Here is a 56,657-nt window from a genome sequence, read left to right as displayed (position 1 = left end):
GGGATGTATTGCAAGCGGCTTTCTGCGGTCAGATAGCGGTCTGATAACTCTGCTTCGCAAGTTCTTCCAAAGCTTGCAACCAATCGCTAACGTCCGGGAAACATAAGCCACATCAAGGTCAAGATCATTTAAACGTGACGCGAAGCGTGAAAGTGGTCATAAAAGATCTTTATGTTGAAAACCTCACAGACCACGAGGAGATCCCATGCGCGTCCGTGTTGCGGGTGCCGCCACCACGGTGGCGGCCTTGGCTCTTGCCGTCACGGCCTGTGGCGGCGGCGGGACGCCTGGCGAGGCGGCCCCCAGCGCGACGGCCGACACTTCGGCCGCCACCTCGGCCCCCGCGAAGGACAAGGGCAACGGCAAGCTCGTCATCTGGGTCGACCCGAACCGGACCAAGGCCCTGAAGCCCTTCGCCGACGAGTTCGGCACCGAGAACGGTGTCACCGTCGAGGTGAAGGAGATCAGCGACAACAACCAGCAGGCCTTCGTCGCCGCCTCGCAGCAGGGCAGCGGTCCCGACGTGATGGTCGGCGCGCACGACTGGATCGGCAACCTGGTCCAGAACGGTGCCATCGACCCGGTGAACCTGACCGCCGAGCAGCAGGCGTCGTTCCCCGAGATCGCGTTGAAGGCGGTCACCTTCAACGGCCAGGTATACGGCGCGCCGTACGCCGTGGAGAACATTGCGCTGATCCGCAACACCAAACTGGTCCCCGACGCCCCGGCCTCCATCGAGGAACTGGTCAAGACCGGCACGAAGCTGAAGAAGGACGGCAAGGTCAAGGAGATCCTCTGCCTGCCGGTCACCCAGCGCGGCGACGCCTTCCACATCTACCCGATCTTCGCCTCGGGCGGCGGCGCCCTGTTCGGAGCCACCGACTCCGGCGACCCCGACCCCAAGAAGGTCCTGATCGGCTCCGAGGGCTCGGTCGCGGCGTTCGGCAAGCTGAAGGACCTCGGGGAGAAGGGTGACGGCGCGCTGAAGACCTCGCTCACCAACGAGAACTCCATCCCGAACTTCGCCGCGGGCAAGTGCGCCTTCCTGATCTCCGGCCCGTGGGCGATGGCCGACGTGAAGAAGAGCGGCCTGAGCTACGACATCACCGCGGTCCCGGGCTTCGAGGGGGGCAAGCCCGCGACCCCGTTCGTCGGCGTGCAGTCCTTCTTCGTCGCCTCCAAGGGCAGCAGCAAGGCCCTGGCCCAGGAGTTCGTGAGCAACTACGTCACCAACCCGGATGTCGCCAAGGCCCTCTACGAGGCCGACCCGCGCCCGCCGGCGCTGACCGCCGCGCTGGAGGCGGTCAAGGCCACCGACCCCGACGCCGGCAAGTTCATGGACGCGGGCAAGAGCGGCTTCCCGATGCCGGCCATCCCCGAGATGGCCGCCATCTGGGAGCCCTTCGGCATCGCCGAGACCGCCGTGGTCAAGGGCGGCGACCCGGCCAAGGCCGCGGCCGCCGCGCAGAAGGCCATCGACGACTCGCTGAAGAACTGACCCGGGACGACCGATGTCCACTCCGGAGCTGAAGACGGCCAGGGAGGGCGGGAGCCCTCCCCGGCCGGGGCCGCGAGGCGAGACCGGAAAGCACGGCCCGGCTCCCAGACGACGCGAGATCACCACGGCCTTCGTGGTGAGCCGGATCGCCGTGCTCGGCGTCGTGGCGGCGGTCCTGCTCTACGCGGTGCCCCCGCTGATCGCCACCGAGGCCTGGGTCGCGCTCGCGCTCCTGGGCCTCGTCACCGCGGTCGTCGGCTACCTCTACCTGAGCCGCCGACACGTCCCGGCCAAGTATCTGGTGCCGGGCACGATCTTCCTGATCGCCTTCCAGGTCCTCCCGGTCGTCTACACGATGACCACGGCCTTCACCAACTTCGGTGACGGCCACCGCGGAGACAAGCAGGCGGCGATCGCGGCGATCGAGTCCGGCTCGGTGAAGCAGACGCCCGGCTCGCCCGAGTACGGCCTCACCACCGCGCTCAAGGGTGACGAACTGGTCTTCCTGCTGGTCGACACCAAGACCAAGCAGGTTCAGGTCGGGGCCGCGGACGGGCTCACCCCGCTGCCCGGCGCGAAGGTCAGCCTCAGCGGCAAGGTCACGCAGGCCCCCGGCTACACCGTTCTGACCACCCCGCAGGCGGCCGAACGCGGGCCGGAGATCTCCGCCTTCTCCGTCCCCACCCCGAATGGTGCCATCAAGGCCAACGGCCTGAGCCGGGCCGTCGAGGGCAGGGCGCAGAAGACCTACAACACCTTGTGCGACTGCATCGTCGACGCCGAGACCGGCGAGCGCTGGACGGCCGACGAGTCCAAGGGCTTCTTCACCGACCCCTCGGGCCAGAACCTCGCGCAGGGCTGGCAGGTCAACATCGGTTTCGCCAACTTCGCGCGGGCCCTCACCGACCCGGCCATCTCCGGCCACTTCTTCGGCGTCTTCGTGTGGAACACGTTCTTCGCGGTGGCGTCCGTGGCAGCCACGTTCGGGCTGGGCATGGGAGTGGCACTCGTGCTGCACCACCCGCGGATGCGGGGCACGAAGATCTACCGGATCGCCCTGATCCTGCCGTACGCGATGCCGTCCTTCGCGATGCTGATGGTCTGGCGGGACATGTTCAACCGGGACTTCGGTCTGATCAACCAGATGTTCGGGCTGAGCCTGGACTGGCTGGGCGAGCCGACCACGGCCAGGTTCGCGGTCATCCTGGTCAACCTCTGGCTCGGCTTCCCCTACATGTTCCTGGTGACCACCGGCGCGCTGCAGGCGATCCCCAGGGAGTTGACGGAGGCGGCCGGCATCGACGGTGCCTCACCGGCGTACGCCTTCCGCAAGGTGACGCTGCCGCTGCTCCTGGTGGCACTCACCCCGCTGCTGATCTCCTCCTTCGCGTTCAACTTCAACAACTTCAACGCGATCCAGCTCACCACCCAGGGCGGCCCGTTCTCGGCGGACAGCCCCCAGGTCGGAGCCACCGACCTGCTCATCACCTACACGTTCCGGCTGGCGTTCGGCACCGGCTCGGCACAGTTCGGCTTCGCCGCGGCGATCTCGGTCTTCATCTTCACGATCGTGGCCGTCGTCTCGGCGATCACGTTCCGGCAGACCCGCCGCCAGGAGGAGGTGTACTCATGACGCGCTGGTTCAAGCAGGTCGGCTGGCGCCATCTGGTGGTGCTCGCGGTGGTGGCGTTCGCGCTCTTCCCGATCCTGTTCGTGGTCTCCGCGGCGATCAACCCGCTGGGCACGCTCGCCTCCTCGGAACTCCTGCCGACCGGGGCGAGCCTGGACAACTTCGTCAACCTGTTCAGCTCCGACGTCTATCCGTTCGGGCGGTGGTTCATCAACTCGATCGTCATCGCGTTGTCCGCCTCGTTCGCGAGTCTGCTGCTGAGCATGTTCGCGGCCTACGCCTTCAGCCGCATGCGCTTCCAGGGCCGCCGGACGGGCCTGCTGGCGCTGTTGCTGATCCAGATGTTCCCGCAGTTCCTGGCGATCGTGACGATCTTCATGATCTTCACGAAGGTTACCGAGCTCTACCCGGCCTTCGGCTTCGACACGGCTTGGGGCCTGATACTGCTCTACCTCGGCGGCGCGCTCGGTGTGAACACCTGGCTGATGAAGGGCTTCCTGGACACGATCCCCAAGGAGCTCGACGAGTCGGCGACGGTCGACGGCGCCACGCACGCGCAGATCTTCTGGCGGATCATCCTGCCGCTGGTGACGCCGATCATCGCGGTCACCGCGATGCTCGCGTTCATCGGCACGATGAGCGAGTTCATCATCGCCAACATCTTCCTGCGCGACCCGGAGAGCAAGACCCTCGCGGTCGGTATGTTCGGCATGATCGCCGGTGACGGCCGCAACGCCAACTTCGGCATGTTCGCCGTGGCCACGCTGATCACCGCGGTCCCCACGGTCGGGGTTTTCCTCTGGCTGCAGAAGTACATCGTCTCCGGCCTCACCGCCGGAGCGGTCAAGGGCTAGGGGGTGCCCTACCCCCTTGGAAACGAAGGACAAGTCGCGACCCCGGGCGCGTCCACGGGCTGAAACGTCGACTCCTCATCACGAAAGGATAGGAATGCGTCTCATCGACGAGCCACACCACGACGGTTCAGCCCTCTACGTCTCCACCCTGACGCCCGCGCTCGGCGAGCGGGTCACGGTCTGGGCGCGGATCCCGCGCGCCATGGAGGTCACCGCGGTGCACGTCCGCACCACGTACGACGGCGAGCCGCACTTCACCGCCGCCCAGATCGACCCGGACCGCACCGGTCGGGCGATCGGCGGGTACGGCCCCGCCGACGTGTGGTGGAAGGCGGAGGTGACCGCGCATAACCCGGTCACGCCGTACCGCTTCTACCTGCGCCGCGACACCGGGAAGCCGGTCTGGCTGACCGCTGCGGGCGTGGTCGGGCACGACCTGCCCGACGCCACCGACTTCCGCCTGGTGACGCACGCCGCGCCGCCGGACTGGACCGGCGAGTCGATCATCTACCAGATCTTCCCCGACCGCTTCGCCCGCTCCGCGCAGGCGGGCCCGCTGGACCCGGCGGGCCTGCCGGAGTGGGCGCTGCCTCGGGAGTGGGACCGGGACGAGGTGATCGGACGCGGCCCCGGCACCGCGGAGCAGTTCTTCGGCGGCGACCTGGACGGCATCACCGAGCACTTGGACCACATCCAGTCGCTCGGGGCCGACACCGTCTACCTGACCCCGGTCTTCCCCGCGCGCTCCAACCACCGTTACGACGCCTCCACCTTCGACGCCGTGGATCCGCTGCTCGGGGGGGACGAGGCGCTGCGGCGGCTGTCGGACGCGCTGCATGCCCGGGGCATGCGGCTCGTCGGCGACATCACCACCAACCACTGCGGTGACGCGCACGAGTGGTTCGCCGCCGCGAGCTCCGACGTGGCCGCGCCGGAACGGGAGATGTTCTACTTCGATCCCGAGACCGGCGACTACGAGTCGTGGTGCGGGGTCAAGAGCCTGCCCAAGCTCAACTGGGGCAGCCCGCTGGTGCACGAGCGCATGATCGCCACGCTCCGCCACTGGCTGGGCACTCTGGATGGCTGGCGGGTCGACGTGGCCAACATGACCGGCCGTCGCGGCGCCGACGAGTACACCCACGAGGTGGCGGCGCTGCTGCGGCGTGAGGTCGCCGCCGCGCTGCCCGAGGCGACCCTCGTCGCCGAGCACGCTCACGACGCCGCGGGCGACCTGGACCGCGACGGCTGGCACGGCACCATGAACTACCTGGGATTCACCCGTCCGGTCTGGCGCTGGCTGCGCGGCGCCGAGCTCGACCTGCCCGACTTCCTCGGCGTGCCGGGCGGCGTCCCGGAGCAGGACGGCCCTGGCACGCTGGACACCGTCCGCGTGTGCGGCGCTCGCATGTCGTGGCGCTCGCTCACCCACTCCTGGCAGCTGCTCGACTCCCACGACACGGCCCGCATCCGCACCGTCACCGGCTCCCGCGAGGGACATCTGGTCGCAGCCGGACTGCAGGCCACGCTGCCGGGCGTTCCCATGATCTACGCCGGGAGCGAGTACGGCCTCACCGGCTGGAACGGCGAGAACGCGCGCACTCCGATGCCGTGGAACCGGCCGGACGACCGGGACGAGACGACGCTGGAGGCCTACCAGGCCCTGTTCGGGCTCCGGCGTAGCGAGCCCGCGCTGCGCCACGGCGGCCTGCGCTGGCTGCACGCCGACGCCGACAGCCTGGTGTTCCTGCGTGAGACCGCGTCGGAGTCGTTGCTGGTGTCGGCGCGGCGGGCGGCCGGAGACCCGGTCACGCTACCGCTGGGCGCGTCCGTGACCGGCGTCCACGGCGCGGACGACCTCGCGGCGGATGCGGCGGGCGAGGTGACGCTGCCCGGCGACGGCCCGAGCCTGCGGATCTGGAGGCTGGGACGCGCCCCGCACATGTAAGGCGGGACCCTGTCCGGGATGGCCTCAGAGTTATCCGTCGGGCCGCGCCCCGCGCGACCCAGCGGACCTCCCAAGCACCATCGAATGTCGAGAATCGGGGGATATTTCATGACCGATCTGATCCGCGATCGACACAGCGGGACCGCCACCACCTGGTGGCGGGACGCGGTGATCTACCAGGTCTACGTCCGCAGCTTCGCCGACGGCAACGGCGACGGGATCGGCGACCTGGTGGGAATCCGCGGCAAACTTGACTACCTGGCGGAGCTGGGGGTGGACGCCCTGTGGCTGACGCCGTTCTACACCTCTCCCATGGCGGATTTCGGCTACGACGTGGCCGACTACCGGGACGTCGATCCGATCTTCGGGACGCTGGCGGACGCCAGGGCGCTGCTGGACGACGCGCACGCCCGGGGACTGCGGATGATCGTGGACGTGGTGCCCAACCACACCTCCGACCGGCACGTCTGGTTCCAGCAGGCCCTGGCCGCCGGGCCCGGCAGCCCCGAGCGTGAGCGCTACGTCTTCCGCGAGGGCAAGGGCCCGGACGGCGAGCTGCCGCCCAACGACTGGGAGTCGGTCTTCGGCGGCCCGGCGTGGAGTCGGATTCCCGACGGGCAGTGGTACCTGCGCCTGTTCGCGCCTGAGCAGCCCGACCTGAACTGGGAGAACCCGGAGGTCCACGCCGAGTTCGCGTCGGTCCTGAAGTTCTGGCTCGACCTGGGCGTGGACGGCTTCCGGATCGACGTGGCGCACGGCATGGTCAAGGCCGCGGGGCTGCCCGACGTCGGCCACCCCGACCAGGTCAAGATGATCGGCTCCGAGGTCGTCCCGTTCTTCGACCAGGACGGCGTACACGAGATCCACCGCGCCTGGCGCAGGCTCCTCGACTCCTACCCGGGCGAGCGCATCGGGGTGGCGGAGGCCTGGGCGCCCACGCCCGAGCGTCTGGCCAACTACGTCCGCCCCGACGAACTCCACCAGGCGTTCAACTTCCACTTCCTGACCACCCCCTGGGACGCGGAGCGGTTCCGTGCGGTGATCGAGGAGTCGGTGCTGACCGCCGGCCTGGTGGGCGCGCCGACGACGTGGGTGCTGTCCAACCACGACGTCAGGCGGCACGTCACCCGCTACGGCGGAGGCGAGCTCGGCCTGCGCCGGGCCAGGGCGGCCGCGCTGCTGATGCTGGCCCTGCCCGGCTCCGTCTACGTCTACCAGGGAGAGGAACTCGGCCTTCCCGAGGTGCTCGACCTGCCGGAGGAGTTCCTGCGGGACCCGCAGCGGCTGCGCAACCCCGAGGACGGCCGCGACGGCTGCCGGGTGCCGCTCCCGTGGGCCGCCTCCGGGCCCGACTTCGGATTCGGCCTCCCCGGCAGCGAGGACAGCTGGCTGCCCATTCCCGCCTCGTGGAGCGGGCTCAGCGTCGAGACCCAGCTCGGCGACCCGGACTCCACACTCCGGCTCTACCGGGAGGCTTTGGCCCTCAGACGGGAGCGCGAGGAGCTCGGCGACGGTTCGCTGATCTGGCTCGAGTCGCCCGAGGGTACGCTGTCGTTCGGCCGCGACAGGTTCGTGTGCACGGTCAACCTGACCGGCGAGCCGGTGGACCTGCCGGCCCCGGGCAGGGTGCTGCTGGCCAGCGACCAGCCCGCACTCGTGGGAGACACGGCACGGCTGGCGCCCGACTCCGCAGTGTGGTGGGAGCGCGATGACGATTAGCGGCAGCCTCGCCGGTGGCACCTCACCACGGCTGGTGGACATCGCCGCGCAGGCGGGGGTGAGTGAGGCCACGGTCAGCCGGGTGCTCAACGGCAAGCCGGGGGTGTCGCAGGGGACCAGGCAGGCGGTGCTGACGGCGCTGGACCTGATGGGCTACGAGCGTCCGCAGCGGCTGCGCCAGCGCAGTAACGGGCTGATCGGCCTGGTCACCCCTGAGCTGGACAACCCGATCTTCCCGGCGTTCGCCCAGGCGATCGAGAAGGCGCTGACCCAGCACGGCTACACCCCGCTGCTGTGCACCCAGATCCCCGGCGGGGCGGTGGAGGACGAGTTCACCGAGCTGCTCGTGGAACGCGGGGTCAGCGGCATCGTCTTCGTCTCCGGGCTGCACGCCGACACCACCGCCCGTTCCGACCGCTACATCCAGCTCATCGGGCAGGGCGTGCCCATCGTCCTGCTCAACGGGCACGCCGGTGACGTCCCGGCGCCGTTCATCTCCCCCGACGACCGGGCCGCGGCGCGGCTGGCCGTACAGCATCTGGTGGATCTGGGACACGAGCGGATCGGCCTGGCCGTCGGGCCGGGCCGGTTCGTGCCGGTGATCCGCAAGATCGAGGGCTACCGGCAGGCGATGGCGCAGCTGCTGGGCATGACCGAGGTGGACGGGCTGATCTCGCATTCGCTGTTCTCGGTGGAGGGCGGGCAGGCGGCGGCGGCGCAGCTGCTGGCGCGTGGCTGTACGGGGATCGTGTGCGCGTCGGACCTGATGGCGCTGGGGGCGATCCGGGCCTGCCGGGATCGGGGGCTCTCGGTGCCGGGGGAGGTGTCGGTGGTGGGGTTCGACGACTCGCCGCTGATCGCGTTCACCGACCCACCGCTGACCACCGTGCGCCAGCCGGTCCAGTCGATGGTGACCGCCGCCGTCCACACTTTGCTGGAGGCCATCGCCGGCACACCGGGACAGCACTCCGAACTGATCTTCCAGCCTGAGTTCATCGTCAGGGGATCGACGGGATCCGGCCCCAAGGTGCTCCGGTGACGGCTTTCCTCCCCTGACCCCTCTCCCGTCGCCCGAACCCATCCCTTCCCTTCTCCTCAAAGGGACCGGCATCACCACCGGTCCCTCTTCCCAGCATGTGCACCATCCGGACCGCCCACGGTCCGGGCTCTCACTCTCGTTCGATCGCGAACAGGAGGGGCTCGACTGGGCGGCGAACCCGGGCGAACTCGACCTCAGCGCTCCCGAGCTGATCGTCGAGGAGCAGCGGGACGGTTCCATGCTCGCCGCCGTGGTCTACAACCACTACGGGTACGCCCCCGAGACGGCCGCCGAGCTCGCCGGGGCCTTCCAGCGCTACGCCCGCATCGCGGTCGAGCACCCGGACAGGCCCCTTCCCGGGCCGGACGCGGGCTAGGGGTGTCGCCCCGGCGGGTCGGTGACGCGCCGGGGCGCTGCCCGATCACCGGAAGGCCTCCGGGGGGCGGCGGCAGCCGTCCTCGTCGTCCGCCCGGCCGCGCACGGTGGCGGCTCCCGTCGGCGGCTGGAGCCGCCACGGGGCCCGCGGGTGAAGCGGAGGTAACGGCTGGCTGTGGGTCCGTCCTTGCGGATCGCTGACCAAACCCCGGGTGTGCGAAGATCTGCGCCTGACACACCTGTGGTGACGGCGATGGAGCGTACCAGAATGAAATCGACGAGACGGTGGGCCACTCCGGTGGCAGGGGCTTTCCTGGCGGGAGGCATGCTCGTCGCACTACCCGAGGCCACCGTGGCGGCGGCGGGCACCGTGTACTACGTCGATTCCAAGGCGGGGGACGACGCCGCGGCGGGCACCTCGGCCGCGGCGCCCTGGCGCAGCCTGGACAACGTCAACGCCGCCACCCTGCGTCCCGGCGACATCGTGCGTCTCAAGCGCGGCAGCGGCTGGCCGGGGGCACTGAGGTTGTCCGGCCGGGGCACCGCCGCCGCCCCCATCCTGGTCGAGCCGTACGGCAAGGGTGCGGCCCCGAAGATCAGCGGCAGGGGTGAGGACTGCGTGGTGATCTCGGGCTCCTACGTGCGGGTGGTGGGGGTGCGGGCCAGCAACTGCCGGTGGGCCGGCTTCGAGGTCGGCGGCAGCCGCAACGAGCTCGACCGGATCATCGCCGACCGTAACGTCACCGGGGTTCAGTTCTTCGGTGCGTACAACGTGGTCAGGAACAGCGTCCTGAGTGACAACAACCGCATGAGCGTCAACGACGAGGGCGGTGACAACGACTCCGGAGCCTTCGGCGTGCTGCTCAACGGTGACGACAACCTCGTCACCGGGAACCTGATCACCGGCAGCTACGCGAGCAGCAAGGACTACGGCACCGACGGTGCCGCGGTCGAGGTGTTCAACGGCGACCGCAACCGGATCACCCACAACGTGGCCAGGGAGAACAAGACCTTCGTCGAGCTGGGCGCGCAGAAGGGCAAGACCGCCGAGGGCAACATCTTCGCCCACAACGTGGTGACCGCCTCGCGCAAGAGCACCTCCTTCCTCATCACGCGCGGCGCCCGCCACGCGGTCGGGCCGGTGAAGGGCACCATCGCGGTGCACAACTCGGTCTACCTGCCCGCCCGCAGCACCCTCGGCTGGGCCTGCCACGACGGTTGCTCGCCGAACATCCTGAAGCTGCGCAACAACATCATCGTGGTCGGCGGGCAGGTGGGCTTCGAGGACGGTAAGGGAGCCGATGAGGACGCCGGTGTCTACAAGGGCCGTTCCCTCAAGTTCAAGCTCGGCCCCAGGTCGATCGTGGCCGATCCCCGTTTCAGAAGCCGGAAGGACCTGCGCCTGAGCCCCGGCTCCCCGGCACTCGGCCGTGGTGTCAAGCTCGACCCCGCCTGGTACGGGGGCGCGAGCCTGGCCCGGGACCTTTCCGGCGCCGCACTGCCCGTAGCCCCCGCCGCCGGAGCATATCAATCCTGATTTTTACCTGTTTTAGGTCTTAGTCTGGACATCTCTCCGGAACCTTCGTGAAACCTGGCTAGGACAGTCTGGTGCGCAGAGCGAGGTGATCGGTGATGATGTTGCGGCTCCGTGTTTCCTTCCCCGACAGGCCGGGTGCTCTGGGCCAGGCGGCCCGGGTGCTCGGCACGCTGGGCGCGGACATCCTCCAGGTGACGGTCCTGGAACGTGAGGTCGGCCGGGCGGTGGACGACTTCACGGTCTCCTGGCCCGGCAGCGTGGACGCCGAGACGGTCAGGGACCGCCTCTCCGGCGTCCCCGGGATGAGAGTGGAGGGCGTCTGGCCCACCCGTGAGATCCCCGGCGCGGCACCGGACTACGACCTGCTCAAGTACGTCGCCGCCGATCCGGGCAGGGCGCTGGCCACCCTCGTGGACGCCATGCCGGACCTGGTGAGCGCCGAGTGGGCGGTGACCATGTCCTCGGAGAGCGGAGAGTTCGTCCACCGCAGCTGGCAGGCGCCGGCCGGCCTCGACGGGACGGGCGGTCTGGCCGGTGTCAAGAGGACGGACCTCGCCCCGCTGCGGCCGGCCGTCCTCGGTGCGGGCGATCACCAGCTGATGAGCATTCCGGTGCCGGAGATGAGCCTGCACCTGGTCCTCGCCCGCACCGACGGCCCGCCCTTCCACCGTGTCGAGCTGGACCGTGCCATCCGCGTCCTGGAGATCGTCTCCATCATGGGGCGTGCCTCCCGGGCCTGAGTGTTTCCGATATGTCGGCTATTGGGTAGAAAGCGAGAAGTGGTGTGCTGCCACTTCCCGCGACCGTGCCTTGCCGCCCGTCGCGACCGGCTCCGTCGGGGCCGTCCGGCCACGGCCTGGCAGGCGGGTAACCACCGCGCACGTCCGCGTCAGCTCTCCCCCCGATAGACAGCGCAGGTCATATCGGTACCGGGCCCTCGCGGGTCCGCGAGGGGGGCAGCCTGATGCCTAACCGCCACCACACCGTGGCCATGAGCCTGCTGGGGCTCTGCCTGGGAACGAGCACGGCCTGCGGGAGCGGGGACTGGACCGCCGGGGTAGGGGTTCCCGCCGACCTCATGCGAAACTCCAGCACCGGACCCGCCACGAGCCCCGGCTCTGCGAGCCCCACTCCCGGACGGAGCACCGGTGCGGCACCCGTCCCCAACGGTTTCAAACCGATCGGCGGTCCCGCCAACGGCGTCAGCGCCGCGGTCCCGAAGGAGTGGGTCGCGATCGACCTGACCAAGGATGATCTCAACAAGGGGCTGAAGAGCAGCGGGCTGTCCGGCCCCACTCTGGAGCAGGCCAAGAAGAGCCTGCAGACCCTGGTCGACAACAAGGGAATCTGGGCGGCGGACCCCGAGTCGGCCAAGACCTCCCCGAACGGGTTCCCGACCAACCTCAACGGCTTCTGCCAGGCCGGGCGGCAGATCTCGACGGAACAGCTGATCAAGGAGACCAGATCCCAGTTGGAGCAGCTCAAGGCCAAGGTCGTCGCGGCGGGGAAGGTGACGATCGGCTCCAGGGAGGCGGCACGGATCGTCTACACCTTCCCGACCAACGGTGTCGACGTCAAGGGCGCCCAGTACTACGTGCCGACCGAGAACAAGACCTGCATCGTCACGCTCAGCACCGACGCCGACGGCAAACAGGAGCTGTTCGACCGGATCGCTCAGACGATCCGGCCGGTCTGACGGCCGCTGAGGATCCTCAGCGGCCGCCACAGCGTTGCCGGGCCCACGATCGCCCTTCCGGCGGCGCTCCGGATCAGCGCTGCGGAGGGTCGATGCGGGCGCCGTCCATGGTGAAGAGCATCAGGCGGGTGACGTCGACCCCCACCCTGGCGGACTCGCCGGCCCGCCAGACCGGGCGGGAGCCGAGGCGGACGATGAGGTCGGCGCGGCGGTGGTGGCCGCTGACCTGCTCCTGCTCCTGCTGCGGCTCGGCGTCCCCGTCGAAGAGGTTGCCGGGGATCAGGCGGCGCAGGACCGACCGGACACGGCTGCCGGCGAGGGGGGAGGCGCCCAGGCCGTTCGTCCCGCGGCGGGGGTCCGGCGGCTCGGGCACGGCCACGGAGGTCAGGCCACTCTCGACGTAGGCGAGCCATTCGTGGCCGTGGTACTCCAGGGCGCGGACGCGGCCGAGGAAGGTCGGACCCTCGAAGGTGTCGGGAACCGGGGCCAGGCAGTCAGGGCGCAGGCCGACGATGATCTGGTGGCCGACGTGCTGGGAGATGACGTACGCCCTGGGGTCGGTCCAGGGGATCATGATCTGGTGCGGGCCGAAGTCCAGCAGGATGAACTGGTTCTGCGGGGTGCGGACGGTGGCCGCGAGCAGGTTGAGCTGCTGGGAACTGAGGAAGGCCGCGGTGAAGGCGGTCGCGGGGTCGTTGTACACCTGGCCGGGGGTGCCGACGTCCTGCAGGACGCCGCGGTTCATGATGGCGATCCGGTCGGCCAGGGTCAGCGCCTCGACCTGGTCGTGCGTCACGTAGATGGTGGTCACCCCGAGGGAACGGACCAGCGACGAGATCTCCATCCGGAGCTCGGTGCGCATGCCCGCGTCCAGGTTGGAGAGCGGCTCGTCCATCAGGAAGAGCGAGGGCTGGCGGACGATCGCGCGGCCCATCGCGACGCGCTGGCGCTGGCCGCCGGAGAGCGTTCCAGGGCGCCGCTCCAGGGTCTCGTCGATGTGCAGCGCCTTGGACAACTCCGTCACGCGTTCCCTGACCATCACGGGGTCGGCCTTGGCGATCTCCAGCGGGAAGGCGATGTTGCCGCGCACGGTCCGGTGCGGGTAGAGCGCGCCGTTCTGGAAGACCATCGCCACGTCACGGTCGCGGGGGGCGAGGTCGTTGGCGAGCGTACCGCCCAGCCACAGGTCCCCTTCGGTGACCTCCTCCAAGCCCGCGATCATCCGCAGCAACGTGGACTTGCCGCAACCGGAGGGGCCTAGCAGAACGAGCAGCTCCCCGTTTTCCGCGCGCAGGCTCATGCGGTCGACCGCAAGGTATCCGCCCGGGTATACCTTGCTCACATTGTCGAGGACGACGGTACTCATGCTCGCTCGTTCCTCCCGGGCGCCCCCGCCCGGATCCAGCCGTGTGATTGATGAGGTAGTACATCGCGACACTTGCCCGTGTGTCCATAGATGTCGTTAGAAATTGCTCATCTGATGGTTACTTCTACGTTCCCTGATGTGACGGTCAGTCGTGACCGGAGAGCTTTACCGAAATGCCACTGCGGGGGTTGGGATGTTACAGTTTGCGAAAAGTTGCAGAAACGAATTTCACAGCGGGTGTCGGATGCCGATCGGCTTGCGCCTGATTCGGCCGCATGGTGGGGTGGCTCATTGATGGACGGTGAACTCGCGCAGACCTCACGCTCCCGCTCCGACGGGACGGCGATTCGGCTGGCCGACATCGCCGCGCAGGCCGGGGTCAGCGAGGCCACGGTCAGCCGGGTGCTCAACGGCAAGCCCAGCGTGTCACAGGCGACCAGGCAGGCGGTGCTGACCGCGCTCGACCTGATGGGGTACGAGCGCCCGCAGCGGTTGCGCCAGCGCAGCAACGGGCTGATCGGCCTGGTCACCCCGGAACTGGACAACCCGATCTTCCCGGCGTTCGCCCAGGCGATCGAGAAGGCGCTGACCCAGCACGGCTACACCCCGGTGCTCTGCACCCAGCTGCCCGGCGGCGCTCCCGAGGACGAGTTCACCGAGCTGCTGATGGACCGCGGGGTCAGCGGCATCGTCTTCGTCTCCGGGCTGCACGCCGACACCACGGCCAAAATGGATCGTTATACCCGGTTGACCGAGCGTGGACTGCCGATCGTCCTGCTGGACGGCTACAGCGAGCGGATCGATGCCCCCTTCATCTCCCCCGACGACCGGGCCGCGGCGCGGCTGGCCGTTCAGCACCTGGTCGACCTGGGACACGAGCGGATCGGCCTGGCCGTGGGGCCACGCCGGTTCGTGCCGGTGATCAGGAAGATCGAGGGGTACCGGCGGGCGATGGCGCAGTTGCTGGGGGCGACGGAGGTCGATGAGCTGATCTCGCATTCGCTGTTCTCGGTGGAGGGCGGGCAGGCGGCGGCGGCGCAGCTGCTGGCGCGCGGCTGTACGGGGATCGTGTGCGCGTCGGACCTGATGGCGCTGGGGGCGATCCGGGCCTGCCGTGACCGGGGGCTCTCGGTGCCGGGGGAGGTGTCGGTGGTGGGGTTCGACGACTCGCCGCTGATCGCGTTCACCGACCCGCCGCTGACCACCGTGCGCAAGCCCATCGGCGCCATGGCCTCGGCGGCGGTGGCCACCCTCCTGGAGGAGATCAACGGGGTCCGCGCCAAGCACGTCGAGCTGATGTTCCAGCCCGAGCTCGTCGTGCGCCGCTCGACCGGTTCAGGCCCGCTGGTCAACCGCTAGGCACGCTCGCCGTGAAAGGTCCGAGATGAACAGCGGTCACGACGTCGTCGTCATCGGCGGCACCGGGGTCGACACCACCGCCTACGTGCCCTCGCTGCCCCTGCCGTACGCCGACACCTACGCGGTCCCTCCGGTGGTGGACCGGATCGGCAACACCGGCAGCGGGGTCGCCCTCGGCTGCCACGCGCTCGGGTTGAGGGTCAGGCTGGTCGACCTGATCGGCGACGATCCGCAGGGCCGCTTCATCCGGGCCCATTTCGAGGCCAGGGGTGTGGAGGCCGGCTGGGCGCTCGCCCCGCAGGGGACCCGGCGCAGCATCCTGCTCGTCGGCCCCGACGGGCGGCGCACCTCGCTGTTCGACCCGCGCGCCGCGGCGGGCGAGCGGCTGCCCAGGGAGCTCTACCTGGACGCGGTCCGCGCGGCCCGGCACGTCCACGTGTCGATCACCGACTTCTCCCGGCACGTCTACCCCGACCTGGGCTCCGGGTCCGTCTCCACCGACCTGCACGACTGGGACGGCGAGAACGACCACCACAGAGACTTCGCCTACTCCTCCGACCTGGTCTTCCTGTCGGCCACCGCCCTCGGCCCGCGCCGCGACGAGGTCATGCGCGACATCCTGGCGCGCGGCCGGGCCAGGGCCGTGGTCTGCACCGAGGGCGCGGAGGGCTGCCACGTCCTCGACGAGAACGGCCTGCGAGGCTTCCCCGCGGCACCGCTGCCGGGGCCGGTGGCCGACAGCAACGGCGCCGGGGACGCGTTCGTCTCCGGCGTACTGTACGGCCTGCTCTCCGGGCGCTCCCTCGACGACTCCATCCCCCTCGGGGCCATCGCCGGGGCCCACGCCTGCACGTCGGAGGGCACCCACGAGAACCCCATCGGAGAGCCGGACCTGCTCGATCGTGCCGGGTGACCCTTCTCCAATCGAAAGCTCCACGCGGGCCTGGTCGCCGCGCGGATCCCGGCGGCCGGCCTCCCCGTCGCGGCAGACGTCCGGCTCGCCGGCACACCGCTCCGCGGACAGGGAAGGCTCTACGATCGACCCATGACGCTGACGGTGCTGACGGGCGCGGGGATCTCCACCGAGTCCGGGATTCCCGACTACCGAGGGCCGAACGGCGTGTGGCGTAAGGATCCCGATCACGAGAAGCTCGTCACCTACGGCCACTACATGGCCGATCCGGAGATCCGGCGGCGCTCGTGGCTGATGCGCCGCGACAACCCCGCCTGGCGGGCCGAGCCGAACGCGGCACACCGCGCCCTGGCCGGCCTGCCCGACACGTGGATCATCACCCAGAACGTCGACGGCCTGCACCAGCGGGCCGGGTCGCCGCCCGAGCGGGTGCTGGAGCTGCACGGCAACATGTTCGGCGCCCTGTGCACCGCCTGCGGCGCCACCTCCACCACGCGGGAGGCGGTCGACCGGATCCTCGCGGGCGAGAGCGACCCCGCCTGCCGCGACTGCGGTGGCATCCTCAAGACGGCCACCGTGATGTTCGGCCAGGCCCTCGACACGGCCACCCTCACCCGGGCGATCGAGGCGGCCGAGAAGTGCGAGGTGTTCGTCGCCGTCGGCACCTCGCTGCAGGTGCAGCCCGCCGCCTCCCTGGTGGGCATCGCCGTCGGAGCGGGCGCCCGGCTGGTCATCGTCAACGCCGAGCCGACCCCCTACGACCACCTGGCCGACGAGGTGATCAGCGACCCCATCGGCGTCGCGGTCCCCCGCCTCTGCTCGTCTCTCGCCTGACGGAGGGGGCCGGCGGACGACCCCGGGCGGGGTGCCGTGTCCGGTGAACGGGAGCCGTCCGGGTCGAACGGACGAGGACGACGGCCATCCGCCGGGTGTGCCAGGGCAGGCCTCACACGGAGATGTTGACGACGCTGGTGAGGATGACCGCCGAATCCTCGGCGGCCTCAAGTGAGTGACGTCGCTGCGGGATCGGGGTGGCCTGGCCCGTGCTGACTTCGACGCTCTGCCCCTCCTCGACGATCCGTACCCGCCCGGACAGGACGTGCAGGCTCGCGGCCGGCGGGGCGTCGTGGTCACCGAGGACGGTTCCGGCGATCAGCGCGATGACCGCCTGGCGTAGCGTGCCCTCGTTGAGGTAGGTGTGGGCGCTACGGCCGTGCGCGCTCTCCCTGGCGAGGGCGAGATGTTCCTCGGCGAGAGCCAGTACGTCGATCATTGAGGTTTCCTCCCGGTCGTTCTGAGCCTGCCCTGGGTGAGGAATGCGCAGCGCCAGGCGGAGGTAAAGTCATCCGTCCCGGGTGGGGGGCCGTTCGTCGAAGCGGATGGCCCGGAGCAGGTCCGCGGCGGGACGGTCGAGGATCGTGACGCCCGTGGCCGGGGGGAGCACGCCGCCGCGGGCGCGCTCGATGAGCACCCGCCAGCGGCGGCAGTGCCGGGCGAAGGTGGTGCCCGTGACGACCCGGCCGCGCGAGAGTTGTCCCTCGCGGGCCGCGCTCGGCTCCACGTCGAGCAGGATCAGATGGATCTCGCTGCCGACCCCGCGCGCCAGCCAGGCGAAGCCGTACAGGATGTGCGGCCAGGTGCCGCGGGTGTGCGCGACGACGCCGTGTCCCCGCAGCAGGGCGCGGGCGATCCGCGCCACATGGGTGGTGTGCACGATCGGGGTGCGGGCTCGCGGGGGGATCGGGCCGAGATAGCGGGCCCACCAGTTGCGGGACTGACGGGAGTCGATGACGCGGACCTCACCGGCGCGGACCGGTTCCCTCTCGTCGCCGCGCAGCCCGTACAGCCGGTCGAGCAGGGTGCTCTTGCCCGCACCGGGGAGCCCCGCGAGGAGCACCAGCGTCCCGGCCGGATAGTGCAGCTCCTCGACGGAGGACTGGCCGGCCGATGTGGTGGCCATCGGGTGCACCTCGCAGGAAAGGGGATTCCCCCCATCATGTGTCCCGGGGCATCGCCGCGGTGGAATCCGGTTCGCCGCCGATTCGGCGGGCATCGGAGGGGACTGCGCCCGAGCGGAGGAACACCGGGAAGGCGGTACCTGCGGGAGACCGTCGGTGGGCATGCTCGCTCCTCGAATGCGCTCGGTCATTCGAGGTCTCCTTCACCCGCACCTCGCGGGCAACCGTCCGGGGACGCCACAGGGCGTCCGTACTGACCGGGGCGGCTCTTGGGAAGTACTCCCCTCGTTCGTTCAAGGGTAGGGGAATCCGGGCGGTGGCGCGGTCACCGGAAGGAGACTCTCCGGTAAACGCGCGGCGCCGCACCTTTGGCGGTGGGGTGCCGGCGCCGCCTGCGAGGCCCGGGGGCCTCGTGCCCGTCGGCCGTCCGTCAGTAGCCGTAGCCGTAGCCGGGGTCGCCGGAACCGGAGCCGTGGGAGCTTGAATGTGAGGGCGAGGGCGCGGGGGAGGCGCCGCTGGAGGGGGAGGCCGTCGGGGTGGCGGCGCCCGCGGGCCGGATCAGGCCGAGCAGGCCGTGGGTGCCACCGTCGCTGCCGGCGCTGAACCACAGGGAGCCGGTGCCGCCGACGGCGTCCGTGCCGGGTTCCAGGTCCCACAGGCCGCCCAGGGTGATGGGCCTGCCGTCGGCGGAGCGCAGCGGGCCGAGCGGGCGGCCGTTGCGCGGGTTGTAGGCGTTGATCCGGCCGTCGCCGAAGTTGCCGACGAGCAGGGCTCCGGAGTGGGCGCCGAACCCCTTCGGGGCCGGTGTCATCGCCCAGGGCGCGTTGAGCGCCCCCCGCGCGGCGAAGCGGCCGACGAACCGGCCGGAGCCGTTGAACCGGCTGATGAACCCCTTGCCCTGCCCGGCCACCGACTTGCCGGTCTCGGGGTCGCGCTTGGCGTACGCGACGAGGATGGAGCGGCCCACGACCTCCACGTTGAACGGCGCGTAGTCGTCAGGCAGGCCCGGGTCGCGGAACGCGCGACGGCTGGTCATGATCCGTTCGAAGTCGCCGTCGAAGACGTGGATCCGGTCGCCCGCGAAGTCGGCGGCCAGCAGCAGCGGCCCCCGGTTGGTCTGGGCCAGGGCCAGGCCCTTGAAGTCGGCGCCCTTCACGAACGCGCTGATGATCGCGTCATCCGGGTCGGCCTCGGCGTTCCAGCCGGTGATCGCCCCGCTGGGGCTGGCGAAGATGAACGTCGCGGGTCCCGAACCACCGGGTCCTTTGACGACGAACTCCTCGCCCATGTTGACGACCTGCCCGGTGGGCCTGCCGCCGGGGACGCGGACCTGGGTCCTCTCCTGCTTCACGGTGCCCGCGCCGCCGGAGTAGACCGTGGCCAGGCCGCTGCCCGCGGCCGAGACCCAGAGGGTCTTGCCCATGGCCAGTCCCCACGGGTTGATCAGTGCGGGGTCGGTGACCGCCGCCCGTCCGCTGACGTCCGAGACCAGGTTGGTGACCGAGAAACGGCTCTGCGTGCGTTGCGTTCCGGCCTGCGCGTGGCCGGTCCAGGATTTCGCCGGACCGGTTCCGGCTCGGGCCTGTTCCGCTCCGTTCTGCGCCTGCCGGGTTCCGGCGGACGCCGTACCGGCGACGCCCACGACCAGAACCGTGGCGCAGATCGTGACGATGCGTACTCGCATTCATGGCTCCTCTGTGCGGGAGTGCCTTTCGCCGCGAGATACGCGCGGGGTTCGTACCCGGTTCAGCCCGTTTCCCGGTGGCCGGGACCGGCCAGGAGCCGGCCGAGCGGAAAAGGGATGGCCCATGGCCGCCGGGTAGGGCGGCCATGGGCCTGATCTCACGAGCGTCACACCGGGTCACGGCCGGCTCATGACCGCGGGCGAGCCCAGGGAGGACAGGCACGCCCGCGGAGTCCTGCGGCGAGCTAGCGGCGGAGGGCGGCCGCCTCGGTGGCCAGCTTCTCGATCCGTGCGTAGTCACCGGTGGCGAGCGCGTCGGCGGGGGTGAGCCAGGTACCGCCCACGCAGCCCACGTTCGGCAGTGCCAGGTAGTCGGGGGCGGTCGCGAGCCTGATGCCGCCCGTCGGGCAGAACCTGATCTGCGGCAGCGGGCCGCCGAGCGCCTTCAGGTACGGCAGGCCGCCGGCGGCCTCGGCCGGGAAGAACTTCATCTCGGTCACCCCGCGCTCGGCCAGCGCCATGACCTCGGACGCGGTCGCCGCGCCGGGCAGGAACGGCACCCCGCCGGCCGCGAGGGCGTCGAGAAGTTTCGGGGTGGTTCCCGGGCTGACCAGGAAGGCGGAACCGGCCGCCACCGAGGCGGCCACGTCGGCCGGGGTGCGGACGGTGCCCGCGCCGACCACCGCCTCGGGGACCTCGGCGGCGATGCGCGCGATGGCGTCCAGGGCGGCGGCGGTGCGGAGGGTGACCTCGATGGCCGGCAGGCCGCCCGCTACCAGGGCGCGGGCCAGGGGGACCGCGGTCTCCGGGTCGTCGATCACGACCACCGGGATGACGGGGGCGATGTCGAGCAGGCTACTCACACGTACTCCAGGTTGGACAGGTGCTGGTTCAGCCACGCCGCCGCGCCGACCAGGGCGGGCTGTGGGGCCACGATCAGCGTGGTGGCGATGCCGGAAAGGTAGTCGTTCAGGGTGGGGTTGGCTTCGAAGCGGCGGCGGAAGTCGCTGGAGCGGACCCGGTCCACGATACGTGGCAGCACGCCGCCGCCCAGGTAGACCCCGCCCCGGGCACCGAGGGTCAGGGCGACGTTGCCGGCGAAGGTGCCGAGCATGGCGCAGAAGACCTCGATGGTCTGCGCGCACAGCGAGTCGTCCATCCGGGCCACGATGTCGGAGGCCGACAGTCTCGGCGCGTCCACCCCGCGGACGAGGGCGAGCCCCCGGTGCAGGCGCGACAACCCCGGCCCGGAGAGCAGGTGCTCGGCCACCACGTGCTCCATGCCGTCCGCGCGCAGCGCCCGGACGATCTCGTGGTCGCGCTCGTCGAGGAGCGGCATGGTGACGTGGCCGCCCTCCCCGGGGATCGGCACCCAGCCCTCGGCGGCGGGCACCAGGCCGCCCACGCCGAGGCCGGTTCCGGGCCCGAGCACGGCCTTGACGCCGCGCGAGGGCTCCGGGCCGCCCAGACAGACCAGGTCCTCGCCCCGCAGGTACGGCAGGGACGCGGCCAGGGCCTCGAAGTCGTTGAGCAGCCAGGCGTTCGGGATGCCCAGCTCGCTCACCGACCCCGTCCACCCGGCGTTGGTGAGCCGGTAGCGGTCACCGTCCACGGGTCCTGCGATCGCGATGCACGCGGCTCCCGGCCGAACTCCGCCCGCATGGTCTGCGAGATAAGCGGCTACGGCTTCGGGAAGGCCATCGTGTTCCGCGCCCGCGAGCACGGCCACTGTATCGGGCTGACCACCGGCCTCGGTGACCAGTCCGAACCGGGCGTTGGTGCCGCCGACGTCCGCGACGAGCCAGGGAAGGCTCACATGATCTCCTTCGCGGGCCGTACGGGAGAGACGGTGTGCGCGGTCATGCCCGGCCGCCGTTCGCCACGGCCTCGGCGTGGCCGTTCAGGGGGAAGATGCCCGCGCCGCGCTCGGCCGGGCCCGCCGCGCGGCGGAAGGCGCCGAACAGCTCGCGGCCGGTGCCCACCCACTGGGCGTCGGTGAGCGGCGCGCCATGCGGGGACCGGGCGGCCAGCTCGTCGGCGGGGAGCAGCAGCTCCAGGGTGCCGGCGGCGGCGTCGAGGCGGATCGGGTCGCCGTCCAGCACCAGCGCGATGGGGCCGCCGTCGGCGGCCTCCGGCGACAGGTGGATGGCGGCGGGGACCTTGCCCGACGCGCCGGACATACGGCCGTCGGTGACGATCGCCACCCGCTGTCCCCGGTCGAGCAGCACCGCCATCGGCGGAGTGAGCTTGTGCAGCTCGGGCATGCCGTTCGCGCTCGGTCCCTGGTATCGGATGACCGCGACGAAGTCCTGCCCGTCGAGCTCGCCCGCGTCGAAGGCGCGCAGCAGCTCCAGCTGGTCGTCGAAGACCTTGGCGGGGGCCTCGATGACCAGGTGCTCGTCCTTGACCGCGGAGACCTTGCTGACCGCGCGCCCCAGATTGCCGTTGAGCATGTGGATGCCGCCATCGGCGGAGAACGCGTCGGAGACCGGGCGCAGCACGTCCAGGTCGGTGCTGCCCTCGGTGCGCTCCTCCCAGACCAGCTCGCCGTCCTTGAGCTCGACGGCCGAGCGGTAGTGGTCCAGGCCGCGCCCGGCGACGGTCAGCACGTCGCCGTGGAGCAGCCCGGCGTCCAGCAGGTCGCCGATGAGCACCTGCATGCCGCCCGCGGCCTGGAAGTGGTTCACGTCCGCCTGGCCGTTGGGGTACATGCGGGTCAGCAGCGGTACGACCTTCGACAGCGCGGCCAGGTCGTCCCAGAGGAGTTCGATGCCCGCCGCCGCGGCGATGGCGACGATGTGCATCGTGTGGTTGGTCGAGCCGCCGGTCGCCAGCAGCGCCACGCAGGCGTTGACTATCGCCTTCTCGTCGACGACCTCGCCCACCGGGGTGTACTCGTCGCCGTGCGCGGTCAGCTCCACCGCCCGCCTGCCCGCCGCCTTCGTCAGGGCCTCGCGCAGCTCGGTGCGCGGGTTGACGAAGGTCGAGCCCGGCAGGTGCAGGCCCATGACCTCGATCATGACCTGGTTGGAGTTGGCGGTGCCGTAGAAGGTGCAGGTGCCGGGGGAGTGGTAGGACTTCGCCTCGGCGTCGAGCAGCTCGTCCCTGCCGACCTTGCCCTCGGCGAACAGCTGCCGGGTGCGGGCCTTGACCTTGTTGGGCAGGCCGGAGGTCATCGGCCCGGCGGGGACGAACACCGCGGGCAGGTGGCCGAAGTGCAGCGCCCCGATCAGCAGGCCGGGAACGATCTTGTCGCAGACGCCGAGCATGAGGGAGGCGTCGAACATGTCGTGCGAGAGCGCGATAGCGGTGGCCATCGCGATGACCTCGCGGCTGTAGAGCGACAGCTCCATGCCCGCCCGGCCCTGGGTGATGCCGTCGCACATCGCGGGCACGCCGCCGGCGAACTGCGCGACGCCACCGGCCTTCCGGACGGCCGCCTTGAGGATCGCCGGGTAGGTCTCGTAGGGCTGGTGCGCCGAGAGCATGTCGTTGTAGCTTGACACGATCGCCACACCGGGCTTGACGCCTGCCCGCAGATCGCGCTTGTCGCCTTCTGCCACGCCGGCGAAGCCGTGGGCCAGGTTGGCGCAGCCCAGGCTCGCCCTGGCGGGACCGCGCCGGCGGGCCGCCTCGGCCTCGGAGCGCAGCCGGGCCAGGTACGCGGTACGGCTGGGGCGGCTCCGCCCGACCAGGCGGTCCGTCACTTCTTGGATCACGGGATGCATCCGGCCTCCTGCGTCACGGTCGGTTCGGTCTGTGTGCTGTTCCCGGCCGCTCAAGCCAGTCCCTCCCCGTGCCAGGTGCGGCCGCTGCGGCCGACGAGTTCGTGGGCCGAGGTGGGGCCCGCGCTGCCCGCCGGGTACGGCTCGGGGGCCGTGCCCCGCGACTCCCACTCGCTGATGATCGGATCGATCCACCGCCAGGCGGCCTCGACCTCGTCGCGCCGCATGAACAGGGTCGGGTTGCCCGCCAGGACGTCCATGAGGAGTCGCTCGTAGGCGTCGGGCACCCGGCCGGTGAAGGTCTCGGCGAAGCTGAGGCCGAGCGGGACCGGCTTGAGCGCCACCTCGCCCGCGCCGGGCTCCTTGGCCATGATGTTCAGCTGGATGCCCTCGCTCGGCTGCAGCCGCAGCACCAGCCGGTTGGGCGTGCTGCCCGGGAAGATCGAGTGGGGCACGTCCTTGAACTGCACGACGATCTCCGAGCAGCGGTACGGCATCCGCTTGCCGGTGCGCAGGTAGAACGGCACCCCCGCCCAGCGCCAGTTCTTCACCTCGGCGCGGATCGCGGCGAAGGTCTCCACCCGCCGGGAGGCCTCGGTGGGGGCGGTGCGGTCGGGCTCGTCGAGGTAGCCGGGGACCCGGGCGCCGCCGGACTCGCCCGCCGTGTACTGGCCGCGTACGGTGAAACGGTCGACCTCGCCGCCGGTGACGGCCCGCAGCGACTGGAGGACCTTGACCTTCTCGTCGCGGATCGACTCGCGGTCGTTGCGCGAGGGGGGCTCCATCGCGACCAGGCAGAGCAGTTGGAGCAGGTGGTTCTGCACCATGTCGCGGAGCGCGCCCGCGTGGTCGTAGTAGCCGCGCCGGCCAGGGGTGCCCACGGTCTCGGCGACGGTGATCTGGACGTGGTCGATCCAGAGGGAGTTCCAGATCGGCTCCAGGAACGCGTTGGCGAACCGGAGCACGAGGAGGTTCTGGACCGTCTCCTTACCCAGGTAGTGGTCGATGCGGTAGACCTGCCGCTCGTCGAAGATGGCGCCGACCTCGTCGTTGATGCGCAGCGCGCTGGTCAGGTCGCGCCCGAGGGGTTTCTCCAGCACCACTCGTGAGGCGGGGGTGACCAGACCCGCGCGGTGTGCCTCCCGGCAGAACGGGCCGAACGTCATGGGCGGGCTGGCCAGGTAGAAGACCCGGGCGCGGTGCTCGTACCCGGCGAGCAGCCCGGTGAGCCTCGCCCACCCGGTCGGGTCCTGGCCGCCGATGTCGATGCTGACGTGGTGCAGGCGGCTGAGGAAGCGCTGCCAGGTGCCCGGGTCGTCCACCGGCACCGAGCCGCGCACCTCCGCGTCCACCTTGCCGCGGAAGTCGGCGTCGTCGAGCCCGCCGCGGGACATCGCGATGACGCGGGTCGCGGGGGCGAGGAGGCCGTCGCGGTCGGAGTGGTAGAGCGCCGGGAGGAGTTTCCGCATGGAGAGGTCGCCTGTGCCACCGAAGACGATGAGGTCGGCGGGTTGCGGGGTCTCGGGCATGGGGGAGCGCTCCGTGATGATCTACCGAAATTAGGGATAGATCGGACAGTAGCCATATCTTGCGCTCTACACAAGCCGAGTTTTGTCATTTTAGATGAGAAAGTACGACGTTTTCATTTCCTAAGCAGGTGTGGTTCACTTAGCCGATGCCTCGACGTCCCGCTGCCGCGCTGGCCACCAGCGGTGAGGTGCTACGCCTCATCCGCTCCGGTGAGGCGGTCACACGCGCCGACATAGGGCGCGTCACCGGCCTGTCCAGGCCGGCCGTGTCCCTGCGCGTCACCGAGCTGCTGGAGCAGGGCCTCGTCGTGGAGGACAGTGAGGGCCCCTCCACCGGAGGCCGTCCGCCCACCCGCCTGGTCCTGAACGCCTCGGGTGGCCTCGTCCTGGTCGGCTCGCTGGGCGCGAGCCGCGCGCAGGTCGCCGTCTGTGACCTGGCGGGCGAGGTGGTGGCCCGCGCCGGACTGTCCGTGGACGTGGAGGAGGGCCCTGACGTCGTCCTCCCGCTGGTCATGCAGACCTGGAGTGAACTGCTCGGCGACCGCCCGGCCTCCCTGGTCCGCGGCGTCGGCCTGGGTGTCCCGGCCACCGTCGAGTTCGCGGCCGGGCGCACCGAGAGTGCCCGGATCATGGCCAGCTGGACGGGGGTGGCCATCCCGCCGATCATCGCCGAGCGCTTCCCCGTTCCCGTCCTCCTCGACAACGACGTGAACGTCATCGCCATCGGCGAGCACCGCGCGATCTACGCGGGTGAGGCCGACGACCTGCTGTTCATCAAGGTCTCCACCCGGATCGGCTCCGGCGTCATCGCCGGCGGCGAGATCCTGCGGGGGGCGCTGGGCGCCGCCGGGGAGATCGGGCACATCCCGGTCCGCGACGGCGGGGGAGTGCTCTGCCGCTGCGGCAACATCGACTGCGTCGACTCGGTCGCCAGCGGCACCGCGATCCTGCGCGAGCTCCGTGCCCGGGGGCACGAGGTCAAGACCATGGCCGACGTGGTGAGCCTGGTCCGGGCCGGCGACGCGGAGACCATGACCGTGGTCCGCAACGCCGCCCGGATGCTCGGCGAGGTCGTCGCCAGCGCGGTCAACCTGCTCAACCCCGCGGTGGTCGTGCTCGGCGGCGACGTGGCGGAGACCTTCCAGCCGATGGTCTCAGGGGTTCGCGAGGTGATCCACCGCCGCTCGACGGCCCTGGCGACCCGTAACCTGCGCATCGAGCGCAGCCGTCTCGGCCCGGGCGCCGGGATCATCGGCTGCGCCCACATGGTCCTGGATCACATCCTCTCCCCCGAGGCCGTCGACTCCGCGGTCTGGCAGGCGGTCCGCCCCGTCCGCTCCCTGGCCTGACAGCCCTCGGCCTGACGAACCGCCCCGCCGGCTTCGCCGCCTGGCGGTCAGGCCATCGGCGATCAGGTGCCGGCCAGGACGAGGCTGAAGTCGCCGGTCGGGTCGGTGTAATGGCCGATCATCCCGAATCCGGCGGTGACCAGCTCTTGCCGCAGGCCCTCAGGGCGGAACTTGGCGCTGATCTCGGTGCGCATCTCCTCCCCGGCCACGAAGGAGACCCGCAGGCCGAGATCGGGAATCCGCACGCGCATGGCGCGGCTCGCGCGCAGCCGCATCTCGATCCACTCGTGCCGCGCGTCGTACAGCGCGACGTGCTCGAAGGCGTCCGGGTCGAAGTCGGCGCCCAGCTCCCTGTTGATCACGTGCAGGACGTTCCGGTTGAAGGCGGCGGTCACCCCGCTCACGTCGTCGTAGGCCGCGACCAGCCGGTCGGTGTCCTTGACCAGGTCCGCGCCGAGCAGGAAGGTGTCGCCGGGGCGTAGCGTGGCGCGCAGCTCCTTCAGGAAGACCTCGCGTGCCGCCGGGGCGAGGTTGCCGACGGTGCCGCCGAGGAAGGCCACCAACCGCCGTCCGGTACGGGGCAGCAGCGCCAGGTGCGCCTCGAAGTCGGCGCAGATCGCGCGGACGGTCAGGCCGCGGTAGCGCCAGGCGAGCCACCGCGCGGCGTCGCCCAGGGTCGCCCCGTCGACGTCCACCGGGGTGTAGACGCGCAGCGTCCCCGTCGCGGAGAGGGCGTCGAGCAGCAGCACGGTCTTCTCGCTGGTCCCCGAGCCGAGCTCGACCAGGGTGTCGGCGCCGGAGCGCGTGGCGATGTCGAGGGCGTGCCGGCGCAGGATGGCCAGCTCGCGGCGGGTGGGGTAGTACTCGGGCAACCGGGTGATCCGGGAGAACAGCTCGCTGCCGGCCTCGTCGTAGAACCACTTGGGCGGCAGCCACTTGGGCGTCGACGTCAGCCCGGTGCGGACGTCGTGTTCGAGTGCCTGGTGAAGGTGGTCGCGGCCGAGATGGTCCACCAGGTGTACGGCTGACTGGCTGACTGACACGGGGCCTCCTGGGGCTGTGGGTCACGGGTCCCGCTCGCCGGTCCGTGACCGGGGTGCTGTGTTTTCCTGTGGTCCGGCTCCTCTCCATCGCGGTGCTGTCGCGGTGCTGTCGCGCCTGGTCACAGTGGCTGGACGCGCACGCCGTCCGCGGAGGCGAGGACCAGGGTCCGATCCGGTACGGCCTGCCAGCCGGGCCGGTCGTCCAGCGGTTCGCTCGCCACGAGCACGCCGTCGCGCGGGTGGTCCCCGAGATGGAGGAAGAGAGTGTCGCCCCAGGCGGTCGCGGCGATCGACCGGCCGTCGCAGGCGAGCAGGTTCAGCCGGGCGTCGGGATCCTTCACCCCGGCGTGGGTGACGACCTCCATCAGGGCCTCGCCGAGCGGGTCGCCCGCGCGCCGCCGGGTGAACACCGCGGCGGCGAGCCACGCCGAGTCGCAGGAGCTCTCCGCGTCCTCGGCGAGTTCCCTGACCGCCTCCCGCGCCACGCGGCCGTTGTGGCTGAGCAGCCACGGCCCGTCGGCGAAGGGCGCGGTCGCGCTCTCCTCGATCGGCATCCCGGCGGTGGCCGACCGTACGGCGGCCAGCAGGCAGCCGGAGCGGGCGACCCGTGCGAGGTCCGTCAGGTTGGCGTCCGCCCAGATGGGGACCGTACGGCGGTAGCGGACCGGTTCGGCGCGGGAGGCGTCGTACCAGCCCATGCCGAAGCCGTCGGCGTTGACGGTGCCGTAGCGCTGCAGGCGCGGGGCATGGGACTGCCGGAGCAGACCGTGGCCGGGCTCGTGGATCAGCGAGGACAGCGGACGGGGAGCGCCCAGCCAGGCCGCGTGGCGGCACATCACCGCCGCCCCGATGAGCGCCCGGAGAAATGCTCCGGGGAGTGGCCCGGGGATTCCCCTGGTGAGCCCTCGGGGAAGGCCGAGCGGGCACACCGGAAGCCGGAGAAGATCTGCCTGCGGGCAGGACGGTCCCAGTTCCTGAACGTGGTGCGGGCCACGGCCGGGTCGGACGCCCATGATCCGCCGCGCAGCACCCGGTGTCGAGAGTCGAAGAACACCTCGCTGTACTCGGGGTAGGGGAAGCTGCGGAAGCCGGGATGGGGCAGGAACCACGAACCGGTCCACTCCCACACGTCCCCGATCATCTGCTCGGTGCCGTAGGCGCCCGCCCCCGCGGGGAAGGCGCCGAGCGGTGCGGGCCGTGCCGCCCTGTGCCCGAGGTTCGCCGTGGCGGGCCCGGGATCGTCGTCCCCCCACGGATATCTCCGTGCCCGCCCGGCCTCGGGGTCCCAGCCGCAGGCCTTCTCCCACTCGGCCTCGGTGGGCAGCCGCCTGCCGGCCCACCGGGCGTAGGCGTCGGCCTCGTACCAGCACACGTGCTGGACGGGCTCGTCCATGGGGACGGGCTCGGTCCGGCCAAAGCGGGTGCGCCACCAGGTGCCGCCATCGGCGATCCAGAACAGCGGGGCGAAGGCGCGGCTCCGCTGCAGCCAGAGCCGGCCCTGCGGAGACCACCAGCGGGGGTCGTCGTAGCCGCCGTCGGCGATGAAGTCCGTGTAGGCGCGGTTGCCGACGGGTAGCCTGTCGATCCAGTAGCCGGGCAGGTCGAGCCGGTGGGCCGGGCGCTCGTTGTCGTAGGCCCACGACAGGGTGTCGGTGCCCATCGTGAAGGGACCCGCGGGAACGAACACCTCGTCGGCACCCGAGGGCCGGCCGGGTGGCAGTTCGCCGTCGCGGACCAGGCCGGGTGCACCGGACAGCTGCAGGGTGGCGAGCATCGTCTCGTCGTGCTGGTGCTCGTGCTGGATCACCAGGCCGAAGACGAAACCGTCCCGGTGCAGGGGGTCGGGACCGTGCGGGTCGATCGCGTCCAGGACGTCCAGCACCCGGCCGCGCACGCCCTCGATGTAGCGGCGCGCCTCCATCGGTCCCAGGATGGGCAGGGCCGTGCGGTTCGCGCGCGGATGCCGGAACGCGTCGTACAGGTCGTCGATCTCCGGGCGGAGCGGGGTGATCCCGCCGGCCTGCCGCAGCACCCACAGCTCCTCGTAGTTGCCGACGTGCGCCAGGTCCCACACCAGCGGCGACATCAGCGGCGAGTGCTGCCTGACCAGCAGGTCGTCCTCGGCGTCGGTGTAGGCGGTGGACCGGCTCCGCGCGGCGGTCAGCCCGGCGGCGATCCGTTCCTTGAGGTCGCTCATCAGATACCTCCGTGCTGGAGATTCCGCTCCCCGGTCCCGGGCGGGTCCCGAGCCGGCCTTGACGAGGGCGTCAGATCCGTCCTTCCTGGGCCAGCCAGTCGGGCAGGCGCCGTTCCGGCCCGCCGGCCAGGTGCAGCAGGTCGGCGGCCGGGGAGCGGCCGGGGCTCACGTGGCGGTTGGCGAACGCGGCGACCTCGCAGACCAGGGCCGGTGCCGCTCCCAGCCTCGGCAGCGCCGCGAGGGCGGCGCGGAAACAGGCGTCGGCGGCCCTTCGCAGCAGGGGGTCGGCCAGGCCGCGGCGTGCCGCCCGCAGCCACATCCCCGCGCACGGCTCGGCCGCGGCCAGCGCCGCGTCGGCCGCGCGGTCGTCCGTCACCAGGGCGTGGGTCACCGCCGCGCACACCGGCCAGCTCGCCGGGTGCTGGGCGTCGAGGTAGCGGATCTCCAGCCAGCCGCGTGGCCGTACGGGCGGGAAGAGCGTCGTGGCGTGGTAGGTCAGGTCCGCCAGGGTCGGCGGCTGCGCGGACGCGGTCAGCCGGTCGCGGAAGGTCGAGCCGTCACGGACCGGGCGGTACCGCGCGTCCCCGGGACTCTCCGGGTTCTCCGGGTTCTCCGGGGCCTCGCGCACGGCCATGAGGCGGGCGTCGAGCAGATACTCGGCCCAGTCGGCGGCGGGGTCACCGCCGGCGGGGACAGCGGCCGTGCGAGTGCGGTCGAGCCGATCCCACACCGCCTGGCGGCCCGACATCCACCCGCACGGCCGGCTCCCGCTGAGCGGCGAGTTGGCGAAGGCCGCCACCAGGACGGGACCCAGCAGGTGGGCGCGTTCCCATCGGGTCGCGGGTCTGGTGCCCAGGTCCAGGTTGACCTGGATCGAGGCCGTCGAGCACATCATCAGCGCCCCGTACGGCATGCCGAGAAACTCCGCCATCGCCTCGTACCGGGGCAGGCGCAGCTGCCGCCACGCCGGCCGCAGCGGGTCGAGTCCCACCCCGACCGGCACCAGGCCGGCGTCCCGCAGCGCTCCGCGCGCGGCGGCCACATCGGCGGCGAGGCGGGTGATCGCGTCGGGCAGCGAGCCCGGTGGCCCGGAGAGCTCCAGCTGGCCGCCCGGCTCGAAGGTCACCACACTCCCGCCGGGTAGCGGCGGCAGGACTTCGGCGATCCTGGTCCACGGAACCTGGCGGGCGGGAGCCGTGCGGTCGAAGACCAGGAACTCCAGCTCGACTCCCAGTTGCTCGCCGGGGGAGGCGAGAAAGCACTGCCGGGCGAAGGCCTCCACGTCCGAGGCGTTCCGGATCAGCGTGTTCTCGGTCGCCAGACCAGTCATCCCCGTCCCCTTTCAACATTTATCTGCTGATCTACAGACTTGTACGATGTTCAGGGGGTGGGCGGTGTCGGTAAGTAATGACGGCGTGGCGCTCTGTTCCGGCTCCCGGGCGTCGCGGTGCCATGTCCGGTGAGACGCTCGGGGAAGCGGTTAGGTGCCTAGGGGGAAAGTTCCCGTTATGGGCGATTTCGACACATTTGTCGATCTGACTGGTCACCCGCCGCGGCGTCCGTGACCGGGCCGTGCCGCTGGCCGCGCCGCTGTATCGCTGTGCCGCGCGGTGTCGTCAGCGGTCCCCGAACGGGTGGCCACCGGGGAGAAGCGCCGAGACCTCCTCCGGGCCGGGCGGCTCGGGCCAGCCCGTGGCCGATCCGGCGCCGGAGGGGGCGGGGCCGGAAGCCCACAGGCCGGAGAGGCCGAGGACCGCGCAGGCCAGCCAGTGCTCGCCCGGCTCGTGCTCGCCGCGCAGTGTGGGGATGACCGTGCGCGGGACGATGACGTTGGTGCCCGGCAGGGGGAGGATCAGCTCCCCGCTCCGGGTCCCGCGAAGGTCCTCGATCACGCACAGCCCGGCGGGGGAGTCGAGGCGGGCGTGGCCGGGGCCCTCGGCGGTGCGGTGCGCGGCGGGGTCTCGGTCGACGGCGAACGCCCCCTCGGCCGACAGCAGCCCGCGCCCCGACCGCAGGCGGTGTACCCGTACGTGCCACGGAGGACGCGGGAGCAGCCAGGTGTCGACCTCCACGTCCGGCCATGGTGTCCAGCGGGCGTGGAGCAGGTCGCCGGCTGAGGAGAAGCCCTCGGGCACCTCGCAGGGCCGCCAGTGCGTCCCGTCGTCGCTCAGTGCCAGGGTGCTGTCGAAGGCGCCCTGCTCCAGCCCCCACGAGCCGCCCGGCACGCTGAACCCGAAGGACGTCGAGTAGGCGAACTTGGCGTACTTCGCCGCGCCGTGCCGCACCCACGTGTGGTGCTGCCCCGCGCTCAGCATGACGACCTGCCGTCCCCGCTCGCACCGCATCAGCGCGACCCCCGCCTCCGGCTGGACGCTGGTCGCGGCGAGTTCCCGCGCCGCCTCCTCGTCGGCCGTCCAGAAGGGATGCCCGGCGGCGAGTGCCAGCGGCAGGAACGCCTTCAGCGCCCAGTACGGGGAGCCGGGGGCGTTGTACTGCTCGGCGAGAGCGGGCTGGGCGTAGCCGTATCCCAGGGTGAGCAGGCCGCCGGAGTCGCGGATCGGCCGTCCAAGCCACCAGCGCAGATGCCGCATCAGGTGCCCCTTCACCTCCCCCCACGGCAGGGCCTCGACTCCGGCGAAGGCGAGGGCGCCCCAGAAGGCTCCCTGCGCGAAGCGGTAGGTCAGACTCCGGCCGAAGGGCACGGCGGCTCCGCCGGAGGTGAACCAGTGCTGGAAGTCCAGCGCGAAGGCCGCCGCCCGCTCACGCAGGCGCCCGGCGCGGCCGGGATCGCGGTCGGCGGCCAGGGCGGCGTAGACCAGGCCGTAGTAGTGCATCGCGAAGGGGACGTAGTAGTCGCGCTGGGCGGTGGGGCCGTCGCTGTACCAGCCGCCGCCCAGCGCGAAGGACTCCAGCCGCTCCAGACGGGCGAGGTTGGGCCCGGGGTCGAAGCGCACCCCGACGCGGTCCAGGCCGAGCCCCACCATGACGGGGAAGAACTGCCAGTTGTTGTCGACGGCCTCGGCGTTCATCGAGTGGAGCAGCCAGGCCGCGAGGTCGTCGCGTTCCCGGCCGCTCAGCGGGTCCCACACGGCCTCGGGCGCGAGGGCCAGCGCCAGGCCGATCGCGGCGGTCTCCACCAGCCGTTGGTCGACGTCGGTCACCGCCCCCCAGAACTCCTCGTGCCCGGGATCCGTCCCGGTGGCGAGCCCTCGGCGCCAGAGCTCCCAGTGCTCGAAGGATCCCCCTCCGGCCGCCAGCGGCGCCAGCCCCCACAGCGGGCGGGCGAACGCCTCCAGTTCGGCGGCCGCGTCGCCGTAGTGGGCCGTGTTGCTCCCGAGCCGAAGCCGTGCCCGACCCGGACTGAGGTGGGGGACCAGTGGCAGGACGAGTTCGGTCACGAGCCGGCGCATGTCCTCACGGTCACGCGGTGTCCCGCTCCCGCCCGCCCCCGGCGCCGCCGATGACGTGGCTGATCGTTCCACTGTCGCGGAACCCCCCTCTGGTGATCGGTGACCGTGGCCGCCGGAGGCCCTGCCGTCCGGGCCGGGCCCGCGCCGAGAGCGCGGTCAGCTCTTGAGCCCGGTGAACGCGATCCCCTGCATGATGCGGCGCTGGAAGATCAGCAGGACCACGATGACCGGGATGACCGCCAGGGCGGCGCCCGCCATGATGTAGTACGCCCGTCCGGACTCGCTGCTGGCCAGCTGCTGCAGGGCCAGCGGCAGCGTGTAGAGCTCGGGGTCGTTGAGCACCACCAGGGGCCAGACCAGGTCGTTCCAGTGGAAGATGAAGCTGGTGATCGTCACGACCGCGAGCACCGGCTTCGACAGCGGGATGATGATGCGCCAGAAGATCTGCATCCGTCCCGCGCCGTCGATGCGCGCCGCCTCCTCCAGCTCGCCGGGCAGCGACATGAAGAACTGGCGCAGCAGGAAGATGTCCAGGACCGAGGCGACGTTGGGCAGGATCAGGCCCCATCCGGAGTCGAACATGCCGAGCGCCTGGGTGACGTGGATGCGTGGCACCAGCAGCGTGATCGTGGGGACCATCATGCCCGCGAGCAGCACGACGAACAGCTTGTCCCTGCCGGGAAAGGGGATCCTGGCGAAGGCGTAGGCGGCCAGCGCGTCCACCAGGAGCTTGCCCGGAACCAGTATCAGGCAGACCCAGACGCTGTTGAGGAACGCCTGGCCCAGCCCGCCGACCTGCAGGACGTGCTCGTAGTTCTCCAGCGTGGGCGACCACTCACCGGTCTTGCGATCCAGCGGAAGCAGGCTGGGCACCTTGGTGTAGACGTCCGAGCCGTGTTTGAAAGAGGTCGCCAGCATCCACAGGAACGGGATCACCGATATGGCCGCCAGCAGCACCAGGGCGATGTAGACGGGCGCGAGCCGTGCTTTCCCGGCCGTCCTCACGACGCCTCCTGCTTGACGAACTTGAACTGCAGGGCAGTGATGATCATGATGAAGAGGAACAGGATGAACGACATCGCGCAGGCCGCGCCCATCGCGTCGTAGCGGAACGCGAACAGGTACAGGTGCAGGACGTAGGTCAGGCCCGACTGCTCGGGGCCGCCGGTGACGCTCCTGCCGCCGCCGCCCGAGAAGATCACATACACCAGGCCGAAGACCTGCAGCGCCGCGATCACACCGGTGACCAGCAGGTAGAAGGTGGTGGGACGCAACATCGGCACGACGATCCTCCGGAACCGCTGGACGGGGCCCGCACCGTCGATGATCGCGGCCTCGCGGATCGAGTCGGGGATGCCCTTGAGCCCCGCGAGGTAGATGATCATTGAGATGCCGCACTGCCAGGCGGCGATGAACGACAGGGCCGGGATGACCAGTTCGGGGGTGTTGAGCCAGTTCTGCCCGGGGATGCCGAACAGGCCGAGAAAGCTGTTGACCAGCCCGTACTGCGGGTCGTACAGCCAGCGCCAGATGGCGCCCACCGCGGCCTCGGCGGTCACGACCGGCAGGAACAGCAGCAGCCGGAAGAGGTTGGAACCGCGGCGGATCGTGTTGATCAGCAGCGCCTGGGCGAGCGCGGTGACCAGGGTCAGCGGTACGGCGATCAGCGTGTACTGCAAGGTGACCCGGATCGACTTCCAGAAGTGCGGATACCGCACGTCGTCGAAGAGCAGGTCGGAGTAGTTGGCCAGTCCCACCCAGTTGGGCGCCGACCGCAGGTTCCAGTCGGTGAAGCTGTAGTACAGCGCGGCCAGCGCGGGGTAGAGCAGGAAGATCACGAAATAAATCACCGCGGGGGCGATCAGGAGCCACCCGATGACGTGGTCGCGCCGCCCGAAACCCGGGCGGCGGCGCCGCCCGGGGAGGGGCGTCACGGCGGGCTTGTCAGCCAGCACCGGAGATGCCACGTTTGCCTCGCTTTCGCGTTAGCCGTTCCAGCCGAGCAGCGCGCGGGTCTTGGTCGCCGCCTCGGTCAGCGCCTGCTGGGAGGTGACCTTGCCGCTCAGCGCGGACTCGATCGCGGGGGCGATGATCTCGTCGTTGATCTGGATCCACTCCGGCAGGGCCGGCCTGGCATGGGCGACCTTGAGCTGCTCGAGGAAGGCCGCCTGGTCGGGCCCGAAGGTGGCCGCGTCCCTCTCCGCCGCCGCCACATTGGTCGGGAAGCCACCCAGCGCCTGAGCCAGCGCGGTGTTGTTGTCGGCGTTGCTCAGGAAGGTGAGCCACTTCCACGCCAGCTCGGGGTTCTTGCCCTTGCTGAAGACCACCGCGTTCTCGCCGCCGATGTTGCCGGCGGGCTCGGTCTTGTACGGCAGCGGGGCGGTGCCGAACTCCAGGTCGGGGAACTGCTCCTTGATGTTGGCCACGTCCCACGGGCCGGAGATCATCATGCCGGCCAGACCGTTCTCGAAGGCCTTGTCCGAGTCGGTGATCGTCCTGGGGGAGGACGGCAGCAGATCCACCCAGAGCTGGAGCGCGTCGACACCGGGCTGCTGGTCGAACAGGATCTTCTTGTCCTTCTCGTCGACGAGGGAGCCGCCGGCGCCCGCGAGGAAGCCCGGCCACATCCAGCCGCCGTAGCCGTCGCCCTTGGGCACCACCATGCCCGCGATCTTCGGATCGTCCTGGTGGACCTTCGCGGCCGTCTGCTTGAGCTCGTCCCAGGTCTTGGGCGGCGTCGGCACCAGCTTCTTGTTGTAGAAGAGCGCCACCGCGGTGTGGTCCAGCGGCAGGCCGTAGATCTTGTCGTTCACCTTGTTGGTGTTCAGGGCGCCCGCGTAGTACGTCTTCTCGTCGACGGTGCCGGCGGGCATCTCCCTGATGGTGCCGTCGAGTGCGTACCTGGCCACCAGCGGCTGGTCCAGGATGCCGACGTCGGGGACGGTGCCGGCGGCGACGGCGCTGCCCAGCTTGGTGTTGTAGTCGTCCTTGGGGATCTTGACGATCTTGACGGTGACCTTGTTGGCCTTCTCGAAGTCGGTGCGCAGCTTCTCGACGACCTCCCCCGCCTGCGGGGTGCGGTCCTGGAACATCCAGTAGGTCAGTGTGGTGGCCTCCGAGGCCGCCCCGTTGTCGCCGCCGCATGCGACAAGTCCGGCCAGCAGTGCCATACCCGCCGCGGCCCCTGTGACTCTCCTGATCATTTCTTCCTCCTGTTGGGGGGTGCAACGGAGGATAATGTAAGGTGTGAAAAAAGTTCAGTCCCCTTGAGAAACGCTTTGGTAACACGGAGGAGAGGGAGGTGTGGGTCATTCGTGAGGTGTGGTTCCCAGGGAGCGGGGCGCCGGGTGGACGCCCCGTCGCGACGGGGCGTCCACGGCCGGGCCGCCCGCTACGCGTGAGCCCCTGAGGTGCTGCGAAGACGGTACGGCGGGTTCACGCCGGGAAGGACGTCACGACGTCTTGTACCTCAGGGTGTAGGAGCCGGAGCCGCTCGCGGAGGTCACGAGGTAGCGGTAGTAGCCGCGCGTGCCGGTGTAGTTGGTCCGCTCGTCGGGTCCGGGGCTGTCGGAGGTGGCGACGGTGACCCAGCTCGTGCCGCTCCACTTCTGGAGGAAGAGGTCGAAGTCGACGTTGTCGGCGCTGTCCAGGCAGGCGGACTGCTGGCCGGGGGTCACCGTCTGGTAGTACAGGTTGTTCGGCTGGTAGGCGGACTGGCCGTTGTTCAGCCGGCCGGTGACCGTCTTCGGGTAACCGCTGCAGAGGGATGCGCCCGGAGGGGTGGTGCTCGGCGGGGTGGTGCCGGGAGGGGTGGTGCCAGGAGGGGGGGTGGTCGGTGGGGTGCCCGCGCCCACGGTCGTCAGGTTCAGGCCGTAGGCGGTGAGGATCTCGGCGACCGGCTGGAAGTAGGTGACGCCTCCGGCGGTGCAGTCGCCGGAGCCGCCGGAGGTGACCCCCTGGGCCTGGTCCACCGAGATGAACGAGCCGCCCGAGTCGCCCGGCTCGGCACAGACACTGGTGCGGGCCAACTGGTAGACGGTGCCCTGGGGGTAGGTGACGCTGGTGTCGCGTTGCTGGATGGTGCCGCAGTGCCAGCCGGTGGTGGAGCCGGACCGGCAGACCGAGGCGCCCTCGATGGCCGGCCTGGAGCCGGCGACGGGCACGGTGCCGCCGGCGCCGTTGTTGACCGCGGGCTTGGGGGTCCAGTTGGCGTTCACCGAGACCCAGGAGTAGTCGCTGTCAGGAAAGACCGACCCCTGGAAGACACCTTGGGCGCTCCAGTTGGAGCCGCTCGTGGTGTCGCCCTTCTTGCCGCAGTGACCGGCGCTGACGAAACCGTTCTGGGTCCCGCGGGTCACCGGGAAGCCGATCGAGCAGCGTTCCGTGGTGCCGATGTAGTAGGCGTTGCCGCCCACGAGGTCGTCGAGGAGTTTGGGAGTCTCGTTGGAGGGTTCCACCCTCACCGCGACCGGGTCCGCGCCGGAGGCCTCCAGGGCGTTCGAGGCTACCGCGACATCCTTGGAGAGGACGACCACCTTGTTGGTCCGCACGTCGATGTAGCGCACGGCTCCGGCGTCCTTGTGGGCGGCCGGAGTGCTGTCCACCTGGTTCTTGATGGCGGTCAGGTCCGACAGGGAGCGGGTGACGATCTCCGCTCGGGCGCCTGTGGCGACGATCTGGGGGATGTCGGCCTCGGAGGTGGTGGCGACCACGAGTCGCTGCGCGACGGTTCCGACGAACCAGGAACCGGCGAAGCGCTCGCCGAGCTTCCCGCGCAGGCCCGCCTCGACCGTCGCCAGGCGGGCCTCGTTGACCAGGCGGGTCTGGGCCTGCTCCTTGGTGAGGTGCAGGTCGCGCTGGAGTGCCTCGATCATGCCCGCAGGTGGTTTCCAGGCGCCCGGGGCGGCGGGGGCGTTCGCGGCCCGGCCCTGGGCGATGGCCGGGGCGGGCGCCAGAGTGAGCGTGGTGATCACTAGGACGCATCCCGTGGTGATGGTGTGTCTGCGGGACATGGGTCTCTCCTCGACCTCGGCTTTCCGGGCGTGAGGGGGGAGAATGCCACGTATCGCAGGTTGATCATGCGATGTGGGCGACGCCATGCTAATCCAGCCGTTGCCGGTCAAGGCCTCAACGCCGCGCGCCACGCGGAGGGCGATTTCGGCCGAGGTCCGCCGCCGTGTTCCGCTCGTGGCCCGGTTGATCGCCGGCCGCGCCGAGGTGACGGCCGTCCGCCGTCACCGGGACGCGGCCGATGCCACCACCGCACATGGGGTCAGGACGGCCTCGCGGACCGGGAGCGGGTGGGGCCGGATCGTGCGCGGCGGCTCAGCCCGCTTCCGTCGTCGTGTTCGGGGCGGTGCGTGACCGGCGGCGCACCGCGAGGGCGATGTCCACGATCGCCATCACGGCCAGTACGGCCGGCACGACGGTGAGCCAGGTGATACCGGCCTGATGTCCTGTCCGGCGACATATTCGGACCCCGCCGGGGGAGAGGCTTGGCATGACCGACAACCCTGAGGTGAACGAGAACACGGTGGAGCGAGGCGTCTCGGAACAGACCCTGCCTCCCGCCGGTCCACGAGGCGCCGACGGCGAGACCCGGATCGTGGCGGAGCGGTCGGGGGCGGACACCACCTTCCCCGAGCGGCCGCTCCTGGCGGACCCGGACGACGTGCACCGCACTCCGGGAGAGGAAGGTTCAAAGGGGGCGAGCCAGGCCGAGCAGGGCAGGGACAGGTCCGGGTTTCCCGAGCCGGAGGTCGGCCCCGCCTCCTGAGGCCCGTTCGTCCCTTCGAGGCGGGGCCGGACACGGCGGCGGGGGTCCCGGAAGGCCGGGACCCCCGCCACGGGGTGGTCGTGAGTCAGCTCTTGAAGGCGTCCTTGACCTTCTTCGCGCTGTCCTTCGCCTTCTCTCCGGCCTGCTTGAGGCGGCTTCTGGCCTGGTCGTCCTTGCCCCTGGCCGCAAGGCGCTCGTCGCCGGTGGCGCGGCCCACGCCTTCCTTGATCTTGCCCTTGGCCTCTTGCGCCTTGTTGGAAAGCTTGTCGTCGGCACCCATGGTGTAGTTCCTCCCGTTTTGTGGAGTTTGATCCACGTAGTCCCCTTCTCCGCTGCGGCAGGGAGTAAACATGCCCGGTCCCGGACCGGGCCGGACTCGGCGCCGATCGGCCGGTGGCAACGCCCCTGTGGCACGGGCGGGCCATCGGAATCCGGCCCAGGGCGTACCCGCAGGACGCCGTGGCACGGGGCTGACGGAAGGGGCGGAGACGGTGTGGTGGGCATCACGTGTGGCGGGATCGCCCCCGCCGCCGTACCCCTGGACCAGGAGGTCGCTTCCGCCTTCGGGCGTCGCGCGACGAGGGTGAAACACCCATGCCTCACGAGTGAAACCGCCGTCTCCGGCGTGAAAACGAAATGACCGGCTCTCCGCTTTCAGCGGAAAGCGCTCACAGCGAACGAACGGAAATCATGCTTCCGGGCGGGGCTAAGGTCACGGGTATTCGTTATTCGCAAACCTCGGGTTCGGAGTAGGTGGAGAACATGAGTGGTCCCCGGATCGTCCCCGAAGACCAGTTGTACCAGCGGCTGCTGCGCAAGCGGATCGTCGTGCTCGGCAGCGAGGTGAACGACGAGGTCGCCAACCGGATCTGCGGGGAGCTGCTCCTGCTCTCCGCCGACGACGAACAGCGCGACATCTGGCTCTACATCAACTCACCTGGCGGTTCGGTGTCGGCGGGCATGGCCATCTACGACGTGATGCAGTACATCCCCAACGACGTCGCCACCGTGGCCATGGGCATCGCCGGGTCGATGGGGCAGTTCCTGCTCTGTTCGGGTGCGCCCGGCAAGCGTTACGTCCTGCCGCACGCCAGAGTGATCATGCACCAGCCCTCGGGAGGCCTGGGCGGCACGGCCGCCGACATCGCCATCCAGGCCGAGCAGATGCTCTACACCAAGCAGATGATGCGCGAGCGGATCGCCTTCCACACCGGCCAGCCACTGGAGCGGATCGAGGAGGACTGGGACCGCGACCGCTGGTTCACCGCCACCGAGGCCAGGGACTACGGTTTCGTCGACCAGGTCATCAGGAACACCAGCGAGGTGGTGTCCGAGAACTGATATTCCGTTCCCGAGGCGATTTTCGCTCGGGATGGTTTTCGCGGAGAGCGACCCTGCTCTCAGCGTTTCGCCTGGAATGGCGTGGCTCCATTTCCGGCCGCTACCGGAAACGGAGCCACGGGGTAAAGCGACGTCGGTCGTTCTCCGGCACTTCCTTCGCTCTTCCCCGGCCGTTCGGCCGGGCTTTTCCAGCCGCTGCCCGGACGCACTCGGCCGCTCCGTCAGCGGTGGCAGAGCAGGCAGCGTACGGCGTGCTCGAGAGACTCGGCGTCGGTCATGGGCGAGGGCCAGGGGAGCCGGATCAGGGTCGGGTCCTCGACGCCGCAGCGGACCGTCGCCCCGAAGCGGTCGAGTTCCCAGAGCCAGGCTCCCGGCACCGGCTCGGCGAGCAGGGAGCCCAGGGCGGCTTCCAGTTGCCTGCGATGGGCGCCGTTGACGTGGTGGAGCATGCGCTCGGCCTCGCCCATCAGCGGGTCGGGGGTGGCGCCGAGGTACTCCTCGGCGTCCAGCACACCCGACTCGGGGCCGGTCAGATAGATCACCCTGCCGACGTCGACCCGTAGCAGCCTGGGGCCGTCCGTCCCCTCCAGCACCTCGAACAGCGCCTCGTCGGGGCAGCGCTCGGCGATCGCCACAGCGGTCCGCCGCACCTCGGCCGCCGGCACGGCCTGCGCCCATCCCTGCACCTTGAGCAGGCCGCGCGAGAGCTCGTGCTCCCCCAGCGAGCGGTTCGACGTCAGGTCCACCGTCACCACGGGCTCGTCCCGGGCGCCATAGAGCGGATCGCCCGGCAGGACGAGCAGTACCGGCCGGCCGGCGTCGTCCACACCACCTCTGGCGGGCATCGCGGGGCTGGTGCCTCCGGCGATGGACACGTGGGTGGGAGCGGCGCCGGCGGCGAGGGTGCGGACCCGCTCGGGGATCGGCGGAGCGGTGACTGGCTGCATGGACCGGCTCTCCTTGAGGTCGGGGAGAAACTGCTGTATAAGATTAGCCTTGCCTAACTAAGGTAAACCTAACCATAGAGGAGCGAGCGTGCGCTACACCGGACCGAAGGTGCGCCTGTCCCGCCGGGCGGGCGTGCCGCTGACCCGCAAGGCCGTCCGATACTTCGAGGAGCGCCCCTATCCGCCGGGTGAGCACGGTCGCAAGACCAACCGGCGGCAGACCGGTGACTACGGGCTGCGATTGATGGAGAAGCAGAAGCTGCGCTGGTACTACGACGTCTCCGAGCGCCAGATGCGTCGCTACTGGGACCTGGCGCTGCGCGGCGGTGGCCGTGCAGGCGCCGAACTGGTGGTGCTGCTGGAGACGCGCCTGGCCTCCCTGGTGCTACGTTCCGGCCTCGCCCCGTCCATCTACGCGGCCCGCCAGTACGTCGCCCACGGTCACATCACCGTGGACGGCCGCAAGGTCGACATTCCCAGCTACCTGGTCAGGCCGGGCCAGGTCGTCGCGGTGCGCGAGAAGTCACGCCGGATGCAACCCTTCGTCGCCGCCTCCGAGGGCGTGTACGCGGACGAGAGGGTCGCCGCCTATCTCGGCGTCGACCACGCCGAGCTCCGCTTCACCCTGCTGAGCCGCCCGCTGCGCGAGCAGGTCGTGGTCCCGGTGGACGAACAGCTCGTGGTGGAGTTCTACTCGCGCTGACCTGACGCCTGTCAGCGGCGCCGGCCCGCCGCCTTCCGGGTGGCGGGCTTTTTCGCGCCGTTGCCTCCCGCGCCGTTGTTCCCCGTACCGTTGCTCCCCGCGCCGTTGTTTCTCGCGCCGTTGTTCCCCGGCCCGCCGTTCGCGGCCGTACCCGGACCGCTGCCGCGCGTCGCGGGGACCCGGTCCCGCAGTTCCCGCACCTCGGCCCGGAGCGAGGCCAACTCGGCGAGCACCGTTCTCCCCAGCTCCGCGGTCGCCTGCACGGACTCCTCGGCGTGTTCCTCCTCCATCGCGCTGACCACCACCGCGATGAACAGGTTCAGCACCACGAACGTGCACACCAGCATGAACGCCACGAAGAACACCCACGCCTCCGGGTGCTCGTCCATCACCTCGCGGGTGATGTCGGACCAGGCGTCCCCGGTCATCATCTGGAACAGGGTGAACAGCGAGGTGGGCAGGTCGCCGAAGTACTCAGGAGCGGTGCCGTGATAGAGCTTCGTGCCCATCACCGCCGCGACGTAGAGCACAAGTCCCAGCAGCAGCACGATCGAGGTCATCCCCGGCACCGCGGTGAGCAGTGCGGTCACCACCTTGCGCAGGCTCGGCACCACGGAGATCAGCCGTAGCGCCCGCAGGATCCGCAGCGCCCGCAGCACCGAGAGCCCACCCGCGGTGGGCAGCAACGAGGCCGTCACGATCGCGGCGTCGAACAGGTTCCACGGGTTGCGGAAGAACCGCCAGCCCTGGGCGTAGAGCTTGACGGCCAGTTCGGCGACGAAGATGTAGAGCGCCAGATGGTCGATCACGGTGAGCACCGTGCCGTACCGTTTGACGGCCTCGGCCGAGGTCTCCAGCCCGAGTGTGGCCGCGTTGATCACGATGACGGCGGTGATGAAGTGCTGGAAACGGGACGTTTCCAGCACGGCGCGGAGACGCTCGCGCGTCGGCACGGGTGGCTCCTGAGGGGGTCGGATGGGTCGGATGTCCGAGGACAAGCCAAGATCGTAACGCGTTGACGGCGGTTCGGTTCCGCCAGGGGAGTCGGGCCAGGTCAGTGCGGGGCGCTCGGTGACCTGACGCAGTAGCCGCCGATGCCCGACTCCAGGAGTTCGAAGGCGCGCTCGGCCTGCCGTCGCAGGTCGGGGGCGATGGCGTCGAGGGTCTCGCCCGCGAGCATGCGCTGGACGGCGTGGACCATCAGCCCGCGCAGCACCGCGCAGATCTGGGCGGCGGCGAACGCGGGGGTGAGGTCGTCGGGGTCGGCGTCGGCCTCGTCGGCGAGCGTTCTGGCCAGGGCCTGCTCGCGCGCCTCGTTCATCTGAATCCTTTCAGCGTGGAGATCCCGCCTTCAGGCGTGGGGAGGAAACGTGGCCTGGGGCCACAGGTTGGGGAGTCGAACACCTGCGCGAGCTCTAACCGGGCGTGCAGGATGTGAGGCATGGCGCAGACCGTGAAGCGGGCCTACAAATACCGCTTCCACCCGACCCCCGAGCAGGCCGAAGAGCTTGCCCGGACCTTCGGCTGCGCCCGCCTGGTGTACAACAAGGCGCTGGAAGAGCGGAGTCGCGCCTACACCCTCGAAGGGCGCCGCGTCTCCTATGTGGAGTCGTCGGCGGCGCTTACCGAGTGGAAGCGCACCGACGAGCTGGCGTTCTTGAACGAGGTGTCCTCGGTGCCGCTCCAGCAGGCGCTGCGCCACCTTCAGGCGGCGTTCACGAACTTCTTCGCCAAGCGCGCCAGGTACCCGACGTTCAAGTCCCGCAAGAAGTCCCGGACCTCGGCCGAGTACACCCGCTCGGCGTTCACCTACCAGGGCGGCCGGCTCACCTTGGCGAAGATGAACGGCCCGCTGAACATCGTGTGGTCGCGCCCCCTTCCCCAGGGCGCGGAGCCGTCCACGGTGACGGTGAGCAAGGACGCGGCCGGGCGCTGGTTCGTCTCCATCCTGTGCCAGGACACGATCCGCCCCCTGAACCCGACCGGCGAGGCGGTCGGCATCGACGCGGGAATCACCGCGCTGGTCACGCTTTCCCGTCCGATCCTGGGGGTGACCGACGCGGACGGCAAGGTCGTCAACCCACGTCATGAGCGCGCCGACCGGCGCAAACTGGCCCGCGCCCAGCGGGCGCTGGCCCGCAAGGAGAAAGGTTCGGCCAACCGGCGGAAGGCGAAACTCACGGTCGCCCGGGTGTATGCCCGCATCGCCGACCGCCGCCGCGACTTCCTGCACAAGCTCACCACCTCGATCGTCCGCGAGAACCAAACGGTCGCGATCGAGGACCTCACCGTGCGCAACATGGTGAAAAACCGGAGCCTGGCCCGCGCCATCTCCGACGCCTCCTGGCGGGAACTGCGCATCATGCTGGAGTACAAGGCGCAGTGGTACGGGCGGGAGTTGCTGGTCGTGGACCGGTGGTTTCCCTCCTCGAAGCTCTGTTCCGCCTGCGGCGCCATTCAGCGGTCCATGCCGTTGAACGTCCGGACGTGGGAGTGCGCCTGCGGCGCTGCCCATGACCGGGACGTCAACGCCGCGAAGAACATCCTCGCCGCCGGGCTGGCGGAGAGGTGAAACGCCTGTGGAGGGCTGGTAAGACCCGACCTGCGAAAGCGGCGAGGGCACGGCCCGGTGAAGCAGGAAACCTGACCCGTGAGGGTTGGAATCCCCCGGCTTCAGCCGTGGGGAGGAAGTCAACTCTCTGATCCGGGCGTTGAGTGAAGGGCTCTCGGCGACCATCCGGGTGAAGGCGTCACTGCTCTCGTGGAAGCCATAGCGATGGTGCCGCGTGTCTAGCGCGTCGAGAAAGTCACGGCGCAGTGCCTCCAGCGCGATCTCTCCCTGCCCGCGCTCCCGCACCATGGAGACCAGGGAGATTGTCGGGTTCCTCGGTCCCAACGGTGCGGGAAACGCGATCGCGCTCGTCATGGACCCCAACGCGTTCGCGCCGGTCATGAGCACGGCGGTGGTCCCGCTGGTCCTGCTGTCCGGTGTGTTCCTGTCGATGTCGATGGCGCCCGGCTGGCTGGACGCGCTGTCACGCCTCACACCGTTCCGCTACGTGCTGGAGGCCATACGTGAGCTGTTCGTCGGCCACTACGCGACGATGACCGTGGTCGTGGGCGTCGCCGTGACTGCGGTCCTCTCCGTGCTCTGTGTCTCGGTGGGCACCCGCGTCTTCAACCGCGAGAACGCCTGACCGTCGAGGCCGCCGGATGCCGCTTCACCGACCTCGAACTCGCCTACCTGCGCGGCGAACCTCTGCTCGGGCGGCTGGCCACCGTCGGGCCGGACGGCATGCCGCACGTCGCGCCGGTCGGCTGGTCCCTCGACGGCACGGGCCAGGTCATCGAGATCAGCGGTCGTGACTTCGGCAGGTCCAAGAAGTTCAGGGACGTGGTGCGCACCGGCCGCGCGGCCCTGGTGGTCGACGACGTACTGCCGCCGTGGCGGCCTCGGGGCGTGGAGGTTCGGGGCCGCGCCGAGGCCGTCCCGGGCGACCGGCCGCGGATCCTGCTGTACCCGGCGCGGATCGTCAGCTGGGGCCTGGAGAGTGGCCCGACCATCGAGGACACCTACCGCGCCCGCGACGTCAAAGGGGTGGCCGATGCCTGACTACGGACATGATCCCAAGGTGGCCGAGCCGGTCCGGCGGCACGCGCCGCGACCCCGGTCGGCTCTGAGGCACGACGACCTCCGGGGACCTCAGGCCGGGGGGCCGTACGGCTCGATCCTCGGGTCGGCGTAGGGGCCCTCGCCCGCCGCGGGGTCCACACGGCGGGCCGCGGCCTCGGTCACCCGCAGCCCGTACAGGCCCTGATCGGGGTCGATGAGCACCAGGCCGTAGCCGGTGTCGACCTCCTCCTTGGGCAGTCCCAGATGCCGCATGGCCTGCGCGAGCGTCGCGTCGGGCGGGAGCCGTACGGTGATCAGGAGCATGACCTCACGGTACGCGCTCGGTGCGGCGGCGCAACGAGGCGAGGATCCCGGGAGTGTCGACGGCGCCGTGGGCGTGGCCGGTCAGAGGCGAGGAGAGAGGCGGAAGACGCGCAGTTCGCGGTCGGCCGCCCGCTCGGTGTAGCGGTCGTAGACCGGCCAGGCCCCGACCAGCCGTGCCCAGGCGTCGGCCCGTTCGTCGCCGGTCAGCAGGCGGCCGGTGACCGGTGACACCCGGCCCCGGAAGCTCACCGTGGCCTCCGGGGTCGCGATGAGGTTGCCGCTCCAGGCGGGGTGGTTCGGGCGGCCGAAGTTGGAGCCGACCAGCAGGAAGCCGCCGTCGTCCTCGGGCAGGCAGGAGACCGGCGCGACGCGCGGCTCGCCGCTTTTGCTGCCGGTCGTGGTGAGGATGAGGGTGGGCAGCATCTGGTCGCTCAGCACGACCCTGCCCCGGGTCAGGCGGTGCGCGGCCCGGTCCATCCTGGGCACGATCCCGGGGGCGATCCTGGCGAAGGCGTCGGTCGCCGACAGCCACTGGACGAACGGCCTGAGCATCCCGATGAGGCGTCGGCCCACAGCGATCTCGCAATCTCTCGCCCCGATCCGGCGTGCGCCCCACCGTAAGACGTAGCAAGCGCTAGGTCAACCCCCGAGTGCGGGAGTCCGGCAGCAGGACGCCCGAGCCCGGCGTCCACGACTTCTTCATGGATCGGGGCTTCGCCGCGCGGGGCGCCGGGGTCCTGACGAGTCAGGCGTGGTTCGGCCGCCTGCGCGGCGGCCCCCGGGCGAAAGGCCGGCCGGGGGACCGTACGGCTCGATTCCCGGGTTCTCCTTCTCCGGCGGCCCCAGGTGCCGAGCCGTACGGTGATCGGGAGCATGACCTCACGACACGCGTTCGGCGCGGCGGCGCAGCGAGGCGAGGATCCCGGCGGCGTCGACGACGCCGTAGCCGTGGTCGTGGTCGAAGCCGATGTCGCTCCGGTCGTCGGCGGTGCGCCGGAGCAGGGTGCGCAGCTGGGCGGGGGACAGGCGGGAGGAGGACCACCGGGTGCGCACGGCCGCGACCAGGCCGGCGGTGACGGGGCACGCGGCCGAGGTGCCCGAGTCCGCCTCGTCGTCGCCGAAGGCCCGGGAGCCGGAGAAGTGGGTGTAGGCGCACAGGTCCGGCTTACGGGCGACGAGGCGGCCCGGCCCCTGGGAGGAGTAGCCGACCCGCTCGCCACGGGTGTCGACGCCGCCGATCGACAGGACACGCGGGTGGGAGTTGGCGCCGGTGATCGGCCGGTCCGGGTACGCGCACCGGCCGTCGGGGCAGTCGCGCCCGCAGTTTCCCGCGGCGAACAGCACGTCGGCGCCCGCCCGCTCCAGGCTGGAGACGATCAGGTTGAACGGGTGGGCCGGATTGTCGGAGTAGTTGCCGGGGTGGCCGACGGGGAAGTCCCAGCTGGGAGAGAAGGAGCCCCAGCTGTTGCTGACGACCAGGGACCGCGAAGCGGCGGGCTGGGCTTCCAGGACGGTGCGCAGGTGGGCGAAGGCCGCCACCGCGTCCGACAGCAGGCCGTCCAGGGCCGAGCCGCCGGGGCGCCGGGAGAGCAGCACCGGCACGTCGATCAGTGACGCCCTCGGGGCGGCGATGAGCGCGTCGAAGGCGCACATCGTGCCGTGGTCGACGGGGAACTCACCCGCCCTGCCCTGCACCCCCGACGGTTTCCAGCTGCGCCGCTCGTCGACGGTGACATCGCGGCCGAGGTGCCGGGCGACGTGCGCGGAGTTGATTCCGGTGTCGAGCACCGCGAGCGCGACGCCCGAGCCGTCGAGGCCGTCACCGGCCAGCTCGGTGACGTGGAGCAGTCGCTCCACGTCGCGCCAGTCGCCCACCGGGGGCGTGCCGCCGCAGGTGAGGCCCCGCTCGATCACCGGGTCGGCGAAGACCCCCACGACGTCGGGGCGGAGCGTGGGCAGCAGGGTGATCCGGGTGGATGTCTCGTCGTCGGAGATCTCCCCGCGGACCAGGACGGAGGCCTCGTCGGCGGCGAAGGAGAACGTCAGCGGCTGGTTGAGCGAGAGCGGGTCGCCTCCGGCGCCGGGCACCGGGCGGGGTACGACGACGGGCGAGAAGGAGGGGTCCACGACGACCCCGGGCAGCAGGTCGGCGACGTCGGCCGCCGCCGTGCTCACCGAGGGGTCGGCCACGGCCGCGACGACGTCGGGAGAGGGGCGGAGCTGGAGCAGGACTCGCATGTGCACCACCGGTACTCGGGGGGATCGGACTTCACCACATTCCTGCATTCACCTCGAGCGCGTCCAGCCGTTGAAACCGCCCCCTATCAGGTTTCAAGTGTCCAATCGGTGCAAATGGTGGGCGTGGATTTCCTTCCCTGAGCGAGTACCGGTCACTAGCGTTGGACGGCATGACCGCAGCGGCGGAGACGACGCCAACCTCCCATTCCGATGTCCGGCACACGCACTGGCTGGGCACCCGTCCCAGGCTGATCGTGGCCAGTGGTTTCATGCTCTTCCTGGAACTGGCCCTGATCCGGTGGACCGGGTCGAACATCGTTCACCTCAGTTACTTCACCAACTTCGTCCTGCTGGGATCCTTCCTCGGCATCGGGCTCGGCTTCCTGCGGGTGGGGCGCAGCACCCGGCAGCCCTACTACTCGCCGATCGTGCTGGCGGTCCTGGTCCTGGTCGTGCTGTTCTTCCCGGTGACCGTGGACCGCCAGACCGAGGGCGTCCTGTACTGGACGAGCCTGAGCGAGAGCGGGCCGCCCGCCTGGCTGATCCTGCCGGTGATCTTCGCCGCGGCGGCGATCGTGCTGATGGGCCCGGCCGAGCTGGTCGGGCGGTGCTTCCCCGAACTCGAACGGCTGGAGGCCTACCGCTACGACCTGATCGGCAGCCTCAGCGGCATCGGGCTGTTCACCGCGCTGTCGTTCCTCAGCGCGCCCCCGGTGGTGTGGGGCACGATCGCCGCGATCGCCTACGCGGTGCTGCTCTGGCCCCGCAGGGTCTGGGCCCGCGTGGCGCTGCTGGTCCCGTCGCTGGTCATCGTCGGCGCCCTCGCGATGGAGACGCTGACGGCCGGGGCGCTGTGGTCGCCCTACTACAAGGTGACCTACGTGCGCGGCTACTGGAACGACGTGCCACTGATGGACATCAAGGTCAACGGCATCCCGCACCAGCAGGCCACCCCGGCCAAGAGCCGCCTGGAGTGGGAGCGCCAGTACGCCCTGCCGTACGAGCGGGCGGCCTCCGGCAAGCTGGACGACGTGCTGATCGTGGGCGCGGGCAGCGGCACCGACGTGTCGATCGCGCTGTCCAAGGGCGCCAAGCACGTGGACGCCGTGGAGATCGACCCCAAGCTGCTCGAACTCGGACGCTCCTACCACCCGGACAGGCCCTACGACGATCCCCGGGTCACCACCCACGTCACCGACGGCCGCGCCTTCCTGGAGAGGACCTCCGGCAAGTACGACCTGATCCTCTTCGCGCTGCCCGACTCGCTCACCCTGGTCTCCGGGGCGAGTTCGCTGCGGCTGGAGAGCTACCTGTTCACCCAGCAGGCGATGGAGGCCGCCAGGGACCACCTCAAGCCCGGTGGCGCCTTCTCGATGTACAACTACTACCGCGAGACCTGGCTGGTGGACCGCCTCGGCTCCACCATGCAGGCCGCCTTCGGCCACAAGCCCTGCGTCGACATCGTCAGCGAGACCGGCCAGCAGGCGGTGATCACCGCGGGTCTCACCACCGAGGCGCAGCGGTGCGGCTCCGAGTGGGCGGGGGCGACCGCCGACACCCCGCCGCCGACCGGTGACGACCGGCCCTTCCTCTACCTGAAGGACCAGACGATCCCGCAGATCTACATCATCACCCTCGGGCTGATCCTCCTCGTCAGCCTGCTCGCCGTCCGCGCCGTCGCCGGCCCGTACCGCCGGATGCGCCCGTACGCCGACCTCTTCCTGCTCGGCGTGGCGTTCCTGCTGCTGGAGACCAAGAGCGTCACCGGGTTCGCGCTGCTGTTCGGCACCACCTGGGTGGTGAACGCGATCGTGTTCGGCGGGGTGCTGGTCGCCGTGCTCGCCGCGGTGGAGGTGACCCGCCGTTTCCGGGTGCCGTCTCTACCCGTGATGTACGGCGTGCTGCTCGCCGGGCTGGTCCTGGCCTGGCTGGTGCCCAACTCCTGGCTGCTGGGCCTGCCGCTGCCGCTGCGCGCGGTGGTCGCCGTGGTCGTGGCGTTCCTGCCGATCTTCGCGGCCAACGTGGTGTTCGCCAAGCGCTTCGCCGACTCCGCCGACGCCACCGTGTCCTTCGGCGCCAACCTGCTGGGCGCGATGGTCGGCGGCTGCCTGGAGTATCTGGCGCTGGTCATCGGCTACCAGGCACTGCTGATCGTGGCGGGCCTGATCTATCTCGGCGCCTTCGCCCTGCTGCCCAGGACCGCCAGGACCGTCGGGACCGGCTGAGCCGGGGGCGCGACGGTCCCGGCGGGCGCCGGTTCGACAGAGAGGTACGGCCGGTCCTCCCCGGGGAGGACCGGCCGTACCGCGCGGGGTGATCCGCGGTCAGAACCCGCAGGCCTCGTCCAGGGACTGGGCGGACTTGCCGTTCTGGGTGGGGGTGTTGCTCGGCTGGACCGCCGTGCTCCTGGAGGGCTTGGGCGTGGCGGTGGGCGTCGCGCCGCTCGCGCCGGGGGAGGCGGTCACACCCGCGGCCTGGGGGCGGCGGGCGGGCCGCACCGACTGGCGCAGCGTCCTGGCGGTCGCGGTACGGATCTTCTGCCAGTCCGGCGAGCCGGTGTAGAACTCCGGCGGCACGAACTGGAGGCTGACGATCCTGGCGTCCTTGACCTTCAACCCCAGTTCGGTGATGTGCTCAAGCAACTCGCGGGGAATGTCGGTCTTGGCGGACTTCTTGGCCACACCTGCGATCTTGGCGAAGTTGGTGAGCACCACCGAGGGGGTGGCCTGCTGGGCGAAGGCGCCGATGACGCAGCGCTGGCGGGCCATCCGGGAGAAGTCGTCACTGCCGACGCGGGAACGCCCGTACCAGAGCGCCTCCTCGCCGGTGAGCTTCTGGTATCCGGCCTTGATGGTCCCGGCGGTGCCGTAGAGGCCGCCCCACGGGACGTCGTGCTCCACCTTGATCTTCAGGCCGCCGATGGCGTCGACCAGGTGAGCGAAGCCGTACATGTTCACCAGGGCGTAGTAGTCGATCTTCAGGTTGAGCGTGTAGCCGATGGCGTCCATGAGCGCCGCGGGGCCTCGCTGCCCCGTCTTCTTGCCGGGCACGACCTCGGGGTGGTCCTCGGCGTACTGCCAGACCTCGTTGAGCAGGCCGCCGTTCGGCAACTCGCGCATGAAGCCGTTGGGGAACTGCTTGGCGAGCGGGGTGCCCGGTGTGAAGCGGACGTGCTGGAGGTTACGGGGAAGGCTGAACATGGCGGTGTTGCCGGTCGCGACGTGCACGCTGGCCACGTTCATGCTGTCGGTCCGCACGCCTTCCCGGTTCCCGGCCCCGTCGCCGCCGATGAGCAGGAAGTTCACCCGATCGCGCCCGCCCCACGGATCCTCGTGCTTGACGGGGGCGGCGGTGGGATTGCCCGCGTTGCTCTCGAAGATGGTGTTGGCCGCCTCCTTGAGGGTCAGCACGGTGCTCGCGGTCAACGCGAACGGCGCCATCACTGACACGCACAGCACGCCCACCGCGATGCCCGACACGATCTGTCCCCTGCCGCTGAGCCTTTGCGGTCCCAGGGAGATGTAGGAGAAGAGCACCAGCAGGAACCAGGCGATCGCGCCGGCGATGGCCAGGGCCGCCCCGGTCATCAGTGTGCTGTCCCGGGCGACGAAGCCCGCGTTCCCCTCGCCGCTGAGGATGAGCGCGCCGACCAGGACGGCGAGCAGTAACGCGCCGAAGATCGTTAGCAGAATGTATCCGACGCGGCGGCGCCCCGATCGCAGGTGCGCCGCACCGGGGAGGATCACCGACAGCGCGGTCCAGCCGATGAGCGCGCCGACCGTCAGCGGCCTGGCGAAGCGGGGCCGTCCCCCGGCCGGGCGGGACGGTCCGGCGGGCCCCGGACCCGCCCCGGCGGGCGAGAGGGGTGTCCCCTGCCCGTCGCGCGTGCCCTGTGGAGGAAGCGTCTCCTGTCCGTCGGAGAGACCCTGCGTGCCGGGCTGAGCCTGCGGGGGGAGCGTCCCCCGCCCGCCGGGGGCACCCTGGGCGCCGTCGGACACGTTGTGGACCTGAGGCGCGGGAGGGGGGGCCTGCGTTTCGGCCGGACCCTGCGCGCCGCCGTGGCTCGCACCGGAGCCCGCCCCGGAGCCCCCGCCGCGGCTCCCGCCGCGGCGCCGGGGGCGCCGTTTCCCGCTTTCGCCGGCGAGATCCCCCGAGTCTTGCCCAAGGTGCATCGTCACACCGCTTCCTACTACGTTTTGCCCCGGTCCACCTGGCAAAACAGCCAAGGCTCCCCGATTGAACGGAATTTGCCAGGATTCTAGTCCCCATACCTGGACATGACAGACAGATAGCCAATCTACGGTAAATGGTCTCTTAACCTATGACGCCAGTACGGGGCCGGTGCCGGCCGGATGTCGCACCGCCATGCCCCGTTCTTCTCGCGGCCGGTGCGGGTGCCGGTCGTCGCTCACCGGAAAACCCTGGTCACGGGGGTGCCGCGAGGTGGGGGCGGGGTTTCCCGGGCCGGTGCGGTGCAGGCCGAGGGCGGCCCTGAGCCGCCCTTACGGGTGGTGCCGGATGTGGTCTGTCCGTCGTCGGCGGAGGGGGTCGTTCGCTGGCTGCCAAGCTGTCTCCCCGCGAACCTGAGCCCCCGGTCTGCGCTACAGGCCCGGACCTTTGCCAAATTTGGGGCGTAAGCATACTGATTTATCATCCGTCACGGATGTCGCTGCGTTCGATTACATTCCGAAATCAGCCGAGGTGATCTCCGCGATGTGCCGGACCGATCCGGGGCTCGTGACCTAGCTTCAAGTCATGAATCTGCAGCAGCTCCGCTATGTGGTCGCGACGGCGGAGCATCGCACCATGACCGACGCGGCCAGATCGCTGTACATCGCACAACCCGCGCTCTCCCGTGCGATCAGGGATCTGGAACGAGAGCTCGGGATGACATTGTTCGCGCGTTCCGGACGTGGCGTGGTCGTCACGGCACAGGGGCGCCGGGTGGTCAAGCTGGCCAGGGAGGCACTCGATGCCGTTCGCGAGATCGAGGCACTGTCCACGCACGGCCACACCTCCGAGGCGGAGCTCCGCATCGCCTCGATACCCAGCCTCGAACCGGGGCTGGCCGGACGCCTTCTCCCCGCGTACACCGCGGAACACCCCGGGGTACGCATTCAGATTGTCCGCTGTGACGGGCGGGACGGCGTGGTGAGCGCCATCAGGGACCAGCGGGCCGACCTCGGCCTGACGGACCTGCCCGTCCCCACCGATCTGGTCAGCCACCCGCTGGAGCGCCAGGAGATCGTGCTGATCTCCCCGCCCGGCGTGGACCTGCCCGACCCGGTGCCGGTGAGGAGACTCAACGGCATGCGCCTGGTACTGCCGGTTCCCGGCAGCTCCCGGCGCAGGGAGTTCGACGCGCTCTTCGCCAAGCACGGTGTGGCCCCCGTGGTGGCGACGCAGCTCGACGAGCGAGGCAACTGGCTGAGCACCGTCCGTTCGGGTACGGCCTCGATGCTCTGGTACCGGGGGATGGCCGAGCAGGCCGCCCGCGCCGGACTCGTGGTCCGCACCCTCGATCCCTCGGTCCGCCGGGTGATCGCCATCGTTCACGCGCGACGGCGGCTGCCCGCCATCGCCCAGGAGTTCCTGTCCGTGGCCGAAAGTGGGTCGGCCGCGTAGGAGCCCCGAGGCTCGTCAGTTTTCCCCAAGTTTCCCCCAGAGGCGGCGCAGGTGGGAGCGCCGTCCTCTCCGACACCGGGCTATAGGCTCGGTCTCGATGACTACTCTGCACCTGCGAGGCCGTGAGTTCCGGCCCGGTGAGTTCGCGATCATGGCGGTGGTCAACCGCACCCCCGACTCCTTCTTCGACCGGGGAAGGACCTACGGTTTCGCGGCGGCCCTGGAGGCGGTGGACGGCGCCGTCGCCGGAGGCGCGGACATCGTCGACATCGGCGGCGTCAAGGCGGGTCCCGGTGACGAGGTCGACCCCGCGGAGGAGATCCGCAGGGTGGCCGACCTGGTCGCCGAGGTCAGGCGGCGCCACCCCCGGCTCATCATCAGCGTCGACACCTGGCGTGCGGAGGTCGGCGAGGTCGTCGCGGAGGCGGGCGCCGACCTGCTCAACGACACCTGGGGCGGGGTCGACCCCAACCTGGCATCCGTCGCGGCCAAGCACGGCATCGGCCTGGTCTGCGCGCACGCGGGACGGGTCGCCCCCCGCACCCGCCCGCACCGCATCGCCTACGCCGACGTGGTCGCCGACGTCATCGGCTACACCGTCGACCTCGCCGAACGCGCCGTCGCCGCGGGAGTGTCCAGGGAGTCGATCCTCATCGACCCGGCGCACGACTTCGGTAAGAACACCTGGCACTCCCTGGAGATCAGCCGTCGCCTGGACGAGATGGTCGGCACCGGCTGGCCGGTGCTCGTCGCGGTCTCCAACAAGGACTTCGTCGGTGAGACCCTCGGCGGGCTCCCGGTGGACGAGCGCCACGCGGGAACCATGGCCACGCTGGCGGTCTCCGCCTGGCAGGGCGCCCGGGTGTTCCGGGTCCACGACGCCGCGTCCGCCCGCGCCGCCCTGGCGACCGTCGCCAGGCTCCGGCGATGACGCGGCGCGTCAGGAGTAGATGACCGACAGGAAGCGGATCAGGATCGCCTCCCGGCGGTCGGCGGGAAGGGCGTCCAGGACGGCGTTGACCACGGCCATCTCCGGCTGGCCGGAACCGCCCAGATCCACCCCGACCGAGGCCGCCAGCTCGCCGAAGGTCTCGTCGTCCAGCGTGTCCAGGTCCAGTTCCGCGATCAGTTCCACCAGCCCCTCGGGCAACCGCGCGGGGCCGCGCCCGCGGGCCGCCTCCGCCGCCTCCGCGATCACCTCCAGCATCGCCTCGACACCCCGCAGGGTCACCCCGGTCACCGTGATGTGGATGTTGGCCGGGATACCCGCGTACGACAGCTGCGGCTGCAGGAACCACCCCCGCTTCCTGGCCTCGTCGGACAGTACGAACACGTCCACCTCGTCCGAGCCGAAGGCGACCAGCGCGGACTCGGGGTCGCCGAGCACCCGCAGCCCCGGGATCTTCGCGATGCCCTCGCGGAGCATGCGGGCCGCCGCCAGGGTGGTGCGGCCGAGTTCCAGGTAGCCCTCCCTGCCCAGGGCCTGGAAGGTGGCCCACGCGCCGCCCAGCGGGCCGGCGGACTTCGAGCTCTGCACCGTGGCGTTGATCACCGTGTAGCCGGGCCACGACGCCGAGGCGAAGTACGCCCGGCGCCGCAGTGCCGGGTCGGCGAACAGCACGACCGACGCGCCCTTGGGGGAGTAGCCGAACTTGTGCAGGTCGCACGAGAGAGACGTGACCCCGGGAACCGACAGGTCGAAGGGCGGAACACTCGCCCCGGCCTCGCGCAGCCACGGCAGCAGCCACCCGCCCACGCAGGCGTCCACGTGACATGGCACGCCGCGCGCGGCGGCGATCGCGGCTATCTCGGAGATCGGGTCGATCACGCCCTGGGGGTAGGACGGAGCCGAGGCGACCACCAGGACGGTGTCCTCGCTGATCGCGGCCTCGACGGCCGCGGGGGAGGCCCGGAAGGTCACCGGGTCCACCGGCACCGCGTCCACCACGACCCCCAGGTAGTGCGCGGCCTTGTGGAAGGCCGGGTGCGCGGTCACCGGGACCGCCATCCGGGGGCGGCCCTCGGTCTTCCCGGAGTCCCGGGCCGCCTTCACCGCCAGCATGATCGACTCGGTGCCGCCGCTGGTGAAGATGCCGCAACCCCCGCCGAGCAGCTCGGCGACCGCGCCGACGACCTGCTTCTCCATCTCCACGACGCTGGGGAACGCCGTCGGGTCGAGGGTGTTGACCTCAAGCATCTCGAAGTAGGCCCTGGCGGCGGCCTCGTGCACCTCGGGGCGCCCGGTGTCGTAGACGTACGCGGTCACCTTGCCGCCGCGCACCGGCAGGTCGTCCCGCTTGAGGCGGGTGATCTCGGCGAGCAGTTCCTCGGTGCTGCGGCCCTTGTCAGGCAGGCTCATCGGTCTCCTCGGGGGGACGGCTCGCACGGCTCGCGTGCCGGAAGGGACGCGGCCCGCAGAGGCCGCAGGGGAGTACCCCAGGATCATACGGATCGTGGCGCCGGGGAATCCGGTGGCAAGGAGACGGTTGACAGGCCCCGCTCAGGACAGGGGAAGCCGCACAACCGCCCGGAGACCGGGTGAGGCGTCCTCCAGGTGGACCGCGCCGCCGTGGGCGTGCACCGTCTCGCGCACGATCGCCAGGCCAAGGCCGGCCCCGCCCTCGTCGCGGCTGCGCGCGCTGTCCAGCCGGGTGAACCGGTCGAACACCCGCTCCCGGTCGGGCTCGGGAATGCCGGGCCCGTCGTCGGTGACGGTCAGCACGGCGTCGGCTCCCTCGTCCCGCAACTCGACCCGCACAACGGTGCGGGTGTGCCGCAGCGCGTTGTCGACCAGGTTGACCAGCACCCGTCCCAGATCCAGCGCGTCCCCCGTCGTCACCATCGGGCCGTCGTCGATCTTCACAGTGACGGCCTGGCCGTACCGCTCGACGGTCTGCTGGACCAGCTGGTCCAGTTCCACCGGCTCCCTGCGCGCCGGTGTGCCGCCGCGCTCGTCCAGGCGGGCCAGCGCGAGCAGGTCCTCGGCCAGCCGGGACAGGCGCATGGTGTCCTCCAGCACGCCCTCGGCCGTCTCCTGCCAGTCCTGCCCTCCGGGATGGCCGAGCGCCACCTCCAACTGGAGCCGGATGCTCGCCAGCGGGCTGCGCAGCTCGTGCGCCGCGTCCGAGACCAGGGCACGCTGCCGGATGTCCGCCTTCTCCAGCCGGGCCAGCATCGCGTTCAGCGTCGTGGCCAGACTGTGCACCTCGTCGCGTGCCTCGGGCACCGGCAGGCGATGGGAGCGAGCGGTGTCGGTGATCTCCT

50 protein-coding genes and 1 pseudogene (1 of these 51 running past the window's edge) are annotated in these 56,657 nt (G+C 70.6%); 23 read left to right on the top strand and 28 right to left on the bottom strand.

Annotation, left to right across the window (positions count from 1 at the left end):
- Positions 1–205: 205 nt before the first annotated feature.
- The 10 genes from ABT061_RS21695 (at position 206) to ABT061_RS21650 (ending at position 12,293) form a co-directional block, all read left to right on the top strand.
- The gene (locus ABT061_RS21695) at positions 206–1,498 is read left to right on the top strand and encodes a sugar ABC transporter substrate-binding protein (protein ID WP_350920555.1); all 1,293 of its coding nucleotides are present in this window, start codon (positions 206–208) and stop codon (positions 1,496–1,498) included.
- Positions 1,499–1,511: 13 nt separating this feature from the next.
- Entirely contained in the window at positions 1,512–3,131 is a 1,620-nt protein-coding gene (locus ABT061_RS21690; protein ID WP_350920552.1) for an ABC transporter permease subunit, read from the top strand.
- Positions 3,128–3,982 (top strand): sugar ABC transporter permease, encoded by an 855-nt coding sequence (locus ABT061_RS21685; RefSeq protein WP_350920549.1) that lies wholly within the window; start codon positions 3,128–3,130, stop codon positions 3,980–3,982. Before ABT061_RS21690 ends, ABT061_RS21685 begins: the two co-directional genes overlap by 4 nt.
- 94 nt (positions 3,983–4,076) lie before the next feature.
- The gene (locus ABT061_RS21680; RefSeq protein ID WP_350920547.1) at positions 4,077–5,927 is read left to right on the top strand and encodes a glycoside hydrolase family 13 protein; all 1,851 of its coding nucleotides are present in this window, start codon (positions 4,077–4,079) and stop codon (positions 5,925–5,927) included.
- Between the two features lie 108 nt (positions 5,928–6,035).
- Complete coding sequence (locus tag ABT061_RS21675) at positions 6,036–7,646, top strand: glycoside hydrolase family 13 protein (protein WP_350920544.1); 1,611 nt, start codon at positions 6,036–6,038, stop codon at positions 7,644–7,646.
- On the top strand, positions 7,636–8,685 hold the full coding sequence (locus ABT061_RS21670; RefSeq protein ID WP_350920541.1) for a LacI family DNA-binding transcriptional regulator: 1,050 nt from the start codon (positions 7,636–7,638) through the stop codon (positions 8,683–8,685). Before ABT061_RS21675 ends, ABT061_RS21670 begins: the two co-directional genes overlap by 11 nt.
- A gap of 97 nt (positions 8,686–8,782) precedes the next feature.
- Positions 8,783–9,061, top strand: a complete 279-nt coding sequence (locus ABT061_RS21665; RefSeq protein WP_350920538.1) for a hypothetical protein — start codon at positions 8,783–8,785, stop codon at positions 9,059–9,061.
- A 267-nt stretch (positions 9,062–9,328) separates the two neighbouring features.
- Positions 9,329–10,597, top strand: a complete 1,269-nt coding sequence (locus ABT061_RS21660; protein WP_350920535.1) for a right-handed parallel beta-helix repeat-containing protein — start codon at positions 9,329–9,331, stop codon at positions 10,595–10,597.
- A gap of 95 nt (positions 10,598–10,692) precedes the next feature.
- The gene (locus tag ABT061_RS21655) at positions 10,693–11,337 is read left to right on the top strand and encodes an ACT domain-containing protein (protein ID WP_350920532.1); all 645 of its coding nucleotides are present in this window, start codon (positions 10,693–10,695) and stop codon (positions 11,335–11,337) included.
- Between the two features lie 224 nt (positions 11,338–11,561).
- Positions 11,562–12,293 (top strand): hypothetical protein, encoded by a 732-nt coding sequence (locus ABT061_RS21650; protein WP_350920529.1) that lies wholly within the window; start codon positions 11,562–11,564, stop codon positions 12,291–12,293.
- Between the two features lie 73 nt (positions 12,294–12,366).
- Here ABT061_RS21650 and ABT061_RS21645 read toward each other — a convergent pair whose 3' ends face one another.
- The gene (locus ABT061_RS21645) at positions 12,367–13,659 is read right to left on the bottom strand and encodes an ABC transporter ATP-binding protein (protein WP_350920526.1); all 1,293 of its coding nucleotides are present in this window, start codon (positions 13,657–13,659) and stop codon (positions 12,367–12,369) included.
- A gap of 294 nt (positions 13,660–13,953) precedes the next feature.
- Between ABT061_RS21645 and ABT061_RS21640 the strand changes: the two genes are divergently transcribed.
- The 3 genes from ABT061_RS21640 (at position 13,954) to ABT061_RS21630 (ending at position 16,765) form a co-directional block, all read left to right on the top strand.
- The gene (locus ABT061_RS21640; protein ID WP_350920523.1) at positions 13,954–15,018 is read left to right on the top strand and encodes a LacI family DNA-binding transcriptional regulator; all 1,065 of its coding nucleotides are present in this window, start codon (positions 13,954–13,956) and stop codon (positions 15,016–15,018) included.
- Between the two features lie 25 nt (positions 15,019–15,043).
- On the top strand, positions 15,044–15,931 hold the full coding sequence (locus tag ABT061_RS21635) for a carbohydrate kinase family protein (RefSeq protein ID WP_350920520.1): 888 nt from the start codon (positions 15,044–15,046) through the stop codon (positions 15,929–15,931).
- Between the two features lie 132 nt (positions 15,932–16,063).
- Complete coding sequence (locus ABT061_RS21630) at positions 16,064–16,765, top strand: SIR2 family NAD-dependent protein deacylase (RefSeq protein ID WP_350920517.1); 702 nt, start codon at positions 16,064–16,066, stop codon at positions 16,763–16,765.
- A gap of 112 nt (positions 16,766–16,877) precedes the next feature.
- Here ABT061_RS21630 and ABT061_RS21625 read toward each other — a convergent pair whose 3' ends face one another.
- The 7 genes from ABT061_RS21625 to zwf all read right to left on the bottom strand — a co-directional run bounded on the left by ABT061_RS21625 (position 16,878) and on the right by zwf (position 24,827).
- A complete protein-coding gene (locus ABT061_RS21625; RefSeq protein ID WP_350920514.1) occupies positions 16,878–17,204 on the bottom strand; it encodes a cupin domain-containing protein in 327 nt (108 codons plus the stop codon).
- A gap of 69 nt (positions 17,205–17,273) precedes the next feature.
- Positions 17,274–17,891, bottom strand: a complete 618-nt coding sequence (locus tag ABT061_RS21620; RefSeq protein WP_350920511.1) for an AAA family ATPase — start codon at positions 17,889–17,891, stop codon at positions 17,274–17,276.
- A 428-nt stretch (positions 17,892–18,319) separates the two neighbouring features.
- Positions 18,320–19,573, bottom strand: a complete 1,254-nt coding sequence (locus ABT061_RS21615) for a TIGR03118 family protein (protein ID WP_350920508.1) — start codon at positions 19,571–19,573, stop codon at positions 18,320–18,322.
- A gap of 245 nt (positions 19,574–19,818) precedes the next feature.
- Complete coding sequence (gene eda / locus ABT061_RS21610; RefSeq protein ID WP_350920505.1) at positions 19,819–20,436, bottom strand: bifunctional 4-hydroxy-2-oxoglutarate aldolase/2-dehydro-3-deoxy-phosphogluconate aldolase; 618 nt, start codon at positions 20,434–20,436, stop codon at positions 19,819–19,821.
- Entirely contained in the window at positions 20,433–21,389 is a 957-nt protein-coding gene (gene glk / locus ABT061_RS21605) for a glucokinase (protein WP_350920502.1), read from the bottom strand. The genes eda and glk overlap by 4 nt, the downstream gene beginning before the upstream one ends.
- 43 nt (positions 21,390–21,432) lie before the next feature.
- On the bottom strand, positions 21,433–23,301 hold the full coding sequence (edd, locus tag ABT061_RS21600) for a phosphogluconate dehydratase (protein WP_350920499.1): 1,869 nt from the start codon (positions 23,299–23,301) through the stop codon (positions 21,433–21,435).
- 50 nt (positions 23,302–23,351) lie between these two features.
- Complete coding sequence (gene zwf / locus ABT061_RS21595) at positions 23,352–24,827, bottom strand: glucose-6-phosphate dehydrogenase (protein ID WP_350920496.1); 1,476 nt, start codon at positions 24,825–24,827, stop codon at positions 23,352–23,354.
- A 146-nt stretch (positions 24,828–24,973) separates the two neighbouring features.
- Here zwf and ABT061_RS21590 point away from each other — a divergent pair, with 146 nt between their 5' ends.
- Positions 24,974–26,176, top strand: a complete 1,203-nt coding sequence (locus ABT061_RS21590; protein WP_350920493.1) for an ROK family transcriptional regulator — start codon at positions 24,974–24,976, stop codon at positions 26,174–26,176.
- Positions 26,177–26,238: 62 nt separating this feature from the next.
- On the opposite strand, the gene egtD is transcribed toward ABT061_RS21590, so the two are convergent.
- The 10 genes from egtD to ABT061_RS21540 all read right to left on the bottom strand — a co-directional run bounded on the left by egtD (position 26,239) and on the right by ABT061_RS21540 (position 38,328).
- Complete coding sequence (gene egtD / locus ABT061_RS21585) at positions 26,239–27,219, bottom strand: L-histidine N(alpha)-methyltransferase (protein WP_350920490.1); 981 nt, start codon at positions 27,217–27,219, stop codon at positions 26,239–26,241.
- 119 nt (positions 27,220–27,338) lie between these two features.
- Positions 27,339–28,055 (bottom strand): ergothioneine biosynthesis protein EgtC, encoded by a 717-nt coding sequence (gene egtC / locus ABT061_RS21580; RefSeq protein WP_350920487.1) that lies wholly within the window; start codon positions 28,053–28,055, stop codon positions 27,339–27,341.
- The gene (egtB, locus tag ABT061_RS21575) at positions 28,055–29,416 is read right to left on the bottom strand and encodes an ergothioneine biosynthesis protein EgtB (protein WP_350920484.1); all 1,362 of its coding nucleotides are present in this window, start codon (positions 29,414–29,416) and stop codon (positions 28,055–28,057) included. The genes egtC and egtB overlap by 1 nt, the downstream gene beginning before the upstream one ends.
- 70 nt (positions 29,417–29,486) lie before the next feature.
- Positions 29,487–30,746: an ergothioneine biosynthesis glutamate--cysteine ligase EgtA gene (egtA, locus tag ABT061_RS21570; protein WP_350920481.1), complete on the bottom strand. Its 1,260-nt coding sequence runs from the start codon at positions 30,744–30,746 to the stop codon at positions 29,487–29,489.
- Positions 30,747–31,032: 286 nt separating this feature from the next.
- Entirely contained in the window at positions 31,033–32,826 is a 1,794-nt protein-coding gene (locus ABT061_RS21565) for a DUF2264 domain-containing protein (RefSeq protein ID WP_350920478.1), read from the bottom strand.
- Positions 32,827–32,982: 156 nt separating this feature from the next.
- A complete protein-coding gene (locus tag ABT061_RS21560; protein WP_030909114.1) occupies positions 32,983–33,831 on the bottom strand; it encodes a carbohydrate ABC transporter permease in 849 nt (282 codons plus the stop codon).
- Complete coding sequence (locus ABT061_RS21555) at positions 33,828–34,793, bottom strand: carbohydrate ABC transporter permease (RefSeq protein ID WP_350920475.1); 966 nt, start codon at positions 34,791–34,793, stop codon at positions 33,828–33,830. The genes ABT061_RS21560 and ABT061_RS21555 overlap by 4 nt, the downstream gene beginning before the upstream one ends.
- Positions 34,794–34,811: 18 nt before the next feature.
- Positions 34,812–36,029, bottom strand: coding sequence for an ABC transporter substrate-binding protein (locus ABT061_RS21550; RefSeq protein WP_350920472.1), 1,218 nt, complete (start codon positions 36,027–36,029; stop codon positions 34,812–34,814).
- Between the two features lie 249 nt (positions 36,030–36,278).
- Entirely contained in the window at positions 36,279–37,838 is a 1,560-nt protein-coding gene (locus tag ABT061_RS21545; RefSeq protein ID WP_350920470.1) for a S1 family peptidase, read from the bottom strand.
- 313 nt (positions 37,839–38,151) lie between these two features.
- A complete protein-coding gene (locus ABT061_RS21540; RefSeq protein WP_350920467.1) occupies positions 38,152–38,328 on the bottom strand; it encodes a hypothetical protein in 177 nt (58 codons plus the stop codon).
- Between ABT061_RS21540 and ABT061_RS21535 the strand changes: the two genes are divergently transcribed.
- A complete protein-coding gene (locus ABT061_RS21535) occupies positions 38,327–38,602 on the top strand; it encodes a hypothetical protein (RefSeq protein WP_350920464.1) in 276 nt (91 codons plus the stop codon). The two genes, ABT061_RS21540 and ABT061_RS21535, sit on opposite strands and share 2 nt — an antisense overlap.
- A gap of 85 nt (positions 38,603–38,687) precedes the next feature.
- Here the strand turns inward: ABT061_RS21535 and ABT061_RS21530 are convergent, their stop codons facing one another.
- Positions 38,688–38,882, bottom strand: a complete 195-nt coding sequence (locus tag ABT061_RS21530; RefSeq protein WP_350920462.1) for a CsbD family protein — start codon at positions 38,880–38,882, stop codon at positions 38,688–38,690.
- A 482-nt stretch (positions 38,883–39,364) separates the two neighbouring features.
- Between ABT061_RS21530 and ABT061_RS21525 the strand changes: the two genes are divergently transcribed.
- Complete coding sequence (locus tag ABT061_RS21525) at positions 39,365–39,943, top strand: ClpP family protease (protein WP_350920459.1); 579 nt, start codon at positions 39,365–39,367, stop codon at positions 39,941–39,943.
- Between the two features lie 221 nt (positions 39,944–40,164).
- Here the strand turns inward: ABT061_RS21525 and ABT061_RS21520 are convergent, their stop codons facing one another.
- Positions 40,165–40,890, bottom strand: a complete 726-nt coding sequence (locus ABT061_RS21520; protein ID WP_350920457.1) for a DUF2470 domain-containing protein — start codon at positions 40,888–40,890, stop codon at positions 40,165–40,167.
- An 88-nt stretch (positions 40,891–40,978) separates the two neighbouring features.
- On the opposite strand from ABT061_RS21520, the gene rpsD reads away from it, so the two are divergent.
- Complete coding sequence (gene rpsD / locus ABT061_RS21515; RefSeq protein ID WP_350920454.1) at positions 40,979–41,593, top strand: 30S ribosomal protein S4; 615 nt, start codon at positions 40,979–40,981, stop codon at positions 41,591–41,593.
- A gap of 11 nt (positions 41,594–41,604) precedes the next feature.
- Here the strand turns inward: rpsD and ABT061_RS21510 are convergent, their stop codons facing one another.
- Positions 41,605–42,546 carry an ion transporter gene (locus ABT061_RS21510; protein ID WP_350920451.1) on the bottom strand — a complete coding sequence of 314 codons (942 nt, stop codon included), beginning with the start codon at positions 42,544–42,546 and terminating at the stop codon, positions 41,605–41,607.
- Between the two features lie 101 nt (positions 42,547–42,647).
- Positions 42,648–42,914, bottom strand: a complete 267-nt coding sequence (locus ABT061_RS21505) for a hypothetical protein (RefSeq protein ID WP_350920448.1) — start codon at positions 42,912–42,914, stop codon at positions 42,648–42,650.
- A gap of 120 nt (positions 42,915–43,034) precedes the next feature.
- On the opposite strand from ABT061_RS21505, the pseudogene ABT061_RS21500 reads away from it, so the two are divergent.
- From ABT061_RS21500 to ABT061_RS21490, 3 genes and pseudogenes are all read left to right on the top strand, one after another.
- A pseudogene (locus ABT061_RS21500) lies at positions 43,035–44,240 on the top strand (RNA-guided endonuclease InsQ/TnpB family protein).
- Between the two features lie 139 nt (positions 44,241–44,379).
- Entirely contained in the window at positions 44,380–44,790 is a 411-nt protein-coding gene (locus tag ABT061_RS21495) for an ABC transporter permease (protein ID WP_350920443.1), read from the top strand.
- The gene (locus tag ABT061_RS21490) at positions 44,745–45,206 is read left to right on the top strand and encodes a PPOX class F420-dependent oxidoreductase (protein WP_350920638.1); all 462 of its coding nucleotides are present in this window, start codon (positions 44,745–44,747) and stop codon (positions 45,204–45,206) included. The genes ABT061_RS21495 and ABT061_RS21490 overlap by 46 nt, the downstream gene beginning before the upstream one ends.
- A gap of 90 nt (positions 45,207–45,296) precedes the next feature.
- On the opposite strand, the gene ABT061_RS21485 is transcribed toward ABT061_RS21490, so the two are convergent.
- From ABT061_RS21485 to ABT061_RS21475, 3 genes are all read right to left on the bottom strand, one after another.
- Positions 45,297–45,530, bottom strand: coding sequence for a hypothetical protein (locus ABT061_RS21485; protein ID WP_350920441.1), 234 nt, complete (start codon positions 45,528–45,530; stop codon positions 45,297–45,299).
- An 81-nt stretch (positions 45,531–45,611) separates the two neighbouring features.
- The gene (locus ABT061_RS21480; RefSeq protein ID WP_350920438.1) at positions 45,612–46,103 is read right to left on the bottom strand and encodes a nitroreductase family deazaflavin-dependent oxidoreductase; all 492 of its coding nucleotides are present in this window, start codon (positions 46,101–46,103) and stop codon (positions 45,612–45,614) included.
- 306 nt (positions 46,104–46,409) lie between these two features.
- On the bottom strand, positions 46,410–47,768 hold the full coding sequence (locus tag ABT061_RS21475; protein ID WP_350920435.1) for a S8 family peptidase: 1,359 nt from the start codon (positions 47,766–47,768) through the stop codon (positions 46,410–46,412).
- 170 nt (positions 47,769–47,938) lie between these two features.
- Here ABT061_RS21475 and ABT061_RS21470 point away from each other — a divergent pair, with 170 nt between their 5' ends.
- Complete coding sequence (locus tag ABT061_RS21470; RefSeq protein WP_350920433.1) at positions 47,939–49,993, top strand: spermine/spermidine synthase domain-containing protein; 2,055 nt, start codon at positions 47,939–47,941, stop codon at positions 49,991–49,993.
- 99 nt (positions 49,994–50,092) lie between these two features.
- Here the strand turns inward: ABT061_RS21470 and ABT061_RS21465 are convergent, their stop codons facing one another.
- On the bottom strand, positions 50,093–51,766 hold the full coding sequence (locus tag ABT061_RS21465) for an LCP family protein (RefSeq protein WP_350920430.1): 1,674 nt from the start codon (positions 51,764–51,766) through the stop codon (positions 50,093–50,095).
- A gap of 757 nt (positions 51,767–52,523) precedes the next feature.
- Here ABT061_RS21465 and ABT061_RS21460 point away from each other — a divergent pair.
- The gene (locus ABT061_RS21460) at positions 52,524–53,393 is read left to right on the top strand and encodes a LysR family transcriptional regulator (protein WP_030909189.1); all 870 of its coding nucleotides are present in this window, start codon (positions 52,524–52,526) and stop codon (positions 53,391–53,393) included.
- A 97-nt stretch (positions 53,394–53,490) separates the two neighbouring features.
- Positions 53,491–54,324: a dihydropteroate synthase gene (gene folP, locus ABT061_RS21455; RefSeq protein WP_350920427.1), complete on the top strand. Its 834-nt coding sequence runs from the start codon at positions 53,491–53,493 to the stop codon at positions 54,322–54,324.
- A gap of 9 nt (positions 54,325–54,333) precedes the next feature.
- Here folP and ABT061_RS21450 read toward each other — a convergent pair whose 3' ends face one another.
- Both ABT061_RS21450 and ABT061_RS21445 read right to left on the bottom strand, forming a co-directional pair.
- Entirely contained in the window at positions 54,334–55,752 is a 1,419-nt protein-coding gene (locus ABT061_RS21450) for a pyridoxal phosphate-dependent decarboxylase family protein (RefSeq protein WP_350920424.1), read from the bottom strand.
- Positions 55,753–55,893: 141 nt separating this feature from the next.
- Positions 55,894–56,657 carry the 3' portion of a sensor histidine kinase gene (locus tag ABT061_RS21445; protein ID WP_350920421.1) on the bottom strand. It continues 673 nt past the right edge of the window, so only the last 764 of its 1,437 coding nucleotides appear in the window; the start codon falls outside the window, past its right edge; it ends in the stop codon at positions 55,894–55,896.

It is taken from the genome of Streptosporangium sp. NPDC002544 (assembly GCF_040295965.1).
Lineage (GTDB): Bacteria > Actinomycetota > Actinomycetes > Streptosporangiales > Streptosporangiaceae > Streptosporangium.
The sequence above is the reverse complement of the archived record's forward strand: the minus strand, read 5'-3'. Positions and strand labels throughout refer to the sequence as shown.

Excerpts from the sequence above, each read along its gene's own strand:
- ABT061_RS21655 (WP_350920532.1), top strand. The coding sequence starts at position 10,693 with ATGATGTTGCGGCTCCGTGTTTCCTTCCCCGACAGGCCGGGTGCTCTG.
- ABT061_RS21690 (WP_350920552.1), top strand. The coding sequence starts at position 1,512 with ATGTCCACTCCGGAGCTGAAGACGGCCAGGGAGGGCGGGAGCCCTCCC.
- ABT061_RS21565 (WP_350920478.1), bottom strand. The coding sequence starts at position 32,826 with ATGCGCCGGCTCGTGACCGAACTCGTCCTGCCACTGGTCCCCCACCTC.
- ABT061_RS21650 (WP_350920529.1), top strand. The coding sequence starts at position 11,562 with ATGCCTAACCGCCACCACACCGTGGCCATGAGCCTGCTGGGGCTCTGC.
- ABT061_RS21470 (WP_350920433.1), top strand. The coding sequence starts at position 47,939 with ATGACCGCAGCGGCGGAGACGACGCCAACCTCCCATTCCGATGTCCGG.
- ABT061_RS21540 (WP_350920467.1), bottom strand. The coding sequence starts at position 38,328 with ATGCCAAGCCTCTCCCCCGGCGGGGTCCGAATATGTCGCCGGACAGGA.
- ABT061_RS21530 (WP_350920462.1), bottom strand. The coding sequence starts at position 38,882 with ATGGGTGCCGACGACAAGCTTTCCAACAAGGCGCAAGAGGCCAAGGGC.
- ABT061_RS21645 (WP_350920526.1), bottom strand. The coding sequence starts at position 13,659 with ATGAGTACCGTCGTCCTCGACAATGTGAGCAAGGTATACCCGGGCGGA.
- ABT061_RS21615 (WP_350920508.1), bottom strand. The coding sequence starts at position 19,573 with ATGCGAGTACGCATCGTCACGATCTGCGCCACGGTTCTGGTCGTGGGC.
- egtA (WP_350920481.1), bottom strand. The coding sequence starts at position 30,746 with ATGACTGGTCTGGCGACCGAGAACACGCTGATCCGGAACGCCTCGGAC.
- egtC (WP_350920487.1), bottom strand. The coding sequence starts at position 28,055 with ATGTGCCGCCACGCGGCCTGGCTGGGCGCTCCCCGTCCGCTGTCCTCG.
- ABT061_RS21675 (WP_350920544.1), top strand. The coding sequence starts at position 6,036 with ATGACCGATCTGATCCGCGATCGACACAGCGGGACCGCCACCACCTGG.
- ABT061_RS21505 (WP_350920448.1), bottom strand. The coding sequence starts at position 42,914 with ATGAACGAGGCGCGCGAGCAGGCCCTGGCCAGAACGCTCGCCGACGAG.
- ABT061_RS21640 (WP_350920523.1), top strand. The coding sequence starts at position 13,954 with ATGGACGGTGAACTCGCGCAGACCTCACGCTCCCGCTCCGACGGGACG.
- ABT061_RS21635 (WP_350920520.1), top strand. The coding sequence starts at position 15,044 with ATGAACAGCGGTCACGACGTCGTCGTCATCGGCGGCACCGGGGTCGAC.
- edd (WP_350920499.1), bottom strand. The coding sequence starts at position 23,301 with ATGCATCCCGTGATCCAAGAAGTGACGGACCGCCTGGTCGGGCGGAGC.
- ABT061_RS21450 (WP_350920424.1), bottom strand. The coding sequence starts at position 55,752 with ATGAGCCTGCCTGACAAGGGCCGCAGCACCGAGGAACTGCTCGCCGAG.
- ABT061_RS21460 (WP_030909189.1), top strand. The coding sequence starts at position 52,524 with ATGAATCTGCAGCAGCTCCGCTATGTGGTCGCGACGGCGGAGCATCGC.
- ABT061_RS21485 (WP_350920441.1), bottom strand. The coding sequence starts at position 45,530 with ATGCTCCTGATCACCGTACGGCTCCCGCCCGACGCGACGCTCGCGCAG.
- ABT061_RS21475 (WP_350920435.1), bottom strand. The coding sequence starts at position 47,768 with ATGCGAGTCCTGCTCCAGCTCCGCCCCTCTCCCGACGTCGTCGCGGCC.
- ABT061_RS21680 (WP_350920547.1), top strand. The coding sequence starts at position 4,077 with ATGCGTCTCATCGACGAGCCACACCACGACGGTTCAGCCCTCTACGTC.
- ABT061_RS21535 (WP_350920464.1), top strand. The coding sequence starts at position 38,327 with ATGACCGACAACCCTGAGGTGAACGAGAACACGGTGGAGCGAGGCGTC.
- ABT061_RS21620 (WP_350920511.1), bottom strand. The coding sequence starts at position 17,891 with ATGGCCACCACATCGGCCGGCCAGTCCTCCGTCGAGGAGCTGCACTAT.
- ABT061_RS21590 (WP_350920493.1), top strand. The coding sequence starts at position 24,974 with ATGCCTCGACGTCCCGCTGCCGCGCTGGCCACCAGCGGTGAGGTGCTA.
- ABT061_RS21670 (WP_350920541.1), top strand. The coding sequence starts at position 7,636 with ATGACGATTAGCGGCAGCCTCGCCGGTGGCACCTCACCACGGCTGGTG.
- ABT061_RS21545 (WP_350920470.1), bottom strand. The coding sequence starts at position 37,838 with ATGTCCCGCAGACACACCATCACCACGGGATGCGTCCTAGTGATCACC.
- ABT061_RS21685 (WP_350920549.1), top strand. The coding sequence starts at position 3,128 with ATGACGCGCTGGTTCAAGCAGGTCGGCTGGCGCCATCTGGTGGTGCTC.
- ABT061_RS21660 (WP_350920535.1), top strand. The coding sequence starts at position 9,329 with ATGAAATCGACGAGACGGTGGGCCACTCCGGTGGCAGGGGCTTTCCTG.
- folP (WP_350920427.1), top strand. The coding sequence starts at position 53,491 with ATGACTACTCTGCACCTGCGAGGCCGTGAGTTCCGGCCCGGTGAGTTC.
- zwf (WP_350920496.1), bottom strand. The coding sequence starts at position 24,827 with ATGCCCGAGACCCCGCAACCCGCCGACCTCATCGTCTTCGGTGGCACA.
- ABT061_RS21525 (WP_350920459.1), top strand. The coding sequence starts at position 39,365 with ATGAGTGGTCCCCGGATCGTCCCCGAAGACCAGTTGTACCAGCGGCTG.
- ABT061_RS21625 (WP_350920514.1), bottom strand. The coding sequence starts at position 17,204 with ATGATCGACGTACTGGCTCTCGCCGAGGAACATCTCGCCCTCGCCAGG.
- ABT061_RS21695 (WP_350920555.1), top strand. The coding sequence starts at position 206 with ATGCGCGTCCGTGTTGCGGGTGCCGCCACCACGGTGGCGGCCTTGGCT.
- egtB (WP_350920484.1), bottom strand. The coding sequence starts at position 29,416 with ATGAGCGACCTCAAGGAACGGATCGCCGCCGGGCTGACCGCCGCGCGG.
- ABT061_RS21550 (WP_350920472.1), bottom strand. The coding sequence starts at position 36,029 with ATGATCAGGAGAGTCACAGGGGCCGCGGCGGGTATGGCACTGCTGGCC.
- ABT061_RS21630 (WP_350920517.1), top strand. The coding sequence starts at position 16,064 with ATGACGCTGACGGTGCTGACGGGCGCGGGGATCTCCACCGAGTCCGGG.
- ABT061_RS21520 (WP_350920457.1), bottom strand. The coding sequence starts at position 40,890 with ATGCAGCCAGTCACCGCTCCGCCGATCCCCGAGCGGGTCCGCACCCTC.